Consider the following 56,767-nt stretch of genomic DNA (forward strand, 5'->3'; position numbering starts at 1 on the left):
GTCCGAGGCGGCCGCGCACCTCGCGCAGGCGCTGGACCGGTGCGCCCCGGACCGCCGGCTCGCGATCCAGAGCCGGCTCGCGCGCCAGCTCCGGATCGCCGGCGACCACGCCGGCGCGGTCGAGAACGCGGCCGAGGCGCTCAAGGGCTACGAGGCCGCCGGCGACCTGCTCGCGGCGGCGGCCCCGGCGGAGGACCTGACCCTCGCGCTGGTCTACGGCGACGGCGACCTCGACCGCGCCGAGAACGTGGTGCGCGAGCAGCTCGCCCGGATCCCGGACACCCGCGAGTTCCTGAACACCCGGATCGGCCTGACCACGGCCCTGGCGGCGGTCGTGCTGCGCCAGCACGATCCCGCGGAGCTGAAGCGGCTCGGCGAGGAGTCGATGCACCTGGCCGAGATCAGCGGCGACCCCCGGCTGATCGCGGACAGCTGGATCACCTACGCGCTGAGCGCCGTCACCGACGGGCTGCCGCAGCTCGCCGTCACGCTGCTGGAGCGGGCCGCCGAGCTGGCCGGGGAGCACCGCGCGCTCCGGGTGCGCGGGATCGCCCTGGTCAACCTGGCCGGGTTCGCGACCTTCGAGAACCTCACCCTCGGCGTCCGCGGAGCCCGGGACGCCTGCGCCACCGGGCGCGAGCTCGGGGACACCTACCTGAGCTCGTTCGCCGGTGCGAACCTCGCCCTCGCGCTCCTGCTCGACGGGAACTGGGACGAGGCGCTGGCGCTGGCCTCCGCCGACGACCTGCGCACGCACATGCCGATCGAGTCACGGATCTTCCGCCGGCTGATCCGGTCCGGGCGCGGCGAACCGACGACCGACGAGGTCGTCGGCGACGACGACGAACGGGACCTGGAGTCCCGGGAGCTGATCGACCGGGCGCTCGAAGCCCGCGAGGCCGGGGCCGCGGACGCGGTCGGCCTGGCGATCAGCGGTGCCCGGAGGGCGCTGGGCGAAGCCACGGCGGACGAGCTCTGGTTCGGCTGGCTGCTCGCCTCCGAGATCATCCACGAGCTCGGCGACGACGGCACCCGGGCGGAGGTGCTCGCCCTGGTCGAGGACGAGAACCGTCCGTGGCCGGCGTCGGTCCGGTCGCAGCGAGCGCGGCTGCGCGCGGCCGTCGGCGCCGCCGGCTCGCTGTCCGACCAGGTCGTGGAGGAGTGCTTCACCGAGGCGGTCGACACCGCCCGGGCGTGGGGATCGCCGCTCTTCGAGGCGCACGCCCGCGCCGACTACGGCAGCTGGCTGCTGGCCCGGGGCCGGGAGGCGGAGGGCGCCGACCAGACCGGACGCGCGCGGGCCTTCTACGAACAGGTCGGCGCGACCCGGTGGCTCGCCGCGCTCGACGCCCGGAGCGCGCGATGAGGACCTGTCCGGCGTGCGGCACCCCCGACCAGTCCGACGGCGCGAAGTTCTGCCTGGAGTGCGGCAACGCGCTGGAAGCGGATCCGACCTGTTCGGGGTGCGGCGCGGAGCTGCCGCCGACCGGGAAGTTCTGCCCGGGCTGCGGGACCGCGCGCGAGGCTCGGCCGGCGGCGCCCACCGGCGCTTCCGGTCCTGGCTCGGGCGCGGCCCGGAAGATCACCAGCGTGCTCTTCGGCGACCTGGTCGGGTTCACCACGATCTCGGAGAGCCGCGACCCCGAGGAGGTCCGCGAGCTGCTGACGGCGTACTTCGACGAGTGCCGCGCGGTGGTCTCCCGGTACGGCGGCGAGCTGGAGAAGTTCATCGGGGACGCGGTGATGGCCGTCTGGGGTCTGCCGGTCACCCGCGAGGACGACGCCGAGCGGGCGGTCCGCGCCGGGCTGGAGCTGGTCGAGCGGGTCCAGGCCCTCGGCGACCGGATCGACGTGGCCGGGCTGAACATGCGGGTCGGCATCACCACCGCCGAGGTGGCGGTCACCCGCGGGGCGACCGGCCAGGGCATGGTCGCCGGCGACCCGGTCAACACCGCGGCCCGGATCCAGTCGACGGCACACCCGGGCGAGGTCTGGGTCGACGAGACCACCCGGGCGTTCTCGGCGTCCTCGATCAGCTACGCGGACGCGGGGGCGCACGCGATGAAGGGCAAGGCCGAGCCGGTCCCGCTGTGGAAGGTGCGGGCGGTGGTGGCCGGTGTCGGCGGGGACCGGCGTGACGACGGCCTGGAGGCGCCGCTGACCGGCCGCGACCGCGAGCTGCGGCTGGTCAAGGAGGTCTTCCACGGCGTCCAGGAGACCCACCGGCCGGGCATGCTGGTGATCGACGGCGAAGCCGGGATCGGCAAGTCCCGGCTGGGCTGGGAGTTCGAGAAGTACGTCGACGGCTTCGAGGCGAACGTGCTCTGGCACCGCGGCCGCTGCCTCTCCTACGGCGAGGGCGTCGCCTACTACGCGCTCGCCGAGGCCGTCCGGTCCCGGGTCGCCGTCCTCGCCGGGGCCGAGCCCGATGCCGACTCGGCGTACGGGGACCTGCTCCCGCGGGCGCTGCTGGCCTGCGTGCCGGACGCGACCGAGCGGCAGTGGCTGGAACCGCGGCTGGGCGCGCTGCTCGGGCTCGCCGCCGGCACCTCCTACCCGCGCGAGGACCTGTTCGTCGCCTGGACGACGTTCTTCAAGTACGTCGGGCAGTCCAGCTCCGACACCGCGGCCCCGGTGGTCCTGGTGATCGACGACGCCCAGTACGCCGACGCCGGCCTGCTGGCCTTCCTCGAGCACCTGCTCGCCGCCGCCGACTACCCGGTCTTCGTGCTCGGACTGGCGCGCCCCGAGCTGCTCGCCGAGCACCCCGGGCTGGTCGGCAACCGCCGGGTCACCGTCGTCCACCTGGAGCCGCTGACCGCGCCCGAGATGGCCCGGCTCCTGGACGCGCTGGTCTCCGGGGTCCCGCAGCCGATCCGGGACGAGCTGGTGACCCGGGCCGCCGGGGTGCCGCTCTTCGCCATCGAGACCGTCCGGTCGCTGGTCGACCAGGGGCTGGTGGTGGCGGGGGACGGCGGCTACCTGCTCTCCGACCCGGACACCGTCGACCTGGGGGCGCTCACCGCGCCGGCCAGCCTCCAGGCCCTGATCGGCGCCCGGCTGGACACCCTCCCGGCCGACGAGCGCAAGGTCGTGGACCGGGCGAGCGTCCTGGGCGTCGTGTTCACCGACGACGGGATCGCCGCGCTGTGCGCCGACGTCGCCGACCTGCACGAGACGCTCGGCGCCCTGGTCCGGCGCGAGGTGCTGCGCCGCGAGACCGACCGGCTGAGCGCCGACTACGGCAGCTACAAGTTCGTCCAGGGCGCCGTCCGGCAGGTCGCCTACGGGATGCTCTCGCGTCGCGACCGGAAGGCGACCCACCTCGATGTCGCCCGCGCCTTCGAGGCCGAGCTGGAGGCGCGCAGCGACGCCTACGAGCTGGCGCCGATCATCGCCCAGCACTACCTGGACGCCATCGAGGCGGTACCGGCCGACCCGGACGTGCCGGAGCTGACCCGGGCGGCCTCGGACCAGCTGGAGCGGGCGGCGGACCGGGCCGCGTCGCTGGGGGCGCCGCGCGAGGCGGCGGGCCACCTGGCGAAGGCCCTGGAGCACGCCGAGCCCGAGCGCCGGCTCGCCCTCCAGGGCAGGCTGGCGCGCCAGCTGCGCATCGCCGGCGACAACGACCGCGCGATCCAGCACGCCGCCGAAGCCCTCAAGGGCTACGAAGCGGTCGGCGACGTCATCGGCGCCGCCGGTCCCGCCGAGGACCTGGCGCGCGCGCTCGTCTACAGCGACGGTGACCTCAACCGCGCGATCACCGTCCTGCGCGACCTCACCGCCCGGGTCCCCGACCAGCCGGACACCCTGGACGTGCGGCTCGCCCTGGCGAACGCGACGAGCGCGGTCCTGCTGCGCTCCGGCGACTCAGCGGCGTACGCCGACGCCACCTGGCACGCCCTCCGGCTCGCCGAGCAGGTGACCGACGTCGGGAAGGTCGCGGAGGCCTGGAGCGGCGTCGCGATCTCGAGCCAGGCCACGATGCCGCGGACCAGCCGGATGCTGCTCGAGCGCGCCGCGGAGCTGGCCGCCGAGAGCCGGGCGCTGCGGCCACGCGGGATCGCCCTGGTGAACCTCACCGCCGGCGCCGGCTTCGACGACACGGCGGCGGCGGTGCGCCACGGGCGCGACGCGATCGCCGCGGCGAGCGAGCTCGGCGAGGCGTACATGCTCGCGATGGCGCGGTTCAACCTGGCCCAGACCCTGCTGCTGACCGGCGAGTGGACCGAGGCCGTCGAGCTGGTCGAGAACGAGGAGGTGGGCGCCTTCCTCGACGTGAGCAGGGACGGCACCCTCCGGGCGGTGGCGCTGGCCCGTGCCGCCGAGGGGATGCCGAGCGTGGCGGCGACGCTCGGGCAGGACCCGGACGACATGGACGACCCGCTCTGGGGCGCGGAGTACGACCTCGACCTCGCCCTGGAGGCACTGGCGACCGGCTCGACCGAAGCGGCCGCACTGGCGGTCAGGGCTGCCCGCGCCGCGGGCGACGCCACCTCCAACGGCGGCGACTTCTGGCCGGTCTGGCTGGCCGCGTCGCAGGTCGTGCGCGAGACCGGCGACCGGGCCGCCCTGGCCGAGATCGTCGCGTTCGTCGGTGCGCAGAACGGTCCGTGGCCGACCGGGATCGTCGCCCAGCGGACCCGGCTCGAGGCGATCGCCGGGCAGGACGGGTCGCGGCCGGCCGAGGAGGTCGAGGCCGACCTCCGGCGGGCACTGGACCTGACCCGGGCCTGGCGATCCCCCCTGTACGAGGCGCACGTCCACGCCGACCTCGGCCGCTGGCTGCGGGACACGGGTCGTGCCGAGGAGGCCGGGGTGCTGATCGGTCACGCCCGCGCGTTCTACGAGGGCATCGGCGCCGTGCGCTGGCTGGACGAGCTCAGCTGAGCCGGTCCAGCGCCTCCGGCCGGAGTACGACGACCCGGCCGCGGCCGAGCTCGACGACGCCGCGCTTCGCGAGCTTCTGGAGCACCTCGTTGACGCTCGGCCGGGTTCCGCCGACCAGGCCGGCCAGCTGCTCCTGCGTCAGCGGGATCGTCACCGGCCCGCCGCCCGCGCCGTAGGTCCGGACCAGGTCGCGGAGCCTGCGGGCGACCCGCCGGTCCAGGCCGTCGTACATGACCTCGAGCAGGCGGCTGCTCAGCTCCTCGATCCGGTTCGACAGCAGGGTGAGGAGCAGCTCGCCGGTGGCCGGGTGCCGGTGCCGCAGGTCCGCGAAGGCCGCTGTCGACAGCGTGCGGGTCACCGCCGGTTCCAGCGCGACCACGGTCGCGGTCCGCACCGGGGCGGCGCTGCCGAGCAGGGAGAGCTCGCCGAACCAGTCGCCGGGGCCGAGCACGCTGAGCATCGCGGTGTCCCCGGCCGCGGTGTCGACGCGGACGGCGAGCCGGCCCTCCTCCACCAGGTGCAGGCTGTCCGAGGGGTCGCCCTCCCGGACCAGCACCTCGCCGCGGGCGTAGCTGCGTCGGCGGGTGCTCGCCACCAGGCCGTCCCGCTCGGTCGCGGGCAGCGGGGCGAGCAGCGGCCAGTCCACCGGCTCAGTGAAGCACCTCCGAACCGCTGCGTCAGGAAGTCGACCGGTCTAGCGTCGGCTGCCCGACAGACCTGGACAGAACCGCGGAGGAGAGTAGTTTCCATCAGGGGAAGCCACCCGTCTCCCCGAGACCCGAGGAGCGCACCATGGTCAACAAGCAGCGTCCCGACGACTACCTGCTGGGCGAGGAGCCCGACGTCGAAGGTCACCTCGAGGGTCCCGAGCAGGTCGGCACCCTGGACGACGACGACGTCGAGGGCCACTTCCAGGTCCGGCAGCACTCGCAGCCCAACCTCGGCAGCGACGACGACGTCGAGGGCGGTCCCCTGACCTGAACGCCGTCCACCCGATGAGCGCCGGGAACGGCCTGGCCCGTTCCGTGGCCGCCGTGCGCGAGCTGTTCGACGCGGCGGCCTGCTCGTGCGCGCTGGCCGACGAGGACGGCGGCGCCCTGACCTTCGCCGCCGCCGACGGCATCGGCGCTGCCGAGGTCGTCGGCGTGCAGGTCCCGGTCGGCCGCGGCCTGGTCGGCTGGACGGCGATGTCCGGCCAGCCGGTCGCGGTGCGCGACGTCCGCGCCGACACCCGGTTCGCCCAGGACATCGCCGAGGGCACCGGCTACGTCCCGACCACGATCCTGGCCGCCCCGTTCTTCGACGGCGCCGGCGAGGTCGTCGGCGTCCTGGAGGTGCTCGACCCCGGGATCGAGCTGGTCGGCGACTGGCCGCTCGCAGTGCTCGGCACGCTCGCCTCGCAGCTCGCCGCCGTCGTCGCCGGCAACGGCGCCTCCTCCTCCGACGAGCGGTACGCCGCCCTGGGTCGTCGCGTCGCCGAGCTGGTCGAGAACCAGCGCGCATGAACCGACTGCCGGCCTGGTCGGAGGCGTTCGCCTCGGACCGGATCCCCGACCTCCCCGCCCTGCCCCTGGCCGATGCCCGTGAGTGGGCCTTCGCCGGGTCGACCGGGGCGGGGGTGTCGGTGGCCGTCGTGGACAGCGGTGTCGACGCCGACCACCCCGCCGTCGGGGGCGTCGCGTCGGCGGTCGCGATGGAGCCGGACGACACCCGCGACGAGCGCTACCGCGCCGTCGAGGGACCGCACGAGGACCTGTTCGGCCACGGCACCGCGTGCGCCGCGATCATCCGCTCGCTCGCCCCCGACGTGGAGCTGCACAGCGTCCGGGTGCTCGGCTCCAACCTCAAGGGCCGCGGCCTGCTCTTCCACGCCGGGCTGGAGTGGGTGGTCGAGCGCGGGCTGCACGTCGCGAACCTCTCGCTGTCGAGCAAGGCCGAGGGCATGTTCGCCCCGCTCCACGACGTCGCCGACCGGGCCTACTTCGCCCGGACGCTGCTGGTCTGCGCGGCGAACAACCAGCCCGGCCCGACGTACCCGGCCGAGTTCGCCTCGGTCGTCTCGGTCGCGTGCCGGCCGGGCGAGGACCCCTGGACGCTGACGAGCAACCCGAACCCGCCGGTCGAGTTCGGCGCCCGCGGGATCGATGTCGAGGTCGCCTGGGCGGACGGCGGCAGCACCGTCGCCACCGGCAACAGCTTCGCGGCCCCGCACGTCGCCGCGATGGCGGCGCTGATCCTGGCCAAGCACCCGGGCCTGGCGCCGTACCAGGTCAAGGCGGTGCTGCAGGCGGTCAGCGACAACGCGCGCTGACGTCGCGCCGCCAGGCGGGCAGCATCAGCGCCGCGCCGAGGAGGAAGCAGAGGGCGCCGAGCAGCGTGCCGCCGACCGAGGCGCGCGCGTCGAGGTAGTCGTCGGTGCTCGGCAGCACGTAGCTCGCCAGCGCCGACCACATGAAGAAGACCGACCCGAGCATGTTCAGCCAGGCGATCCACCACGGCAGCGAGCGCGGGCGGACGCCGAGGAAGCCGGCGCCGAGGGCGAGCACGGCGTACGTGCTGGCGACCAGGAACAGCACCGACCCGAAGAAGTCAGGCCGCCAGACGTGCCGGTCCTCCGCGGCCGCGGTCGCGTTCACCACGAGGACCGCCGCGGTGCTGACGTTGAAGAAGAGCGTGCCCGGGAACTGGGTCACCGCGGCCATCCAGCCGCGGTCGTGCGGCAGCCAGCCCCGGAACCGCAGCGGGACGGCCCGGTGCTGCCCCGCGGCGTCGACGCCGACGGTCCCCGGGCTCTGCGCCTGGACCAGCTGGCAGTACGACGCCGAGGTGAAGAAGAGCGACCCGACGAAGTAGGTGAGCGCGTCGAGCGGACCGCCCACCGCGTTCGCGTACGCCGGCACCGACCCGACCGCGAAGAGCGCCGATCCCACCATGAAGAGCCACGCGATCGCCGCGTTGAGCCGTACCGGCGTGACCTGCACGTCCTCCCCCGTTCGTCGGTCCGGGTGTCGTGGACTCCGATCAGACCATCCCGCCGGGGGATCGCGAAAGGCCGACCCCGGTGTCGTCGCCGGGGATGACCGTTTCGTTCGCCAGGGCTACGATAATTCTCGCCGTCGAACCACGTGCGGAGCCCCGGTGACGGGAGGTCAGTCATGCGAAGTTCCCACTTGTCCTCAGCAGAGCAATTCGCGCAGCTGGCGCTCGAGTTGCACGACGAGTCGTCGATCGAGCAGACCGTCGACAAGGTCCTCGAGTTCGCCCTCAGAGCCACCGGCGCCGACCATGCCGCAGTCGTCCTGGCACACCCCGAGAAGGGTCCCGAGAAGGGCCCCGAAAAGGGCCCAGGGACGCGCTTGGAGACCGCCGCCGCGACCGACCCGTTCGTGTCCCGCGTCGTCGCTGCGCAGGTGGCGCTGGGCGAGGGGCCGGTCCTGACGGTCCTGGACGACCAGCCGAGCCTGCTCGTCGCCGATTGCCAGCAGGAGACCCGCTGGCCGGACTGGGCGCGGATGGTGGGCGAGGCCGGCATGCGCAGCCTGTTCTGCGTGCGGATCTACACCAGCGCCTCGACCGTCGGCACCTTGAACCTCTACGCGCGTCGGCCGCACGCGTTCGACGCCGACGACCAGGCGGTCGCGCACGTGCTGGCCCGCCATGCCGCCGTCGCACTCGCCGACGTCCTGGAGGAGAAGCACCTGTGGCGGACGGTGGACGCCCGCAAGCGCGTCGGCCAGGCGCAGGGGATCCTGATGGAGCGCTTCGACCTGACCGCCGACCAGGCCTTCGCACTTCTCGCGCGCTACTCCCAGGACAAGGACATGAAGCTCCGGCAGGTGGCCGACCTGCTGGTCGAGACCCGCTGCCTTCCCGACGAGCTCTCCCACGACGAGCCCGGACCCGGCCAGCCCGGGCACCCGGAGCCCAGCCGCGGGCCCGCGCCGGTTCCCCGTCCCCCGATCACTGACAGGCGCCCAGCGGGAGCCCGCCGGTCACGGTCGCAGCCGTCCGGACCGGCGCTCGTCCTCGAACAGCACTCCGTGCTGGACCGGGACGCCGTCGTCGATCGCGGAGGGCGCTGACCCGAGCAGCGCCCGGACCCGGTCGCGATCCGCGGCGCCGTCACCGGGACAGCTGACCACGAGCAACCGCTCTCCGGCGTCGTGCTCGACCGCGGCGGCGTACCCGGCCTCGACCAGCCGAGCCAGCAGCACCGCCGGGTCCTGCCCTTCCGGCACCCGGTAGCTCAGCGTCTGCACTCTCGGGTCCGCCTGGTCCTGGCGAACGGCGTCCTTCGTGCGTCGGGTGGTCCGCGCCCAGCTTCTCGCGGTGATCCAGACGACGATCAACCCGACGAGCCCGAGCACCAGGATGACGGCCAGCAGCGCAACCATGACAACCTCCCGCATTCCCGGTCGACGACGAGCTCTCGTTGCGGGTCCGAGCTCACCCCGGTCGACTTACCCGAACGGTCCCACCCGAAACGTCGCGTGCTCACCCGTGCGCGGCCTTGAAGAGGTGGACCGCGGCCGACGAGACGCCGGTCAGCTCGGTGGCCTCTTCGTCGGTGATGCGGCCGTCCGCCTCCGCCAGGGCCGCCTTCAGGTCGGCCAGCGCCCGCCTGCGCTCGGCGTCGGCCGCGACGAACCGGCCGCCCGCCGCGCGCAGGCGCACCCTCAGATCCTCAGCCACCCTGGACTCCATCCCCACTCCCGGCCCCACTCCCGGCCGCCACTCCCGGCCGCCACTCCCGGCCCCACTCCCGGGCCCTCGCCTCGGGCCTCGCCCGCGACGTAAGTCGGTCACACCTCGCCGGTACCCGCTTCCGCAGTCGGTACACGGGGTGCCGGAGCCCGATCGCGGCGTGTGGCCCGCCCGGGGTCGGGTACCTGGGTGCAGTCGGGCGGTCCGAGGACCCGCCCGCTCGCCCAGGAGAAGTGGAGGCCGGAGATGGCAGTGACTTCGTTCCAAGATCTTCCGTTCGCCGATCGCAACCGCGAGTGGGACGGCGACGCCGCGGAGAAACGGGTCCGGGAGTGGGCGGGAGCCACCGACGAGCCGAACGAGCGCTACCGCGACGCGCACGTCTGGTACGACGCCGCCAAGAAGGAGAACTTCACCGCCTACAAGCTCCTCGTGGCCGATGTCGTCGGCGGCACCCTGGAGGCCGTGCCGCGCGGCGTCATGGCTGCCGCGAACGTCGTGGCGGGCGGCCGCGGCGGCGTCGACCTGCCTGCGGGCGACGTCGAGCGCGTGAAGTCCCACCTGGCGAAGTACTACGCCAAGATGGGCGACCCCGCGCCCTGGGACGACCCGGACAGCGACCGCTGAGGAAACGCGGGTCGCCGTGGCGGGACCGGGCCCGTCACCACTCTGGCCTGTCGTACCGGAGCGTGCTTGACTCGAACCGTCGATCCGCGTCGCCGGAAGACGCGGCCAGGAGCGTTCTCATGACCGCGTTGAAAGTCGGCTACTTCGTCGGCAGCCTTTCCTCGACCTCGATCAACCGGATCCTGTCGCGAGCACTGATCCGGCTGGCCCCCGACGACCTCGAGTTCACCGAGATCCCGATCGGCGACCTGCCGCTGTACAGCCCCGACTACGACAGCGACTACCCACCGACGGCGCGGGCGCTGAAAGACGCGATCGCCGCCGTCGACGCCGTCCTGTTCGTCACGCCGGAGTACAACCGCTCGATCCCCGGAGCGCTGAAGAACGCGATCGACTGGGCGTCCCGGCCCTGGGGCCAGAACTCCTTCGACCACATCCCGGCCGCCGTCATCGGCGCCTCCGTCGGTCAGATCGGCACCGCCATGGGGCAGCAGAGCCTGCGCGGCGTGCTGAGCTTCTGCAACGCCCGGCAGATGACCTCGCCCGAGGCGTACATCCAGTACTCACCCGAGGTCTTCCACGACGACGGCGAGGTCACCAGCGACTCCACCCGGGAGTTCCTGACCGCCTTCATGGCCGAGTTCCGCACCTACATCGGCATGGTGCTGACGGTGCTGCCCCGACCGCAGGAGTCGGGCACCCCCTGACCTCGGGCAGATCCCGGTCAGTGCGAGGCGGCCTTGCCGCCCTTGCGTCCGGCCTTCACCTTCTGGGCGTGGGTGCCACCCTGGGAACTGTCCCCCGACCCCGAGTGGCTCTTCTTGCCGCCGTGCTCGGAGGCGTCCGGGGAGTTGGCGATCTTCGCCGCCCGCTGCTTCGACATGCCCTTGTCCTTGAGGGCCTCGTACTGCTTCTCGTTCTTCACGTCCGAGCTCTTGCTCGGCATCGCTGCTCACCTCCGGATTCCCCGTGGAGCCGTTCGCGCTCCCGCTGATCCGGTACCCAGTGTGCGAGCGGCCGAACCGGGCACACGAGAGGGATGAAGGACCGAAGGACGAACGCCGGCCGGGCGCGGGTCGGCATCTCGGGATGGCAGTACCCGGGGTGGCGCGGAGACTTCTACCCGACCGGTCTCCCCCATGCCGCCGAGCTGACCTACGCCGCCGAGCGCTTCACGACGATCGAGCTCAACGGATCGTTCTACTCGCTGCAGCGACCTTCGTCGTACCGGCGGTGGCGCGACGCCACACCCGAGGACTTCGTCTTCGCGGTCAAGGGAGGTCGCTACATCACCCACCTCAAGCGGCTGCGCGGGATCGAGACCGCGCTGGCGAACTTCTACGCCTCCGGCGTCCTGCTCCTGGGGCCGAAGCTGGGGCCGTTCCTGTGGCAGCTCCCCGAGCTGGTCCAGTACGACGAGGACGTCCTCGACGGTTTCCTCGGACAGCTCCCCCGGTCGACGGCGGAGGCCGCCGAGCTGGCGTCCCGGCACGACGCCAAGGCCCGGTACACGGACTACGACGCACCTGCGTCGGGAATGCCCCTCAGGCACGCCCTCGAGGTCCGGCACAGCAGCTTCGACACCCCCGGCTTCTACGAGCTGCTCCGCAGGCACGGCGTCGCCTGCGTCGTCGCCGACACCGCCGCGCGGTGGCCGCAGCTCGACGTCGAGACGGCACCGTTCGACTACGTCCGGCTCCACGGCCACTCCGAGCTGTACGCCAGCCGGTACGCGGACCGCACCCTGGAACGCTGGGCGACCCGCTGCCGACGAGCGACGTCGGCCGGCCGCGACATCTACGTGTACTTCGACAACGACGCGCGCGGACACGCACCGCACGACGCCACCCGCCTCGCGGCCATGCTCACGGCGACGTAGGGCCCTCGCCCAGCTCTCCGCCGGGAAGCACGAACCGCGGCAGCGGGTCCTGGTCGTCGCGGCCGGGGCGGACGAACTCGAAGGCGGGCGTGGTGACCAGGCGCCAGTCCGGGTCCGCCCCCGCGGCGGTGCGCAGCTCCTCGGCGCAGTCGACGTGCATCGGCGGCAGGTGGAAGGCGCTGCGGCCCACCTCCTCCGGCGTCCCCAGGAAGGCGATCGGGCGACCCAACGACATCGCACACCCTCCGCAGACGCGGGACAACGCGCACTGGGTCACCCAGCGACGCTCGTGCAACCGGTCGCCCTGGGTGAGCATCAGGAGGCCTTCGCCTCCCGCGACCGGCCCCGGGACCAGACGCCGAGCTCCTTCATCCGCGCCGGGCGCTCGTCGTCGGAGCGCCGTCCCCGGTCGCGGACCGGCGACGGCGGCTCGGGTCGGTCCGGGGAGGTCCAGCCGTTCGGCACCGAGAGCTTGACGATCGTGCGCAGCGCCTGGCCGTACTGCCGGTGCAGCGGGCCGGTCGTGTACGGGATGTCGTACTTGGCGCACAGCTCACGCACCTTGACCGAGATCGCGGCGTACCGGTTGCTCGGCAGGTCCGGGAACAGGTGGTGCTCGATCTGGAAGCCGAGGTTGCCCGAGAGCACGTGCAGCAACGGGCCGCCCTCGAAGTTCGCCGCGCCGAGGATCTGCCTCAGGTACCACTCCGCGCGGGTCTCCTCGTCGATCTCCTCCTCGGTGAAGTGCTCGGCCCCGTCGGGGAAGTGGCCGCAGAAGATGATCACGTAGGACCACAGGTTGCGGGTCAGGTTCGCCGCGGCGTTCGCCACCAGCGTCGTCCGCCACCGCCGTCCCGAGAGCGCCGGGTAGACGAGGTAGTCCTTCAGCGCCTGGTTCCGGCCCTTGCGGAGGATCTGCCGGAGCTGGCGGCGCATCTCCACCGGGTCCTTCTCCCCCTTGCGGATCCGCTCGATGTCCAGGTCGTGCAGCGCGACGCCCCACTCGAACAGCGAGGCCAGCAGGGCGTTGTAGACCGGCTGGCCGAGGTTGTACGGCGACCACCGCTGCTCGCGCGCCATCCGCAGGATGCCGTAGCCGATGTCGTTGTCGAAGCCGAGCACGTTGGTGAACTGGTGGTGCACGTAGTTGTGGCTGTGCTTCCACTGCTCGGCCGGCTGCGCGGTGTCCCACTCCCAGGTCGAGGAGTGGATCTCCGGGTCGTTCATCCAGTCCCACTGGCCGTGCATCACGTTGTGGCCGATCTCCATGTTCTCGAGGATCTTGTGGAGCGCGAGCAGCCCGCCGCCCAGGACCGCCGCGGGCACCCGGGTGCGGCGGTGCTGCGTGCCGAGGATCAGCGTGAGCCTGCCGGCGACGGCCAGGGAGCGCTGGACCCGGATCAGCCGGTTGATGTAGGCCGCGTCGGCAGCGCCGCGCGACTCCTCCACCTCGGCGCGGATCGCGTCCAGCTCGCGACCGAGCTGCTCGACCTCGTCCTCGGACAGGTGCATGTACTCACGGACGTCGGAGATCGCCACGTCGGTTTCCTCTCGTCTCCTAGATGTCGAACGTGCAGTCCCCCACCGCGGTGGTCACGCAGGTCTGCACCGGCTCGTTGGGCTGGTTGAACTCGTCGCCGTTGCGCAGGTCCCGGACCGTGCCGGAGACGAGGGTCAGGGTGCAGGTGTGGCAGATGCCCATCCGGCACCCGTACGGCATGCCGACGCCGGCCTCCTCGCCTGCTTCGAGCACCGTGGTGGCGCCGTCGGACTCCACCGTCCTGCCGGTGTTGCGGAACGTGAGCGTCCCGCCCTCGCCGCCGTCGCCGCCGCGCTGGAGCGAGAATCTCTCCAGGTGCAGGCGTTCCTCCAGGCCGGCGGACCCGAAGTGGTCCACGATCGCGTCGAGCATCGGTCCGGGGCCGCAGGCGTAGGTCTCGCGCTCGCGCCAGTCCGGGCACAGGTGGTCGAGGTCCGCGAGCTCGAGCATGCCGTCGGTGTCGGTGTAGAGCTTGTGCACGGTCAGGTTCGCGTGCTCGTCCTGCAGCCGCTCGATCTCCTCGCGGAAGATCATCCGTGCCTCGGTCGGCGAGGAGTAGTGCAGGACGACGTCCGGCATCGGCCTGCCGCTGGTGCGGGCGCGCCGGTCCAGCGTCCTCAGCATCGCCATCACCGGCGTCACCCCGCTCCCGCCGACCAGGAAGAGCAGCTTCGCCGGCGGCGGGTCGGGCAGCACGAAGTCGCCGTCGGGCAGAGCCAGCCGGACCACGGTCCCCGGCGCCAGCCCTCCGACGAGGTGGGAGGAGATGAACCCCTCGGGCATCGCGCGCACCGTGATCGCGATCGTGCGCCCCCGTCCCCGCCGGTACGACGTCCGCGGTGCCGAGCTGATCGAGTACGACCGCCACTGGAACCGGCCGTCGACCTGGGTCCCGATGCCGACGTACTGCCCGGGCCGGTGGTCGTACCGCCAGCCCCAGCCCGGCCGGATGACCAGAGTCGCCGCGTCGTCGGTCTCGGGGATGACCTCCTCGACCCGGCCGCGGAGCTCACGAGCGGTCCACAGCGGGCTCAGCAGCCTCAGGTAGTCGTCGGGCAGCAGCGGGGTGGTGAGGGTGTCAGCAGCCTTGCGCACCCGGCCCCACCCGGTGCGGTGCGTCTCTGCCGTCGCGGGTGCCATGGCCTCAGTGAACAAGTGATCACTGACTGGTTCAAGACGATGCATGAAGGTCGTGGAAGAGGGAACGGGGGCGTGTTGTCAGGACGGGTTTTCCACGTCGCCCCGCCAGCCGCCGGTCGCGCCGCCCCGGGACTCGATGAAGTCCTTGAACCGCTCGAGGTCCTTGCTCACCTGCCGGTCGTCCACGCCGACGAGCGCGCCCGCCTTCTCGGCGAGACCCTCGGGCTCCCAGTCGATCTGGGCGGTCACCCGGGTCTGGTTCTCGTTGAGCCGGTGGAAAGTCACGACCCCGGCGTGGAGAGTCCCGTCCTCGGACTTCCACGCGACCCGCTCGTCGGGGTGCTGCTCGGTGATGACGGCGTCGAACTCGCGGCGCTGGCCGCCGATCGAGGTGACCCAGTGCAGACGGGTGTCGTCCAGCTGCTGGATCTGTTCGACCCCACCCATGAACTCGGGGAACTCCTCGAACTGCGTCCACTGGTTGTAGACGGTGCGGACGGGAACGTCGACGTCGACGGACTCGGTGATCGTGGGCATGCTCTCGCCTCTCTGCAGTCGGTCACGTGCTTCTCCAGGAGGTGGTTCCCGGTCAGCGTGCGGACAAACGCGCCCGCGGGTCCGGCGACGAACCCTCGGGGTCGTAGCTGACCAGGAGCAGGGCGAGGTCGTCGGCCAGCGAGTGCCCGGCTGCGTGCTGGAGCTCCGCGAGCAGGTTGTCCAGCGCGGTCTCGACGGGCTCGCGGCCGACCGCCGGGAGGAACGCGGCAGGGTCCACGAAGGAGCCGTCGGGTGTCCGGGCCTCGATGAGTCCGTCGGTGTAGAGCAGCAGGCGGTCTCCCGGGGCGAGGACCCCCTCGGTCGGGTCGGGATCACTCCCGAGGCCGAGCGGCACCGTGGGCTTGAGCTCGATCGTCTCGACCCGTCCGGACGCGGTGAGCAGGAGCGGCGGCGGGTGGCCGCAGGAAGCGACCGTGAAGTGGCCGTCGTCGTCGATGTCGACCAGGACCCCGGTCACGAAGTCCTCGATGTCGGGCAGGTAGGGGACCAGGCGGTGGTCGATCTCGCGGGCGACCTCCGCGACGTCACCGGGCCCGGCGGCGGCGGCGCGGAACTCGCCGAGGACGATGGTCGCGGTGCGGACGGCCGCGAGCCCCTTCCCGCGGACGTCACCGACGAGGAGCCGGACCCGGGAACCCAGGGCGACGACCTCGTACAGGTCTCCGCCGATCTGCGCCGCGACCGCCGCCGACACGTAGCGCGCGTTCAGCACGAGGGGCCCGAGGCGCGGCGGTGGCGGCGCGAGGATGGCGCGCTGGGCGACCTCGGCGATCCGGGTGACGTCGGCCAGACGTTCGGACTGCTCCTCGAAGGTGGTGGCCGTGTCGAGCGCCAGTGCGGCCCGCTCGGCGATGCTCTCGACGAAGGCCAGGTCCTCCGCGTCGTACCGGCGTCCGGACTCGGCGTGGATCAGGGTCACGACGCCGAGCGGGGCGTGGCGTCCGACCAGCGGCGCCACGATCGCGCTGGTGAAACCCAGGCGCCGCAGGAGGGCACGGTGCTCGTCGTTGACCGCCGCGGCGTCGACCATCTCGCCCGGGATGTAGGGGTAGATCTCGCTCCTGCCGGTGCGGACGACGTTGGGGGCGCCGGTCGGAGCGTCCATCCGGGTGGGGAACGCGTCCTTCATGCTCCAGGCCCACGCGCTCGTCGCGGGGTCGCGGTGCTGGACCGCCACGGTCTTCAGGTCCTCGCCGTCGAGCAGCTGGACCACGCACCAGTCGGCGAACCGCGGCACCAGCAGGCGCACCACCTCGGCGAGCGTGCTGTCGAGGTCGAGGTTGCGTGAGAGCGTCATCGACGCTTCGGCGAGCAGGGCGGTCCGCTGCGTGGCCGCGTCGTTGGCCTGCAGCTCCTGCGCGCGCAGGACGGCGCTGGTGAGAGCGCTGGCCAGCGAGTGGAGGAAGCCGTCCTCCGCCTTCGAGAACGAGCCCGGCGGGAAGGTCATCGCCAGCAGCCCCAGGGTGTGTCCGTCCCGGTGCAGCGGCAGCACGTGCAGGCTCAGGTCGTGGGGGTAGTAGCCGGCCAGGTCGGGGAACGCCGCCTCGATCTCCTTGACCGTCCGGTAGTGCTGGTCGACCTGGTCGCGGGCAGCCGCCGCCCCCGGTACGTCGCTGTCCAGCGGAACCTCCTGGTAGTGGTCGGCCGCGCGGCTCCCCCGCCCGTTCCAGGTCACCGACCGCAGCACGCCGTCCGGGTCCAGCGAGAGCACCATGGCCGACTTGGCGCCCAGGGTCGCGACGGCGTGGTTGACGAAGCCGTCCGCCACCTCCTTGCCGGTGCGCGCACCCGTCAGCTCGACCGCCAGGGCATCGAGCACGTGCTGGGCCAGGAACGCGGTCCGGTCCCGGTCCCGGATCCGACGTCGGCTGATCTCGGCGATCAGGACGGCGATGCCGCAGAGCAGCACGCAGGCGGCGAAGCGGACCGCCCACTCGCGCTCGCCGAGGTTTCCGTTCCAGATCCCGGAGGCGACCGAGGCCACCAGCGAGGCCACCGCCACCAGGCTGGTGGGAACCGGACCGCAGAAGATCGCCGTCACCAGGGCGCCGCCGGCGTAGACGCCGTTGATCTGCCGTTGCGAGACGACGTCGGTCACGACGAGGACCGCGAGCAGGGCCAGGCCGACGAGCCACCAGTGGCGCTCGATCGTGTCCACGCCGCGTCGCACCACCACACCCACCTTCGAGCGAGGTCGGACACCAGGTCGACTCCGCACGGCCCGGTCGGATCCCTCCATGATCGCGTGCCGGGCCTTCGCTGGAAAGGTGCGGCAGCCGCACCGGTTCCTCGGCGGGGCTTCGGGCCGACGGCGCTCGACGTACCGGTCGCTCCGTCAGCTCCCGGCGCCGGGGTCCAGGAGGCCCTGCAACCGGAGCAGCTCGTCGAGCAGCACCTCCAGGTCCGGTGCCTCCGGGACGTCGTGCCGTTGCTGGTACCCGATCAGGACGGCCAGGGCCAGCGATGCTCTCGTGCGGCGCAGGTCCGGGTCCGGGACGGCTTCGGTCAGCGCTGCGAAGATCGCGTCCTCGCGGGCGGCGTCGACGCGGTGCTGCACGGCGGCGACGACCGGGTCGAGGTGCGCCCAGGACCGGATCGCCGCCTCGGCGTCGTGCGGGAAGGAGAGTGCGAACCGGCGCAGGCTGTTGATCCGTTCCTGGGCCGTCGCCTGCCCGAGCGCGATCTCCCGGAGCCGCAGCGTCTCCTCCTGCTCCCAGCGGTCGAGCAGGTAGTCCACGAATCCGGGCCAGCCGGCGAACCAGTGGTGGAACGAGCCGGTGGTCACGCCGAGCTCCTTGCAGAGCGTGCTGATCCGCAGGCCCTCCCGGCCGTCGCGAGCGAGGATGCCCAGCGCGGTCCGGTAGAAGCCGTCGCGGTCGGTGACGGTCATCAGCCCTCCTTGACGTCGAACATATTGGAGCATATCTTTTCAAAAACATACGACGCCATATCTTTTGGAGGATCCGATGTTCCAGCGCTACGCGAACCGCGACCGGATCGAGCGGCTCGACCCCGTCACCGACGCGGCGCAGATCTACCGGATCAGCGCGCACCGGGAGTTCCCGTGGGACATCGCCCAGGCCCTCGGGCTCGCACTCCTGCGGACCTACGCCGTGCCGTCGGTCGGGAACCTCCTCCACCGGACCGGACAGTTCACCGAGCACACCCAGAAGCGGTACGACGACACCGTGATGCTCGTCGACGCGGTGACCGACTACGGGCTGGACGACGCCCGCGGCCGCACCGCCGTACGCCGGATCAACCAGATGCACCGCTCCTACGACATCAGCAACGGCGACCTGCTCTACGTCCTCTGCACCTTCGTGGTGGTGCCGGTCCGGTGGATCGACACCTGGGGCTGGCGTCCCACCACCCACGCCGAGCGCGAGGCGGCCGCGCGGGTCTACGCGAACCTCGGCCGGCACATGGGCATCACCGGGATCCCGGAGCACTACGCCGGGTTCGCGGAGCTCCAGGACGCCTACGAGGCCGAGCACTTCGCCTTCGACCCCGGTGCGCACGCGGTCGCGACGGCGACCCTGGACCTGATGACCACGTTCCGCCCGTTCGCGGTGCTCCCGCCCGCGGTGACGCGGCGACTCTCCTACGCCATGCTCGACGAGCCCCTGCTCCGCGCACTCGGCCTCCCGCTGCCGACCGACGCCGAGCGCCGGCTCGTCGCCGCGCTCTTCCGCGGCCGGGCGCGCGTCGAGCGGCTGATGCCGCCGCGCCGCCGGGACAAGCCGGCCCGCGACCTGAGCAGCGTCCGCACCTACCCGAAGGGCGCGCGCGGCAGCTGGCCGCTGGAGGAGCTCGGTACCTTCCCCGGGTGCCCGGTCCAGCACGACGCCCCCGCCGCCGGCTGACCCGCGAAGACACGAAGGAGACACCATGAGGCTGGGCATGATCGTCGACTACGCCGGCGGTTTCGAGGAGACCGCCGACCTGCTGGTCGACTACGAGAACGCCGGGCTGCAGCTGGCAGCGGTCGCCGAGGCCTACTCGTTCGACGCCGTCAGCCAGCTCGGCTACTTCGCGGCACGCACCCGGAGTCTCGAGCTGGCCTCGGCGATCCTGCAGGTCTACTCGCGTACGCCGGCGCTGATGGCGATGACCGCTGCCGGCCTGGACTTCGTCTCCGGCGGCCGGTTCACCCTGGGGATCGGGGCGTCGGGCCCGCAGGTGGTCGAGGGCTTCCACGGCCTCCCGTACGACGCACCCCTCGGCCGCACCCGGGAGACGATCGAGATCTGCCGGCAGGTCTGGCGACGGGAACCCCTGGCCTACCAGGGGAAGCACTACACGGTGCCGCTCCCGGCCGACCAGGGGACGGGGCTCGGCAAGCCGCTCAAGCTGATCAACCACCCGGTGCGGTCCCGGATCCCGATCTCGGTGGCCGCGCTCGGCCCGGCGAACGTGGCGCTCGTCGCCGAGCTGGCCGAGTCGTGGCAGCCGCTGTTCTTCCACCCCGGCCACTACCGGCGGGCCTGGGGCGAGGCGCTCGACAAGGGCACGGCGCTCCGCGATCCCGCGCTGGGGCCGCTGGACATCATGCTGCAGGTGCCGTTCGCCGTCGGCGACCCGGACCCGCGCGTGATCGGCAAGGTCCGCGACCAGCTGGCGCTCTACATCGGCGGCATGGGCGCCGCGGACAAGAACTTCTACAACCAGCTCGCCCAGCGCTACGGCTACGTGGACGAGGCCGCCGAGATCCAGCACCTCTACCTCTCCGGGCGGAAGGCCGAGGCCGCGATCGCCGTACCCGAGGACCTCGTCCGCGCCGTCTCGCTGCTCGGCACCGAGGCCGAGATCGCCGAGCAGGTCCGGGAGTTCGAGGCGGCCGGCGTCAGCACACTCCTGCTGAACCCGCTCGCCCCCACGGCCGAGCGTCGCGTGGCGGACGTCGCGACGCTCGCGGGACTCGTCTGACACCACGGCCTCGGATCTGCGCGGAGGTTCAGCCCACCTCGCGCAGGACCCCGGCGTGCTCCGCGAGCCTTGTCGCCAGATGTGTCACCGCGACGTCCGCATCCCCGAAGGTGCCTGCCTGCAGGTGGAAGCAGTGCCAGCGCCGCGACCAGGCCCGGTGCTCCAGGATCCCCGTGCTCGCCTGCCCGGAGAAGGCTCGCTCGAGGGCTTCGGAGTCGGCCGCGATCGGATCGTCGGTCGCGGAGTGGAGGACGATGGGGGGAAGACCCGCGAGGTCGCCGAGCACCGGGGAGATCAGGGGGTTCGCCGGGTCGGCGTCGCCGGCGTACGCCCAGACCCAGCCGGTGAGCATCTCCGGGGTGATCAACGGGTCCCGGCGCGCCTTTCGCGTGCGGTGCGCATCGGCCAGCAGATCGATCCAGGGGCAGATCAGGCCCAGTGCGCTCGGGGGCGCGATACCGAGCTCACGGAGCCGCATGGCCAGCGCGAGGGTCAGGCCCCCGCCGGCCGAATCGCCCGCCACCACGATCGGGTGGTTGTCGGCGACCGCGAGCAGCTCCTGGTAGACGCCGACCATCTCGTCGAGCGCGATCGGGAACGCCGCCTCCGGCGAGCGGGAGTACTCCGGTACGACCGCCGTCATGCCGGCCGCGACCGCGAGGTGACCGACGAAGCCCCGGTAGCCCCGGGCGCTGCCGAGGGCGTAACCGCCTCCGTGGAGGTAGAGCAGGGTGCCGCGAGCGCGGTCCGGCGGGGTGACCACGTGCACCGCAACCCCGGCGACGTCGTCCTCCCGGTAGGCGACGCGCGCGGGCGCCTTCCCTGCGGATGCGAGGGCGTCGACCGCCTTCCGCTTGGTCGCGACCGAGAGGCGCGGCGACGCGAACACCGGACGGGAGAGGCGGAGGCTCAGTCTGATGAGCGGCGCGGGCAGGTGCATGAGATCTCCTTGAAACTAAGTGTTTACTTACACTAGGAGCCGAAGCGAGCTCACACAAGACCCGTACGGAAGGAACAGCGACGGAGAACGTGCCGACCGGAGCGGTCAGGGACGTGCGGCCAGCCCGAAGATCAAGGTGTCGGTCAACTCGTCGACGAAGGTCACCGTGTCCAGGCTGCGCTCCCCCAACCGGTTGGCGGTGACCTCGAACCACACCGCCCCGAAGAGCAGGCGCACGACATTGTCCGGGTCGAACGCCCGGTGGTCCCACCATCCCAGGTTCTTCCGGATGACGTCGGCCACCTGGTCGAGGACCGGGGCGACGGTGGACTGGAACGACTGAGCCCCCGGCGCCTCACCGCTGAAGATCATCACGCCGAGAAGCGGGGCAATGTCGCTCATCACCGTGACCAGGTCGCCGATGAACATGCGGGTGCGCTCGTGCATCTCCTCGAGCGAGGATTCGGCATCGGCCGGCGGGTCACCGGCCGCCTCCGCCAGGTGCGCGACCGCAGCGCGCAACGGATCGACGATGGCTGTCTCGAACAGCGCTTCCTTGGAGTCGAAGTGCCGGTAGAGCAACGCTTCGTTGATCCCCGCCTCGGCCGCGATGTCGCGAGTTCGAGACCCGCCGAGTCCGTGGGCGATGAAGACCCGCCGAGCCGCGTCGACGATCTGCTCGCGCCGCTCCTCGGCGCTGAGACGCGTACGCGTGGGAGTCGGCCCGGTGCGGGGGGTCATCTCGTTCCTTCCGGCCGATCGCGACGACGGCGACGTCGCGGTAAGCATACGCTGACCGGCAGGGAGCGCCGCGGACTGACGACACTCCCCACCAGGTCCCCCGGTCAGCCCGGGGGCAGCTGCAGCAGGTCCGTGACGTCGACCGACTTCACGTCGGTGAGCGCGCCGTCAGCCCTCGCGATACCGACCATGCCTTCGGGCGAGCAGATGTTCGGGGCGATGGCGACCGGCTTCGAACCGCACTGGAACGTGGAACCTGCGCCGAGCGGCATCGGCTGTGGCGACGGCATCGCGCCCAGGTACGCCGCCACGGTCCTGCGGTCGATCGTGCCGGTCATGCCGCTGAGCGCCCGAGCGAACCCGAGGACCACCTGGTAGCCGGTCGGCGCCGTCCCCGTCTTGATCTTCGCGTCGGTGTACTTGTCGATCACCGCGTCGAAGACCTTCGTCTCCTCCTGACCGGGATCGGTCGACGTCTCGGTCGAGACCAGGAGACCGTCGTACCCGCCGGGGATCTGGGAGGCGAGCGCGCTGTCGCCGATGCACTGGCCGACGACCATGATCGGCTTGTCGACGTTGAGGGTCCTGAGCGCCTTGAGGGCTCCGGTGCAGAAGGCCGGGTCACCGACGATGCTGAACATGTCAGGGTCGCCCTTCAGGGCGGCCTGGATCTGGGGCGTCTGGTCAGCGGTTCCCAGCGGCACGGCGACGACGTCGGACTTGACCCCCGCATTGCCGTAGGCGAGCGCACCTGCCTGCTTCAACGGTTCGACGGCCGACGGGACGTCGAAGGTGACGATCGAGACCTTCTTGAACCCCTGCTCCTGGGCGTAGGCCGCCGGAGCCCCGACCAGGAAGGCCAGCGTGTTGGGCAGAACGTAGGAGTTCGGCTGGGTGACGGTGTCGGGATTGAAGTTGACGAAGGGCATCTTGGACTTGCTCGTGACGTCGACGATCGCGGTGGCGTTCGGCTCCGGGCCACTGAGGACCGCGACGGCGTCGGACTGGACGAACTTGTTGGCGCAGTCGCGGGCAAGACTCGGCTGGGCCTTCGTCTGGCACACGTCGACGATCTCCAGCGGCCGACCGTTCACCCCGCCGAGATAGTCGTTGACGTAGTCGGCGGCAGCCCGCGCCGCCTCCATCTCGCCGGTGTTGTCGATCTGCGGGCTCTTCCCGAGCGAGCTGATCCCGATCTTGATCGGCGCGCCGGTCGCCTTGTTCTCCTTGCCCAGCACGGATGCGTCGCTACCGGCCTTGCTGTCGGCGGAACCGTCATCGGAGCCACAACCTGTGAGGGCCGCGGCAGCGAGGACCGCGGCAGCGAGCGCTACGGCCGTACGGCCGGGCGATGTCGTGTGCATCTTCTTGTTCTCCTCATACTTGGGTGATCGTTGCAGGATGTTTCTCGCGCTGGTGCCACGAGTTCTTCAGGCCCCGAGATAGGCCGCCTCGAGTCGAGCCGGATGAAGTGCGAGTTCCTCGGCGGGGCCACGCAAGGCGATCCGGCCGCGGACGAGGACGACGGCGAGGTCGCTCACGGCGAGCGCCAGGCTGACGTGCTGCTCGACGAGGACGACGGTGGTTCCGGTCTCGTCGGCGATCCTCCGGACAGCGGCCAGCAGTTCCTCGGCCACGATCGGCGCCAGCCCCATGCTCAGCTCGTCGACGATCAGCACGCGCGGGCACTGGACCAGTGCTCGCGCGACCGCGAGCATCTGCTGCTCCCCGCCCGAGAGGTCGCCGGCGCGCACACGCCGACGCGCTGCGAGCGACGGGAAGATCTCGGCCAGCTCGTCGAACGAGGCGCCGGCCCGCCTCCGGGCGACGGAGAGGTTCTGCTCGACGTCCAGGTTGGTGAACAGCGCCCGGTCGTCCGGAACCAGGACGAGGCCGCGGCGAGCGGCCCTGGTCGGGTTGCCCCCGGGAAGCTCCCGGTCGTCGACCGTGACTGATCCCGACAACCGAGGGAGCAGGCCCGCCAGGGTGAGCATGAGGGTCGTCTTGCCGGCCCCGTTCGGCCCGAGCACGGCGAGCACCTGACCGGACGGGACGACGAGGTCGACGTCACGGACCACGGCAGCCCCGCCGTGCCCTGCAGAAAGTCCTGCGCACGTGAGACTCATGACACCGCCACCTCCGCGTGGGCCGACCCGAGATAGGCGGCCGCCACCGCTGGGTCCCGCCGAACGTGATCCGGTGGCCCGGAGGCGAGCTGTTCGCCGAAGTCGAGGACTTCGATGTGGTCGCAGAGGTTGAGGACGAGGTGCATGTCGTGCTCGACGAGCACGATCGCGATCCCCGCGTCGCTGACCTTGCGGAGCTTGTCGCCGAGCCACTGGCTCTCCCGGGAGTCGAGCCCACCTGCGGGCTCGTCGAGGAGCAGCACGTCCGGACGGCAGGCCAGCGCCCGGGCGATCGACACGAGCTGGCGCTGCCCCTGGGAGAGCTCGCCGGCGGCGACCTCGGCGACCTCGGTCAGGCCGAGGAGGTCGAGGACCTCGACGACCGCGCGGTGCGAGTCGGTGCGAGTCGAACGGTGCGCGGTGCTCCCGACCACGACGTTCTCGCGGACGCTCAGGTCTTCGTAGAGCTCGACGGCCTGGAACGTCCTGGTCATCCCGGCCCGGCTCCGCCGGTAAGGCGGCAGGTCGTCGATCTCCTCCGCACCCAGGTACACGCTTCCGGCCGCTGGCGCGAAGCCGCTGATGGCGTCGATCAAGGTGGTCTTGCCGGCTCCGTTGGGTCCGATCAGGCCGACGATCGAGCCTCGGGCGACGTCGAACCCGACATCGCGCACCGCCACGACCCCGCCGTACCGGACCGTGACACCGCGGACGGACAGCGCAGGCAGGCCCGCGAGATCCCGGACTCGCGGCGCCGACCACGCCACGGATCCGTCCGTGCGTGACCCAGCCGCGGATCCGACCGGTCCCCGTGCTTCGCCGGCCTTGCTGGCCCTGCGTCGCGAGGAGAGCATCGCGTGCACGGGGCCGGTGATGCCTTCCGGGTTCAGGAGCACGGTGAGCACCAGCGCGAACCCCACCGCCACCGGGTACCACTCGGCGTCCCCGGCGAGCTCCGAGAGGGCGACGAACACGATCCCGCCCGAGCAGAGCAGGCCGGCCACGATGCCACCGGAGACCGAAGTGATTCCCGCGAGGTAGACGATCGCCAGGACGGAGAGGCCGGCCAGTGTCGAGAAGGGCTCGAAGGAGACGTTGGTCTGCTGGTACGCGAACAGGCTGCCACCGATGCCGGCGACAAAGGCGCCGATCGCGAACGCGGTGATCTTCGTGCGCACGACGTTGATCCCGACCGCGGAAGCCGAGCGCTCGTTCGCCCGGACCGCGAGCATCCGCGCGCCCAGCGGACTCCTGCGCAGCAGCGCGACTCCGAGCGCGACCAGCACCAGAACCGCGAGGCAGAGGAAACCGAACCGCAGCCGCGGGTAGCCGTCACCGCCGCCGATACCGAGGTCCCAGCCGAACAGCGACGGTGCCGGGATGTCGACCCCGGCCGCGCCGACGATGCTGCTGTTGCGGAACCAGATCGCCTCGATGGCGTGCGCAAGGGCGAGCGTGACCACGGCGACCGAGAGTCCCCGGATCCGCAACGCCGGCAGGCCGACGACGACTCCGAGCGCGGCGGCGACCAGCGCGGCGACCAGCGGGGCGACAGGGAACGGCAGTCCGAGGTCGGCGCTGAACGGCCCGAGGAGGAACCCCGCCGCACCGGCGATCGTGAGCTGCGCCAGCGACACCTGGCCGGCGAATCCCATCACCACGGTGAGCGACAGCGCGATGACCGCGAAGACCAGGCTGGTGATCAGCCCGCTTCGCCACACGCCGCTGGTCACCATCAGTGCGAGCGCCCCGAGGCCGGCACCGAGGACCGTGCTCGGGAGGAGCCTGTGGGGGCGCGGCGCGCGACCGAGGCTCGAGACGGTCACCGCACCCCGCGACGGCAGCGGCCGGGCCCGGACGACCAGCACCAGCAGGATGAGTGCCAACGGGACCAGCTCGACCAGCCCGGTCGAGGGCAGCCAGTCGACCGAGCTCTGGAGGTAGGTGGCCTCCGACTGGAGCATCCCGATCGCGAGTCCGGCGAGCGTCGCCCCCACGACGGAGGAGAACCGGCCGAGGACCGCGGCCGCCAGGGCCGGCACGATGAAGAGCGTGTACGCCGTCGGCGCCAGCGGGACGATCGGTGCGATCAGGATTCCGGCGAGTCCCGCGGCGCCGGTGCCGATCATCCAGTTCTTGATCGCGATCCGGTCCGGCGAGAGACCGCTCACGTAGGCGCCCTTCTCGGTCTCGGCCGACGCTCGCGTCAGCAGGCCGAAGCGGGTGAACCGGTACAAGGCAGCCAGGCACAGGGCCATGCCCACCACGGTGACCGCGAAGTACACGCGGTCCTGCGGCACGCGAACCTGTCCGACGGTCCACGCGTCCACCGGGAAGATCGGCGCCACGCTCAACGGCGCGGTACCGACCCGCAGCACGGCCAGCTCCGTGAACATCACCATCAAGCCGATCGACGCGACGGCGTTCGCCAGCGGCGGAGCGGAACGCAGCGGCCGGAAGACGGCGACGTAGAGCAGGGCTCCGAGGAGCGCAGTGACCGCGACCGTCAGCAGGATCGCCGGGAGCAGCCCCGGGTCGCCGCCGAGCGGGATCGTCGTCGGGAGGCCGGGGACCATGACCAGGAACTCGCCCTGCCTGAGGAAGGCATAGGTGTAGGCCGCGTAGAGCGCGATGGCACCGGTGGCGAAGTTGAACACCCCCGAGCTCCGGTACACGACGACCACGGCCAGCGCCAGGGCAGCGAAGACCGCGCCGCTGCCGAGGCCCAGGATCACGAACTGCAGGTGGTCGGACACGACGGCGCCTCTCCTCGGAAGGTCGAGACGCGTCCACGGGGAGATCCGGATCACATCTCGAAAGTAAGTAAACGCATACTATGGATCGGATCAGAGGTCGTCAACAGGTTGCGTGCATCTCATCCACGACTCACTTCACGCGGGGATCGAGTGAGACCTTTGACACTTCGGGTGATGTAAGTAACTATTTACTTTGCAGCATTCCTCACCTGCTCCGCCGCGGGATCCACGCGGAGAAGCACCCCAGACGCGAAAGGAACCACGCGATGACCAGCACCATGGACACCGATGCGATCCGCCGGAAGTACGCCGAGGAGCGCGCCAAGCGGATGCGCAGCGACGGCGTGGACCAGTACGTCCGGATGCCCCGGGAGACCGGTCCCGACGGCGACCCGCACCTGCCGGTCTTGGAGCGCGAGCCGAAGACCGACCACGTGGACTTCACCTTCATCGGCGGCGGCTTCTCCGGCCTCGTGACCGGGGCTCGGGTCAAGGAAGCCGGACTGGCGAAGGTCCGCATCCTCGACAAGGCCGGCGACTTCGGCGGCGTCTGGTACTGGAACCGCTATCCGGGAGCGATGTGCGACACCGCGTCGATGGTCTACATGCCGCTCCTGGAGGAGACGGGCCACGTTCCGACCGAGAAGTACGCGCACGGGCCGGAGATCTACGAGCACGCCCAGCGCATCGGCAAGCACTACGACCTCTACGAGGATGCTCTCTTCCACACCGCGGTGACCCACGTCGAGTGGCTCGAGGAGCGTTCGGTCTGGCTGGTCGAGACGAACCGGGGCGACGCCTTCACCACCCAGTACCTCGGCATGGGGACCGGTCCCCTGCACGTCGCCAAGCTGCCCGGCATCCCCGGGATCGAGACCTTCCGCGGGACCTCCTTCCACACGAGCCGCTGGGACTACCGCTACACCGGTGGCGACCCGGACGGATCGCCCATGGTGAACCTCCGCGACAAGCGCGTCGCGATCATCGGCACCGGCGCCACCGCCGTGCAGGCCGTTCCCGAGCTGGCGAAGGACTGCGGCGAGCTCCTCGTCTTCCAGCGCACTCCCTCGGCCGTGGACGTCCGGGACAACCAGCCGATCGATCCCGACTGGTTCGCGCGGATCGCCACCCCCGGCTGGCAGCAGCGGTGGCTGGACAGCTTCATCGCCCTGTGGGACAGCGTTCTGAGCGACCCGTCCGAGCTCGACCTGGACCAGGAGGATCTGGTGCAGGACGGCTGGACCGACCTCGGCCGGCGCATGGGTCGGGCGATCAAGAGCGTGCCCCTCGACCAGCTCTCCCCGGAGTCGGTGATGCTGGCGATCGAGGCTGCCGACAACATCAAGATGAACCAGATCCGCTCCCGTGTGGACGAGATCGTCGAAGACCCGGCGACCGCGGCGAAGCTCAAGGCTTGGTACAACCAGATGTGCAAGCGCCCCTGCTTCCACGACGACTACCTGCCGGCGTTCAACCGGCCGAACGTCCGCCTGATCGACACCGACGGCCGCGGGGTCGAGCGCATCACCGAGACCGGCGTCGTGGTCGACGGAGAGCTCTACGAGGTCGACCTGATCATCTACGCCTCCGGCTTCGAGTTCTACGGCACCGACGCCACCGACCGGATGGGGTACGACGTCTTCGGCCGCGAGGGCCTGAGCCTCAGCGCTTTCTGGGAGGACGGCATGAAGACGCTCTGGGGACAGCAGGTCCGCGGGTTCCCCAACCTGTTCATCCAGCAGCTCTTCCAGGGCGCCTTCCTCGGCTCGAACATCCCGCACAACCTGGTCGACACCGCGAAGACGATCGCGCTCACGGTCAAGCACATGCAGGAGAACGACCTGGCCCGCGTCGAGCCGACGCAGGAGGCCCAGGACGCCTGGGTGGACCTGCTCCTCACCCAGGGGCGCACGCTCGGCAACCCCGAGTGCACGCCGGGGTACTACAACAACGAGGGCGCGGAGCTCGACCTCAAGGCCCGGCACAACGTCGGCTACCCGAAGGGTTCGGCCGCGTTCTTCACGATGATGGACGCCTGGCGCGCGTCCGGCACCTTCGAGGGCCTGGCCTTCAGCTGATCCGCCGGCGCCGCGCCTCGACCGCTTCCGGTCGAGGCGCATGACCGCCGTCGGCACCGCCGAGCTCATCTCCGCCGTCGCGAACGCCGGCGCACTGGGCTTCCTGACGGCGCTGACCCAGCCCACTCCAGAGGCCCTCGAGTCGGAGATCCGGCGCTGCCGCGACCTCACCGACCAACCTTTCGGGGTCAACCTCACCATCCTGCCCACCCTCACCCCCGTTCCCTACGACGAGTACCGCGACGCGATCATCGCGGGCGGGATCCAGGTCGTGGAAACGGCGGGAAGCAATCCAGCGGAACATGTCGCGGCCTTCAAGGAGGCGGGCATCAAGGTGATCCACAAGGCAGTCAGCGTCCGGCACGCGGTCAAGGCCGAGGCGCTCGGTGTCGACGCCGTCAGCATCGACGGCTTCGAGTGCGCCGGTCACCCCGGCAGCGACGACGTTCCCGGGCTCGTCCTGATTCCGGTGGCCGCCAAGCGCGTGACCATCCCGCTCATCGCCAGTGGTGGATTCGCCACCGGCGGCGGGCTCGTGGCGGCACTGGCGCTGGGCGCCACCGCCGTGAACATGGGGACCCGGTTCGTCGCCAGCGCCGAAGCGCCGGTGCACCCTCGGGTCAAGGACCAGATCGTCGCGAACAGTGAGCTGTCGACGATCCTCGTCCTCCGGGAGTTCAACAACACCGCCCGGGTGGCGCGCAACGCGGTCTCCGAGGAGATCGCCGCACGGTCGGCCGCCCCCGGAGCGACGTTCGCCGACGTCGCCGACCTGGTGTCGGGCTCGCGGGGGCGGAGTCGGGTGCTCCGGGACGGGGAGATCGAGGACGGCATGTGGTGGGCCGGCCAGTCGCAGGGACTGATCGACTCGGTGGCGACGTGCCGGGAGATCGTCGACTCGATCGTGGCCGATGCCGAGGAACTCATCGGTGTCGAACTCCCCGCCGCGCTGACGGGAGGGGCGGCATGAGCATGGAAGCCGACCTGGCGACGCTCACGCGCACCATGGACGACGGCGTCCTGACGGTGACGCTGAATCGCCCGGAGAACCTGAACGCGTTCACCGTGCAGATGGCGGACGAGCTCGAGGAGACCTTCGTCGCGGCGAATCACGCCGACGAGGTGCGGGCGGTCATCGTGACCGGCGCGGGCCGCGCGTTCTGCGCCGGCATGGACCTCGCGTCGTCGGGAAACGCCTTCGGGCTCGACGAGTCGCTGCGGCCAGGTCTCGAGGACATGACCGACCTCGCCGACCCGCGGCTCAGAAACGTCCGTGACACCGGCGGGCGCGTCACCCTCGCCATCCACGCCTGCCGCAAGCCCGTCATCGCGGCCATCAACGGCCCCGCCGTGGGGATCGGAGCGACGATGACCCTGGCGATGGACGCTCGGTTCATCTCGACCCGCGGCCGGATCGGGTTCGTGTTCGGCAGGCTGGGCATCACCCCCGAGGCGGCGTCCTCGTGGTTCCTCCCCCGGATCGTCGGCCTGCCCGCCGCACTCGACCTCGTCTACTCGGCCGAGATCCTGGACCCGGCGTCGGCCCGCGACCTCGGCCTGGTGCGTTCCGTGCACGCGCCGGAGGACCTCCTCGCGGCTGCCCGCGCGCTCGTCGACCGGTGGACGCGGGATCGCAGCGCCGTCGCGACCGCGCTGACCCGCCAGATGATGTACCGCAACGGCGCGCTCGCATCACCGGTCGACGCCCACCGGATCGATTCGCTGTCGATGTTCTACACGAGCATCCACGACGGCGCCGAGGGCGTGGCGGCGTTCCGCGAGCGACGGGATCCGCGGTTCGTCGCCACCGCCGGGCGCGACATGCCCGACTTCTTCCACGACTGGGTCCGGGAGCACGAACCGCACGAACCTAAGAGCTCGCCCCTCCCCTGACCCACCGACCGACCCCTTCTCGACCCAGGAGACCTGATGCCCAACCTTGCGGAGAACCTGCGCACCTCCTCGACCTCGCACCCGGAGCGGCCGGCGGTCCGGCTCGACGACCTCACCCTCAGCTACAGCCGGCTCGACACCCTGACCGCCCAGGCCGCGGCGTACCTCGCCAACCTCGGCGTCGGTGCCGGCGACCGGGTCGGCCTGATGGTTCCGAACGTCGTGTCCTTCCCGGTCCTCTACTACGGGATCCTGCGCCTCGGCGCCGTCGTCGTCCCCATGAACCCGCTCCTGAAGGGGCGCGAGGTCCAGCACTACGTGACCGATTCGGGGATGAAGGTCCTCTTGGCCGACCTCGCTGCTGACACCCGTGAGGCGGTCGGCGTGACGATCGAGCCGGTCTCGGACCACACCCTCCTCCCGGGACTTGCCGCAGTCCCTCCTCGCACCACGATCGCCGCGGCGGCCGATGACGACACCGCCGTGATCCTGTACACGAGCGGGACCACGGGAACCCCGAAGGGGGCTGAGCTGACGCACCGGAACCTGGACCTGAACTGCCGGGCAGCGAATGCGCTGGCCGGGGTCGACAGCTCCGACGTACTCATGGGCTGCCTCCCGCTGTTCCACTCGTTCGGCCAGTCGGCGGGGATGAACGCGGCCGTCGTCGCAGGCGCGTTGCTCACCCTGGTCCCGCGCTTCGACGCCGCCACCGCCTTGTCGGTCATCGCCCGGGACAGGGTGACCCGGTTCCAGGGGGTACCGACGATGTACACGGCGCTGCTCGCTCAGGGGCCGGGCGGGCACGACCTCAGCAGCCTTCGCCTGTGCGTCTCCGGGGGCGCATCGCTGCCCGGGGAGGTGCTGCGATCCTTCGCGGAGGAGTTCGGCGCCGAGATCCTCGAAGGCTACGGCCTCTCGGAGACCTCTCCGATGGCGACGTTCAACCGGCCGGGAGCCGCCAAGGTCGGATCGATCGGCACCCCGATCCCGGGCGTCGAGATCATGCTCGCGAACGACGACGGATCACCGACAGCGGTCGGCGAGGTCGGCGAGATCCTCATCCGCGGGCACAACGTCATGAAGGGCTACTGGGGACGGCCCGAGGCGAGCGCCGAAGCCGTGCGCGACGGATGGTTCCGCAGCGGCGACCTGGCGCGCGTCGACGAGGACGGGTTCTACTTCATCGTGGACCGCAAGAAGGAGCTGATCATCCGCGGAGGCTTCAACGTGTACCCGCGCGAGGTCGAGGAAGTCCTGTACGAGCACCCGGACGTCCTCGAAGCCGCCGTCCTCGGGACTCCCCACTCGACCCACGGCGAGGAGGTCGTCGCTGCGGTTGCCCTCCGGCCCGGCGCGACCACGAGCCCCGCCGACATCAGGGAGTTCGTCAGAGCCAGGGTCGCTCCGTACAAGTACCCCCGCGCCGTCTGGATCCTCGACGCCCTCCCGAAAGGGGCCACCGGGAAGATCCTGAAACGAGCGATCGACCTCCCCCCGGCAGCTCAGCCCGAGGGCGTGGGCCCGGACGTACCGGCCGATCTCCGGGTCACCTGAGGAAGCACGAAACCACCACGCGAACGTGTCCGGGAAACCGGGTCAGGCTCCCGCCGCGTCCATCATCAGTTGGAGGGCGGACCGGCACGTCGTCGCCCCAAAATTCTGCGTATCCCAAAGAGCGCGATTGTGATGACGAATATGGCGCCGGTAGCGATCAAGAACTGCAATGCGATAGGCAGTTCGTCGATCAACGGCCGAAGGAAGAACGCGCAGAAGACCGTTGCGCTACTGACGATCACTGGAGTCGAAACGTTGGATGCCACTTTCTGTCCCTTAATGTAGCGACGCGACGACGGGCGCGACACACCCAACTCCGCCGGCCAATGCGATTCCTCCTGCGGTCCCGCCGGTACCCGCGGTCACGATAGCCGCTCCCAGTCCGTACACAGCGCACTGCCGGATTTACAGTCCGAGCAGCAAATGGAGTCACGGCCCGGCGAAGGAACTCGATTAACGCAGAGAAATTCGCCCCCTGACCTGCGGAAAGTCGAGGCTGCTCTTGCGGCCGTGGTGGCTCCCAGCCGTACTGGCCCGCGCACGAGACGGCACTCGGGCACAAATAGGGCACGCTGACTCGCGTCGGCGTCCGACTCGACCGCGTAACAGGCACCTGGCAGACCCTTGCCAGTTAGATCCGGCCATTGACATGCCTCGGCTCGCCGCAAGGAGCCCCACGCATGAGCTGGGGGGCCAGGGTGGGTCGGAATCCGCAGGTGACAGTTGCATCGTGAGTTCGCGACGCTCTGAAGCTCGAGGTGATCACGGATGCTGAATGGCTCGGGCTTCGTAGAGCCTCCATCAGGCGGGACGATTCCAGTTGGCCATCAGTCAGTCGATCGCTCGCGACGGAGGTGCGCGCGACGAACGAAGCCGGCGTGGACTGCCTCGCAGCGACGTGCCGAGGGAGAGAACGCGGCGAGCCCGCTCCCGCCGTGGAAGAGGTCCGCTGCGTGGTACGTGTGCACCTCGATGCCCGCAGCGGCCACTCGTGCGGCGTAGGCGAGACCCTGGTCGCGGAGCAAGTCGAACTGCGCGGTGATCACGTACGTCGGGGGCAGGTGGTCCACCCGCTGTCGCGCCGGAGAGCAGGCGGTCAGCACGTCGGCGCCCGAGTCGGCGCCGAGGAAGAAGTCCCGCATCTCGGCGGAATCCCGGCTGGAGGGCGTGCACCGCGGGTCGTGGTCGGCGTCGTAGATCACGGGATCGGCAAAGTCGACCAGTGGCACGTTGAGCACCTGAGCAAGCAATCCCGCGGACGCATCGTGTTCGGCGTAGTGCAGGGCCGTCATCGCCGCGGCGTGACCGCCGGCGCTCTCACCACCCACGGAGACACGCACGGGATCGATCCCCAGGAACGGAGCATTGAGCCGGACCCAACGCACTGACGTGATGCAGTCATCAATCGGGGTCGGGTAGCGGTGCTCGGGTGCGAGCCGATAACCGACCGACAGGATCGGAACACCCGAGGAGGCCGCGAGCCATCGACAGCGGTTGTCGTCCTGTTCGACGCTGCCGAGCCAGTAGGCGCCGCCGTGAAAGTACACATGGCACCCGTCGCTGATCGGTGCCGCCGGCCGGTACAGCCGTGCCACAACCTCACCCCCGGCGACCGAGATGCTGTGATCCTCGGTGGTGACTTCCGCTGGGGGAACGAGTTCAATCAAGGGCGCCGCGGCTCGCCACATCTCTTCCGACTGCACCCGCATCTCGGCGGCCGAAAGCCCAGCATCGAGAGGCGAAGCACCTTGCATGGCCTCGAGCACCCAGCGCAGCTCTTCGGCAACCTCGCCCGGCCGCCGTGCTGTCGACTCCCTGGGGTCAGCGTCAGTACGGTTCAGAATCTGTGCCAACGGAGGCTCCATCTCTCCACTCGCTTTCGTCGAGTCCGAGGCCGGGCCGTTCAAGGTGCAGACTTCCAGCTCAACCCGGCTCCATGCGCCTCCGCGCAGACAAGATCGAGCAGGTCGCTCAACCCCGCCCGGCTGTGGGCGGTCCCCCGAGCACGCAGGGTCACTCGGGTGCCGATGGGCTCATTGACCGCGCCGAGCGAGAGACCGGACCCACCGCCGCTCACCGGATAGAACTCCAGGCTCTCGACGCCGGGAGCCTGAACGCGGCCGAGATGGGAGACGAGCAGAGTCGACCCAAGCCGGGGAGCGGCGATGCGACCAGCGGCACGCAGCGCTGTGACCAGAAGTCCGGACCTGGCGGTGATCTCGCCGCCGCCCGGTTGCAACGGGGCGTCGGCCAGTGCACGCCGGACATCGTCCGCGCTGAGTTGCTCGACGTTGCGCAGGCGAAGGTACCCGCTGAAGTCGCCCAGCGGAAGTGGTGCGCTACGAGTAGCGACGCCCACCGAGACTGTGACCCTGCGGCTGTGCTCGCCGTGCATCCCGTTCCAAGCGACCACGGCACGCGCACCAGCAGCTATCAGGTCGGCGGTGTGCAGATCTGCGGAGATCAGCCGGCTCACCGTCACGTCGTGCTCGGACTCGTCCTGTTGTTCACGGGACGCCGACACGTGCGCTTGCGGTCGCACCAGCACGTCGGCCAGCCGCGAACAAGCGGTCGCAGCCAGCGGCGCGGACGCGCTCTCGGGACGACCACGGACACTGGTGGATACCGATACGTCGAGAAGCCGGCCGAGCGCACCGAGGAGCCTCAGCCCGTCGACCTCGCTGTGTGCGGCGCGAAGCGCGATTCCGTCATCGTCGCGGGTCACCTCCAGTGATGCCGAGAGCGACGATCCCGCAGTCGCCGCCTCTGTCGTGACAGCGACATCGATGCCCAACAGCGTCGCCCTCCTCCGGAGGACTTCCACAGAAGGCGCTTTCGCCATCCGTGCGACCAGAAGCACGTCCCAAGGGATTCGCGGATCGCCCAACCCGTGCCGATCTCCGGTCCTGCTGCTCATGGCTTGGTCGCCACCAGCACCATGCTGATACCCCGGCTGGATCGGACCGGGAGGAACGACTCGAGCCACAGGACCAGGCGCAGTGCGGCGTTGATCGCGGGATGCACCGGGGCCATTTCGCTCGCACATCCCTGCCGGTGCCGACGCCGCATCCGGGCGATCGGGCGGAGCAGCACGTTCCAGCCGAAAGCCGCCTCGACCTGGAACCCCGCCCGCTCCACGAGCTCGATCAGCTCTGGGCGCTCGTAGCGACGGTGGTGACCCAGCGCCAGGTCGTGACCGCTCCACAGATCCATGCCGGCGGGCACGGTGACCAGCAAGCGGCCACCGCGACGGAGCACCCGACGCGCCTCACGAGCGACCTGGTCGTCCTCGACGACGTGCTCCCAGGCATCGGTGGACAACACCAGGTCGAAGGAATCGTCGGGAAACGGCAGCTCACGTGCGTCGCCGGGGAGGACGTCGAGACCGCGTCGCCGCGCGGCCTCCAGCGACGCGGGCGAGAGGTCGAGCGCGACGACATCCCAGCCGAGGTCACGGACGGCCGCGCTGTTGCCACCCGATCCGCAGCCCACGTCCAGCGCGCGGCCGGGCGGCAGTCCTTTCAGCTGGGAGCGCACCAGCGATCGCCGGGCGGCGTACCACCAGTGCCGGTCCTCCAGCGCCGCGGAGCGACGGATCTCGTCCTCATCCACGGCGGCCGTAGCGGAGCTCGATACTGGTCGCCAGGACCAGGTCGTCCACGCTGGTGCCGACATAGAGGTCGAACGCGCCCGGCTCGTACCACCAGCCGCCGTCGACCCATGCGGCCAGGCTCCGGGCGGGCACCTCGATCTCCAAGGTGACGGCTTCACCGGCCCCCGCCCGGGCGACGCCCCAGCCGGCCAACCAGCGCACCGGCCGATGGACCTGGCTGGTCTCGCGGGCGGCATAGACCTGGACGACCTCCTTGCCGGCACGGTTCCCGGTGTTGGTCGCTGTCACGTGCACGGTGATCGAGTCACCGGCAGTGACACCGGCCGGAACGGTCAGGTTCGACAGGTTCCATTCCGTGTACCCGAGACCGTGCCCGAAGCAGTAGGCCGGAGTGGCACCGCGACGCAGCCAGGCCCGGTGACCGATCTCGATGCCTTCGTCGTAGTGCACCTTGCCGTCGACGGGCCGGTCCGGTCCGATCGGCACCGACTGCTCGTCGCCGGGCCAGGTCGTCGGCAGCCGTCCGCCGGGCTCGCGGTCACCGGCCAGCACCTCAGCCAGGGCGACACCTGTCTGCTGCCCGCCGAACCAGGTCAGCAGAAGCGCGGACACCTCATCGTGCCAGGGCATCAGCACCGGGCTGCCGCTGTTCACGACCACGACGGTGCGCGGGTTCGCCGCCCGGACGGCCTCGACCAGAGCGTCCTGACCACCCGGCATCGCCAGAGTGGTCCGGTCGAAGCCTTCGCTCTCGGTACGTGAGCTGGTTCCGACAACCACGACGGCTACTTCGGCCGCAGCCGCGGCGGCCGCGGCATCAGCGAGCATCTCCTCATCGGTCCCCGATCGTGGGGCCATCCCCAGCATGATCGAGTGCACCATCGGCAACGGCGCCGTTGTCAGGTCGCAGACCGCGGTGACCTCGATCGGCGTACCAGCGACGGTCTCGACCGACACTGCAGAGACCTTGGGCGAGAAGATGTCCGCGAGGTCGAGGCCTTCGAGGACGTTCGCCTCGGCCTCGGCCCGGTTCTCCATGACCTCGTTGAGGTCGAGGACGGGGCTGCTCGAGTCCCGGTCGATCACCCGAGCACCGTCGAGCTCGACGGTGATGCTGCCGGGGACCGCGACGCCGATGTCGCAGCGCTCCGTGGTCTCGGGGGTGTACCGGGTGCGTAGGGTCAGCAAGGTCGCGGTCTCGGGCAGGTTGCCCATCCAGGTCAGGTCCGCGCTGAGACGGACTTCTTCGAGAACCACGCGCCCGTCGGCTTCGGTGAAGATCAACCGCACGCCGGGGGCACCCGAGATCGGGTCGTGCAGCAGATCCGGGTTGAACGGGAAGATCTCGGTCGGCGCAGGCACGCCCATCGTGAAGGTGACGTCGGATTCCGGGAACCGTTGTCGAATGCCCTCGAGCGGGGACACGACTCGCTCCGGGACAACGCCGGCGCTACCGCCGCCCTGAGTGCGCGCGCAGATCGCGTTCGGGCCGATCACGGCAATCGACGCCGGAGCTCCGGAGGTCCACGGCAGCTCGCCGTTGTTGCGCAGCAGCACCATGCTGTCCGACCCGATCTCGGCGAGCAGGCCGAGCGGGTCAGGGGCCTCTCCTGCGGTGCGCGGGGCCGGCTTCACGCCGTCGAGGGCACCGACCCGGGCAGCGAGGCGCAGGACCCGGAGCACCTTCTCGTCGATCGCGGACTCCGCGACGCTGCCGGCGCGCACGGCTTCGACCAGGGCGTCGCCCCACGGGCTGAACATCTCGGGCATCACCACGTCCTGCGCCGATCGCGCCGACGCCTCGGTGGTCTTGACCGCGATCCAGTCCGAGAGCACGACGCCGTCGAAGCCCCATTCGGACTTCAGTGGTGTCTCGAGGAGGTCGTTCTCACTCATGGTGGTGCCGTTCACGCCGTTGTAGGCCGACATCACCACCCAGGCTCGGGCCTCGGTGACGGCATCCTCGAACGCAGCCAGGTAGAGCTCGCGGAGGGCACGCTCGTCGACCTCGGAGCTGGCGGTGTTCCGCTCGATCTCGTAGTCGTTGGCCACGTAGTGCTTCGGGCAGGCGGCGACGCCGTGCGCCTGGACGCCGGCCACGTACGCCGCGGCGAGCCGCCCGGTGAGCATCGGGTCCTCGGCCATGGCCTCGAAATGGCGGCCGCCGTACGGCGACCGGTGCAGGTTGATGGTCGGACCGAGGACGACGTCGGCCTCCTTGCGGAGCGCCTCGCGGCCGAGCAGGTCGCCGTATCGTCGGGCGATGTCGGGGTCCCAGGTCGCGCCGAGCGCGCTGCCCGAAGGCAGGTTCAGCGACGGGTTCCGCTCGTCGCCGACCTCTCCGCGGACGCCAGCGGGCCCGTCGGAGAAGAGGATCGATCGCAGACCGATCGTCTCGTCGCCCGGCAATGACCAGAAGTCTGCGCCGGACAGGAGCCTCACCTTGGCAGCCAGGTCGAGCTTGCTGAGACGCTCGCGCAGCACCTCTTCGACGTCCTCGGTCGAGGCGGACACGCCTGCAGCGAGTGGGGACACGGACGACATGGGTCTCCTCAGGGTTGAAGGAAGACAAACCTACCAACCGAGTACTCGGTAAGCCAGTACCGAGAGGCGAAATATCCCTTCGCCAGAAGGGCGCGGACCCGCGGGCCAGGAACAGGCAGCCACTCAGCCGGTCAAGAATTCAGCGCTTGTCAGCGCTTTCCGCGTCGCGGCTTCAGCTCACGCCGCAGCATCTGCGCGAACAAACCGAACGAGCCTGCGAGGTCGACCGACGGGTCCACCAACCACTGATTCTCGAGGCCCTCCGATGCCGCGATCAGCATGGTCGCGACGGCGTGTGGATCGATGTCGTCGCGCACGTTGCCGGCGTCGATCTCCTTCTGCACCGCGATGGCGCAGATCTCGCGGAAATAGCCCATCCGAAGCACCACCCAGTTGTGAGCGGGGTGGTCGGGCCCGGTCGCCTCGGCGGCGGTGAGGTGCGCCAGTTGCACCATGTTCCGGTTCTCGGTGTTGTGCTGAACGATCCGCTCGAAGAAGTCGAGCAGCTCGTCCAGGGTCAAGTCGGCGATGTCCTCGACGCGCATGTCGGCGGCTTCGAGGTCGCGGGCGTCCCGCTCGAGCAGTACGGCCATGAAGAGGGCGGACTTGTTCGGGAAGTGATGGAGCAGGCCGGGTTGGGAGATGCCGACTTCTGCGGCGATCTTCGCCAGCGATGCGCCGCGGTAGCCGTTCGCGGCGAAGTGCTCGAAGGCGATCTCGATGATGCGTGCCCGCGATAGCTTGCCTGAGCGCTCGGCTGTCTCCGTACTGGCCATGCCCGGAGCCTAGGTGATCACGCGGGCGACGGTACGGAAGCCGGCGTTACCCATCGAGGAGTCGGGCGTATTCGCCGAGCGGGCCGCGTTTCGGTAGCGGTTGCAGTAGGAGTCGTGGCACAGGTACGAGCCACCGCGGAGGACCTTGGCGGTTCCCGCCTGCGGGCCACACGGGTCCGTGCGGGGAGATCGGCTGTAGTAGCCGGGATCGAACCAGTCGGCACACCACTCCCAGACATTGCCCACGGTCTGCCACAGGCCGTAGCCGTTCGGCTGGAAGCTGCGCACCGGCGCGGTGGTGAGCCAGCCGTCCTCGCACGTATTCGCCTCCGGGAACGAGCCCTGCCAGATGTTGCACGGCCACTCCCCCTCCTCGTCGCGTGCAGGCAGGTCGTCGCCCCAGGGGTAGCGGGCGCCCTCGACGCCTCCACGGGAGGCGATCTCCCACTCCGCTTCGGTCGGCAGGCTGCGACCAGCCCACGCGCAGTAGGCCCGGGCGTCGTTCCAGGTCACGTGGACCACGGGGTGATCGTCGAGCCCTTCGACCGAGCTGTGCCGTCCGCCCGGGTGCTGCCAGTCGGCACCACGGACGCCGAGCCACCACGGCGTCCGGTCAGCACTGCTGATCACGTCACCAGACTCGGCGGCCACCGCCAGGTGGAAGACCGCCGAGAAGCCGTACGCCTCGGCCTCGGTGACGTAGCCGGTGGCGTCGGTGAACGCCGCCCAGTCCGCGTTGGTCACCGCGGTCGTGTCGATCTCGAACGCGCCGACCTCGACCGCGTGCACCGGGGTCTCGCCGTCACCGGGCTTACCGTCGCCGTGAGCGTCTCCGACGACGTAGACCCCGCTCGGTACGGCGGCCTGACGGACCCCGTGCACCCCTGGCCGCCGCACCGGTCCCGCTGCCGCTGCGAAAGGAGCGATGGGAGGGAGTTCCTTCCGCACGACCGAGCGGTCCGGGCTACAACAGCTCTTCCCCATATTTGCCTCCCGGTCTATCGCGGCAGCGCGACCTGATCTAACCTACCGAGCAATAAGTCAGTCCGCAACCGACTCGGAGGCCCCGTGAAGATCATCTACGTCGACGTCGACACCTTGCGACCGGATCACACGGGGCCGTACGGCTATCAGCGTCCGACCACGCCGAACCTGGACGCAATGGCTGCCGGCTCGGTCCGCTTCGACCACTACTACTGCTCGGACTCGCCGTGCCTGCCCTCGCGGACAGCGCTGATGAGCGGCCAGTTCGGCATCACCAACGGCGTTGTCGGTCACGGCGGACCCGCAGCCCAGTACCGCATGGACACCGGGCACGCGATGCAGTTCGACCGGCCACTCCTGGGCCAGTGGCTCGCCTTCCACGGCTACTACACCGCCGCAGTCTCCAGCTTCGCCGAGCGACATCGCGCGCACTTCTTCCACGGAAACTTTCGAGAGAGCATCCGCTCGACACCCGAGATCGGGGACGAGCCGGCCGACGCTGTCACCGACGTGGCGATCGACTGGATCGAGCGCAACCGTCACCGCGACGACTGGTACCTGCACCTCACCTACTGGGATCCGCACACCGACTATCTCCAGGACGTCAGCTGGACCCAGGCTGCAGCAGCCTCGGGCCCTGCTCCGGATTGGCCGGACCAGGAGGCCATCGACGCACACCAGGACATCTACGGTCCCCGTTCCGCACGCGACCTGCACTACTCGATGGCGGCGCGCAAGAGCCCGGTCCCGCACAACATGCCCGACCAGATCGCAACCCGTGCGGACTTCGAGCACCTGATCAACGGATACGACGGCGCGATCATGTACTGGGACAGCCAGTTCGGTCGACTACGCGCCGCCTTGGCCGAGATGGGCCTGACCGACGAGGTCGCCATCGTCGTCAGCGCCGACCACGGCGAGTCGTTCGGCGAACAGGGCTCGTACGCCGAGCACGGACTCGCGAACGAGCCCACCCACCACGTACCGATGGTGGTGTTCTGGCCAGGAGTCACCGACCACGCAGAGCAGCGCAGCCACGACGCCCTGCTCTACAACATCGACTACGCGCCGACGATCTGCGACCTCCTCGGACTTCCCATCCCGGAGAAGTGGCAGGGCACGTCATTCGCAGACGCAGTACGCGGACGAGGGATCGAGTCGCGGGACCACCTGGTCTGGGGACATGGCGCGCATACCTTTCAGCGAGCCGTGCGTACCCGCACCCATCTCTACATCCGCACCTACCACCCCGGTTCGTTCAAGGCCGAGTGGGAGTCGTTGTTCGACTTGAGCGTTGACCCCCACCTGACCACGAACCTGATCGAGTCCGAGCCCGAGACCGCTGATCGGATGCGCGCGCGACTCTTCGAGTGGTGGAACTTCCACGCCGGCACGCCAGGGGCGCTGCCCGACCCGATGCAGATCTCGCTGCAGCACGGGCCGACGTTGTACTCCGATCCGGAGGACTACATGGCACACCTGCGCGCCACCGGGCGGGCCGACCAGGCGGACGACCTGTACGCCCGGCTGCACCCGGGCAACGGGGCGGTCGTGGCGTCCTGGAACGCCGAGGGCCCGCCCCTCCGTCCGGAGGAGCGAGCCCTGTTCAAGGCGTTCGCTGGCGGGAACTGAAGCCGTTCCGGCCGGCTCTCAGGGTCGGCCGGAACGGGCAACCGCGCCAAGCCACGCGAGGCTGGGCTTAGGGGTGCGTACGAACGTCCCCCGGTCGACCGCGATCAGGCCGAAGGTCGGACCCCAGTGCCCCCACTCGTAGTTGTCGACCGCGCTCCAGTGCAGATAGCCACGGACATCGACCCCGTCGGCCATCGCCTCGGACAGATGGCGCAACGCTTCGCCTGTGTACGCGATCCGGCGTTCATCGTCGTCGGTGGCGATCCCGTTCTCGGTCACCAGCACGGGCACGCCGCCGGTCACCTCCCAAGCATGCCGGACCGCGATCCCGAGCGCGTCCGGCCGATAGGCCCAACCGGTGATCGTGTTGTCCGGGCTCGGCGGGTGTGGAATCGGCCCGTCCGCGCCGACCAGCTGACTGGTGTAGGACTGCGACCCGATGAAGTCGTCACCACGCGCACCTTCGAGGTAGAGGTCCTCCCAGACCCAATTGGTCTGGCGGAGCACTCCCTCGTGCTCGGGAGCCGCCGCCTGGAATGCCTGCTGGGCGATCGTCCAGCCGACGGCCGCGTCGGTCCGCTCCCGCAGAATGCGACCGGCTGCCTGGTGGGCCTCCACCAGGATCGTGCCGATCTTTTCGTCGGGCGCAGGCAGCCCTTGGGCGAGGGCGGCGAACCCGTCCGGCCCCGAGAGGAGGCGCCGGACGGAGTCCATCAGGGCAACCATGTTCGGCTCGTTGATCGTGCACACCCACTCGACACCGTCAAGGATCGAGGTGGCGCGATCGACGTACCGGGTGAATCGGTCGACCGCGTCGGCCCGACCCCATGCCCCGTCGGCTGCGAACCAGCGCGGATTGCTGAAGTGGTGCAGCGTGACCACTGGGGTGAGCCCGAGCTCGACCGCGGTGTCGATCATCCGCCGGTAGTGCGCCAACGCTGCGGTCGAGAACCGTCCGGGCTCCGGCTCGATGCGAGCCCACTCGATACCGAACCGGTAGGCGTTGAGTCCCGCCTCGGCAAGCAGTGCCATCTCTTCGCGGTAGCGGTGGTAGCTGTCCAGCGCATCGCCGCTGCGTTCGGGCAGGAAGGAAGGCTCGGTGTTCTCCAGCTCCCACCAGTCGGAGTTGACGTTGTTGCCCTCGGTCTGGTGCGGCGAGGTGGCGGCCCCCCAGAGGAACGTGCTCATTCCCTGTCCTTTCCTGTGACTGTGCGTGCCTCCGTAGGCGAGCCGACTGCCCGAACCAGGAGGAGGAGCTTGATCAGCTCGATGGAGCGCTCGAGCGCTGGATTACCTTCGCGGCGATCGAGGAAGAACCCGTGCCGCGCTCCAGCGAACTCGACCAGCTCGCAGTCATTGCCCGCGGCCTCCATGGACGCCTGAAATCGGCGGGCGAGCTCGATCGGCACCAGCCGGTCGTGGGTGCCGTGGAACATCAGTGACGGCGGCATGCCCCCTCGGACGTGGTGCAGCGGAGAGGCTGCACGCGCTCCCTCCGGCGTCAGGCGCAGGCTCCGCCGGACCAGTGATGCGACCAGGCCACGGTTGCAGCACTGGTCCACCGCCGGGTTGAAGAGCACCAGTCCGGTGTAGCCGTGCGACTCCTGTCCTCCGGGCGGCATCGCCAGGGCCAGCGCGAGCTGCGCACCCGCGGACCCGCCACCGATCGCGATGTTGTCGAGGCCCGCTCTCTCGGCGATCGTCCGGAACGCGCGGTCTGCCTGGGCTGCGTCAGCCAGGCAGTCCGCGGGCGTTGCGGCCCCGGCGCCCACGAGCCGGTAGCCCGCACTCGCGGTAAGGATGCCGGCATCGGCGAGCTTCCGGGCGTGCGGAACGAGCATCGTCGGTCGCCCGCGCCTCCACCCACCTCCGTGAAACAGCAGCAGCGCCGCGCGTGGCTGCTGTGCCGGGTAGAGAACGTGCAGCGGCAACGGCGTCTCACCGTCGGCGGCGACGAAGTACTCGCCACCTTCGGAGCGGGCCCCGTTCACGCCAGCACCTGACCACCGTCAGCAAGGGCCGTTTCCAGCGCGCCCAAGAGCTCCAGACTCATCGCGGGCGTTGTGGCCGCCAGCTGGTACGGCGTCATCTGGCCGAGTAGTTGGCGCAGATCGTCGTTGGCGAGGATCGGCAGGAGCTCGAGGACTGCTGCACGACCGCGGGGGTCGTCAAAGATCTCGGCGAAGGTGCTCAGCACTCCCAGCCCGTCGCTGCGGAACGCCTCGGCAGGCGGGAGCGGCTGCGCGGAGCCCGCGACCTGGTCCTGCTGAGCGCGTGCGAGCAGGTGCTCGGCCCGGACCGGACCCGTGACCGGGAGCCTCATCCGGGCGAACTGGCTGGCCGGAGCGTCACCCGAACGCATCAGTTCCACCATCAGGTTTGCCATGCGCAGCTCAAGTTCGTCGTCGACGAGCGGCCGCCGCTGATCCGGGTCACTCTCCAGGTCGAAGAGCAGGGTGCCGAAGGAGTAAGGGTTGCCCCAGGACGTGCCGGGGACCTGCACCAGCGGAACCCCCTTGGTGAAGGCGAAAGGGTCCGCGAGCCTGGCATCGCGAAGCTCGACGGGCGCGAACCGGCTCGACATGTGCGTCGGCATCAGCGTGTACTCCTCCAGCGGGGCGTTGCTGTCGTCCGCGCAGGCACGCATGTAGACGTAACGACCGTCGGTGACGTTCACGTGCCCTCCGAAGATGCCGAACAGCCCCGCTTCGCGGACCGGTTGGTCGGAAGCGACAGTGCCGGTCAAGGGCACCCCCTGCATCTCGGGAGTGCATTCGAGGCCGAACCAGTCCAGCAACGTCGGCCCGAAGTCGATCGTCTGCACCAAGCTGGCCCGACGCTCGTCGCGGGCACCTGCACGCGGGTCCCAGATGAACAGCGGAGTGTGAATGGTCTCGTCGTACCACGGCTGCACCGACTTGCCCCACCAGCCACGTTCGCCGAGCAGGAAGCCGTGGTCGGTGCAGACGATCAACAAGGTGTCGTCCCACAGATCGTGCTCGTCCATCGCGTCGAGGACGCGGCCCAAGGATTTGTCGCACATGGTGAGCAGCGCGGAGTACTCCGCACGGATGTGCTCGACCGCCTGCTCGTCCTCGGTGACCCTGCCGTACGCCGGCCAGTCGAACTGCGGGCCGTCGTAGTCGTGCACGTAGTGCGCCCGGTGCTCGTCATAGCTGAAGAAGGGCTCGTGCGGGTCGAAGGTCTCGATCTGGAGGAACCAGTTGTCCTCCGCGTGGTTCGTCCTCAGGAAGTCCAGTCCGGAGTCGAACGTGAGCGTCTGGCAGTGCAGGTCCTCGGTCGCCATGTACTGCCGGTTGATCGTGTCCTGGCGGTTGCCGTAGCCGCGCCCGGAGTTCAACAGCACCTCGGGGTCAGCGACATGACCCTTCCACTTGTCGCCCTCCTGGCCGCGGAACAGCTCGTAGCTGTTGAACCGGTTGTGATAGGTCGCCCCGCCGTCTTCCCAGTAGTGATAGTGGTCGGTGACCAGGTGGGTGTAGACCCCGGCTTGGGAAAGCATCTCTGGAATCGAGTCGTCGAAAGGCTCCAGCGGCCCCCAGCTGCGGTGCAAGAAGTTGTGTCGACCGGTGTGCAACTCACGACGCGCCGGCATGCACGGCATGCTTCCGGCGTAGCAATTGTCGAACGACACCGATCGCTGCTGTAGCCGCTCGAAGTTGGGCGCGTGGATGTCCTCGGCGCCGTACGGCGGCAGGTAGCGGCGGTTGAGGGTGTCGAACATGACCATGATCGCGCGCACTGCAGTTCCCTTCGTAGGACTCTCCGCGTAACCTACCTACCTATTAGTCGGTCAGCAAGTGAGGAAGCAGATCCAATGGCTACAGTTCATGGCGAGTGCAAACCGGATTTCGCACTGGTGCGCGACGCGTTCGAGTCCGGCTTCGAGCAGGGACTCGAGGACGGCGCCAGCGTCTGCGTCACCCTCGACGGCGAGGTCGTGGTCGACCTCTGGGGTGGCACCGATGGAACTGGCCTTCCCTGGCAGGCCGACACCCTGGTCAACGTCTGGTCGGTGACCAAGACGATGAGTGCAACAGTGATGTTGATGCTTGCCGATCGTGGCGAGATCGACCTGGAGGCTCCGGTCGCCCGCTACTGGCCGGAGTTCGGCGTGCACGGCAAGGACGCCGTCCTGGTCCGACACGTGCTTGCCCACACGGCAGGTCTCCCCGGCTGGGCGGTACCGATCGAGCCACGCGATCTCGAAGACCACGAGCGGATGAGCGCCGCGCTCGCCGCTCAGGAACCGTGGTGGTCGCCCGGCTCCCGGGCCGGCTACCACCCGATCACCCAGGGCTTCCTGGAGGACGCGATCGTCCGCCGGGTCACTGGACAGAGCATCGGCCGGTTCTTCGACCGCGAGATCGCGACACCCCTGGGCGCCGATTTCCACATCGGCCTGCCCGCCGAGCACGACGGCCGGATCGCCCGCCTCACGCCACCTGCGTTCGGGATCGGCGGGGACCCGGCCGCCGCGGTCGAGGATGCTGAAGAGGCCGCTCTCGCGGAACGGGTCAGCACCAGCTGCCCGCTGACCGGCGACGAACCGAACGAGCGCTGGTGGCGGGCGGCGGAGATCCCGGCAGCCAACGGCTCCGGGAACGCGCGTTCGATCGCGCGCGTGCACTCGGTGCTCGCCTGCGACGGCGAGCTCGGCGGCGTCCGGCTGCTGGGCACCCCCGCCCTTGACCGGATCCTGGAAGAGCAGAGCAGCGGCGTGGATGCGGTGATGCGGTACGCGCTCCGGTACGGCATCGGGTTCGGACTGGTCAGCCCTCAGGTGCCGCTCAGCCCGAACCCCCGCTCGTTCTGGTGGGCCGGTTGGGGCGGCGCGATGTCCGTGATCGACCGGGACGCCCGAATGACCGTCAGCTACGCGATGAACCGGATGTCCTCCGAGTCACAAGACCTGCGAGCGATCAACCTGATCTTCCACGCGTACGCCGCTCTCGAGGCCACCTCGTGAAGGCGTCTCCTGGGCCACTCAGCTGACAGCGGTCGCGCTGACGGACATGTCCGCGGCGCCCACGATGCCGGCGTCGACCCCGAGCTCCGCCGACAGGACCCGGACACGGGAGGCTCCGGGGCGTTGCACCATCGCAGCGTTCAGCGCCGCCTCGACCGGCTCGGTCAGCAGCTCACCCGCCTCGGCCACGCCGCCACCGAGAACGATCGTGTCCAGGTCGAGCACGGTCACGACGCCGGCCAGTACTTCCCCGAGCCAGCTGCCGATCGCCGCGAGCTGCTCACGCGCGAACTGATCGCCGTCCTGCGCAGCCGCCGTGATGTCCGGCCCGGTCAGTGCGTCGACATCGCCGCCGACCCGGTCCAGCAGCGAAGCCGTGGCCGTACGACGCTCGCGGAGCAGGCGCCGGGTATTGCGAAGCAGCGCGCTTCCGCTCGCGTACTGCTCCACACACCCGGCTCGTCCGCAGCCACACGGCATGCCGTTGCGGTAGGCGAGGACATGTCCGACCTCTCCGGCGACGCCCGAGGCGCCGCGCCGGAGCTGGCCGTCGAGAATGAGACCGGCGCCGACGCCGGTTCCGACCGTGACCACCAGACACTCCTCACGGCCCCGCGCAGCGCCGTGCCGGAATTCGCCCCAGGCGGCGGCATTGCTGTCGTTGTCCAAGCTGACCGGAACGCCGATCGCTTCCTCGAGGAGGTCCCGCAGCGGCACGTCGGTCATTCCCAGGTTCGGCGCCACGAGCACCCGGGAACGCGTGCTGTCCACGAAGCCGGCGACCGCTACCCCGACGCCGGAGACCGGTTCGTTCGCCGCCGCCGACGCGACGACCCGGCTGATCCCCTCGACCAGGTTGTCCAAGTCGTCGGCGCGGGTCTCTTCGCGTGCGCGACGAAGGACCCTTCCGGTTTCGTCCACCACCCCTGCGAGGACCTTGGTCCCGCCGAGGTCGACACCGATGCGGACCGAGGTCACTGTCCGTCCCGGCGACGAGATCCGGCTGCCGATCGGCGCATCGCCAGAACACCGCCACCGATGCAAACCAGGCCGATCACGAGCGCAATCGCGGGAAGGATGACTCGCACACGCTGCAGAGTCTCGGCACGGTCGCCGTACTTGTCCGCCTTGGCCCGAACCTGCTGATCGGTGTACCCGAGCTTGCCTGCGAACAGCGTGCGCACGACCTGACCGTCACGAGTCAGCGTGTCGCGCACATCCTGAACGTCGTTGAGGATCGCGCCGGTGCGTGGTTCGACGTAGAGGGTCCGGTCGACGCCGTAGGTGCGGTCGGCGGGCACAGTCCCGTCAACCTTGAGACCGATCGTGCTTGCGATGACCTCCTGGCTGCCGATCACCGTGTCCGGCACCTTGACCTCGAAGCGGTAGACGGCCACCCCGTCGACATCGGAGTTGCCACGGTAGACGGCCTTCACCGGCTTGCCGAGCGTGCTGTCCCAGATGCTGTACGTGCGCTTTTCGGTGCCGAAAGGAAACTTCAGGACGAGGCCAGAGCGATTGTCCTTGGCGATCGCCTGATCGATGACCTCGGCGAAGCTCTCGCAGCACGGCCGAGCCGCCGCAGTGGAGGCGTCCATCGCGGTCCGCGCCATGCTCTGTTGAACGACGGTGCCGTCGGCGATCTTGCGCGTGCTCGTGGTGAACCAGACGACCACGCCGCTCGGCGCCTTCTTCTCCGCGTCGAGGTCCCCCGCGGTCTTCTGCAGCACGGTGACGTCGGTGGTCTCCTCGGTCTGGGTCGACGGGACGAAAACTGTCGCGTCGTCAGCCTGCATCGTGGTGACCTCGCGGGGATCCTTCTCGGCGGTCGCGAGCTGGGCCGATCCGTAGAACCGCAGAACCAGAGACGCGGTGATCAGGAAGGCACCGATGCCGAAGAGCACGATGGGTAGATGACGGCGCATGGGTTCTCCTAAGGGCGAGGCGGGTGTCGGGATGTCAGACGTGAAGCTGGGCGAAGCTGTGCTGCGGATGCAGCGGGTCTGGGAGATTGACCTGGAAGAGATCGCGGAGCGGCCGCGGGTCCGGTCGGGTCCTCCAGTAGATGCCGGCAAGCTCGGCGAACGCAGCGGCGCCGTGCCAGGCCGGGTGGAATGTGGAACCGGGGACGTCGTTCCAGACCACGGGAAACTCGACGATGTCTGCCCCCTGGTCGCGCAGACGCGCCAACAATTCGACATCGAAGCTGAAGCCGGTGGACTGGACATCCCGAAAGGCACGCCGGCCCAGTCCGCCTCGCATCACCTTGAAGCCGCACTGGGTGTCAGCGACCCCAGGAACCACCCGAGCGGCGGCACCCCGGTACACCGCCGCTCCGAAGCCGCGCACCACCAGGTGGCGCGCGCTGATCACCGAGTCCGCGTGAGCCCGGGAACCGACCGCTACGTCGGCCCCGGCCGCCAGACAGGCCAGCGCACGCTCCACGGCGTCGAGAGCGGTGGCGCCGTCAGCATCCATGAAGCCGACGTACTCTGCGTCCGAGGCAGCGACCCCGGCCGCGACTGCGGCACCTTTGCCGCGCTGTTCGCAGCGCAGAACCGTGACACGGAGGTCCGGGCTGGACGCTGCCCGCGCCAGTGCTGCGGTGTCGTCGGTACTGGCGTTGTCGACCACGATCGTCTCGAGGCGCACCGAGGGAGAAGGCGGCCTCGAGACGACGTGGCGCCGCAGGAGCTCCAGGGTCCGCGGCAGCCGGGAGGACTCGTTGTAGGCCGGGATGACGATCTGCAGCCGACGGTCATTCATCGGCGTAGCTGACGACCGCTCCCGGCGACTGGTGGGCAGGGGCCGGGGGTTCGGCGGCGTGCACGCCGACCACGGCGGTCACAGCCGCCAGCACAACACCGGCAACGGCGGAGATGGCGAGGTTCATGGGGCGCTCCTGTAGGTAGTGATGGGTGGCGTCGGTGTGGTGGGGGCCAGCAGGCGGCGACCCTGTCGGCGCTCGCGGCGCTCGCGCTGACGGGAAGGGTCAGCGACCGGGGAGGCCAGCAGCAGCTCCTCGGTGAAGGCGTGGCTGGGGTGGGAGGTGATCTGCGCGCACGGGCCGAACTCCAGCAGACGCCCCTGCTGAAGCACGGCGACGCGGTGGCTGATGTGCCGCACCACTCCGATGTCGTGCGACACAAACAGGTAGGCGACCCCCGTGCGCTCCTGGATGTCGATGAGAAGCTGCAGAATCCGGTCCTGGGTGGAAAGGTCGAGCGCTGAGACCGGCTCGTCACAGACGATCAGCTCCGGCTCCAGCGCGAGCGCCCGGGCAATAGCCACCCGCTGTCGTTGGCCGCCGGAGAACTCCCGCGCAAATCGGTCCGCAGCTCCAGTAGGAAGGCCCACCTGGTCGAGCAGCTCGACCACCCTCCCGCGTGCGGTCGCCCGGGACCACCCTGCTGCTCGAAGGGGTTCGGAAAGAATGTCCTCGACCATCATCGCCGGGTTGAGCGAGGTGTAGGGGTCTTGGAAGATGACTTGGATCCGCCCCGACAGCGGGCGCCTCTGCGCCCGTGACAGCGATTGGATCTCGTTCCCGTCGTAGCGGATCCGGCCGGCGGTGACCGGCGCCAGGCCGAGCACCGCCCGTCCGATCGTCGTCTTGCCGGAGCCTGACTCGCCGACGAGGCCCACGCATTCCTGCGGGCGCACGTCCAAACTGACGCAGTCGACCGCGGTGAACGTCCGACCTCGACGACGGCCGGGATAGCGGACCACCAGATCCTCGATGTCCAGCAGGCTCATCGTGCGATCTCTCCTGTTCGGCCGCTCGGGCGCGACGTTCGGTCCTCGACGTACTCGGGACGGACGTGGTGCTCATCTGGCACGGCGGCCAGCAACATCCGCGAGTACTCGTGACGCGGCTGAGCGAAGAACTCCTCCGCAGGCCCGGACTCGACCACTTGGCCGTCGCGCATCACCGCAACGTCGTCGCAGAGGTCTGCGATCACACCGAGGTCATGGCTGACCAGCACGATCGACATGCCGTACTCCTCCTGAAGACCACGGAGCAGGTCGAGGATCTCGCTCTGCACGGTCACGTCCAGGGCAGTCGTCGGCTCGTCCGCCACCAGGATTTGCGGCTCCGTCGAGACGGCGCCCGCGATCAGCACCCGCTGCGCCATCCCGCCCGAGATCTGGTGCGGGTAGGACGCCATCACCCGCTCGGGGTCACGAATGCCCATCCTGCCGAGCAGTTCAGCGGCGCGTTCCCGCGCTTCGGAGCGCCCGAGACCCCGCGCACGCAGCGGCTCCATCAGCTGGTAGCCGACCGTGAAGGTCGGGTCCAGGTTGCTCATCGGCTCCTGTGGCACGTAGGCGATCGTCTTGCGGACGCGCCGTTCGCGCTCGCGTGGCGACAGGCTGAGGATCTCTGTTCCATCCAGCCAGATCTCGCCCGACAGGAGCAATGCCTGGCTCGGCAGCAGGTCCAGCAGGGCGAACGCGGTCTGCGTCTTGCCAGAGCCAGACTCACCGACCACGCCGAGCGTGCGTCCACGTCGCAAGACCAGGCTCGCCCCGCGAACCACTTCGACGATCTTCTCGCCGGACGGGTAGCCGACCACCAGGTTGCGGACCGCGAGCTGCTCCTCGGCGGGGGGCGGTGCTTCGGAAGGCCGTGGAACCGGCTTGAGGTGTGTTGCCGCGGACGTCGACGCAATCGCCGCGCCGCCATCCACCCCTTGCAGGACGTCGCGCGCCCCGCTGGCGATCAAGAAGAAGGCGGCGACTGTCAGCGCCATCGCAAGTCCGGGCCAGATGAACAGGACATCATTGACGTTCATCGCCGCGAATCCCTCGCTGAGCATTCCTCCCCAGGTGATCGTGGTGGCGTCGCCGAGGCCGAGGAAGTCCAGCCCGGTCTGCACAGTGATCGCCACGCCAGCCATGACGCTGACCATCAGGATCAACGGCCCCCGCACCACCCGGAAGACGTGCCGAGCGATGATGCGCCAGTCGGACAGCCCGGCCACTTTCGCTGCGTCGATGTAGAGGTCGTTGCGCACCGCGTGGACCTGCGCGCGAAGCAGTCGAAAGACCGCCGGCGCCATCATGCATCCCAGAGCAGTCATCGAGATCCACATCGAACTGCCCAGACTGGAGATGATCGCCAGCAGAACGATCACCGAGGGCAGGGACATCGCGAGACTGGACACCCAGTCCATCGCCAGATCGACCCGGCCGCCGTAGTACCCGGCGATCAAGCCACCCGGGAGCCCGAGCAGCATGGCCACCGCCAGCGCGATCGCGCCGCTGAACAGGGTGGCCTTGGTCGCCACCACCAATCGGGTGAGGACGTCTCGACCGCCGCTGTCGGTGCCGAGCAGATGCCCGTCGGTTCCCGGTGGCGCATTGAGCTGGTTGAGGTCAGCTTCCCACGGGGCGTTCGGCGCGACCCAGCCGATCACGATCGCGGCGACCAGCGCGAGCAGCACGAATACGAGCAGGACCACGCCGACGCGAGAGAGAGGATTGCGGAGGATCATCCGGAAGGTCGAAGGACGGACCGGGGCCTCCAACGACTGGGCCGTGACTTCGATGCTCATGCTGCCCTCGACTTCGGAGTCAGCCACATTTGCGCGAGGTCGACGAGCAGGTTCACCAGGATCACCAGGCCGCCGGTCAGCACGACCATGCCCATGATCACGGGCCGATCGCCAGCGGCGGTGGCATCGACCGAGAGCGTGCCGAGCCCCGGAAGGGAGAAGACCTTCTCGACCATGAAGGCGCCGCCCAGCATCGCCACGAACCCGAGCGACAACGAGGTCAGCCACGGCGGAGCCGCATTGCGAAGTGCATGCCTGAACAGCACCGACCTGTGCGAGATGCCGCGCGAGCGCAAGGTGCGAACGAAGTCCGCCTCGAGTACGTCCATGAGCGAGCCCCGTGCCTGCAGTGCCGCCCCTGCCACACTGCCGAGCGTGAGAGCGAGCACCGGAAGCACCAAGGCACGCAGCCACTCCGACGGCGACTCCGCCAGCGGCACGTAGCCGAAGACCGGAAACACCTGCAGCTTGACCGCGAAGAGCAGCAGCAACAGCAGCGCGAGAAGGTATCCCGGCAGTACGTGACCGATCACCGCGAGCAATTGCACGAACCGATCGACCCAGACCCGCCCGTAGACCGAGGCCACCGCGAGCGCCAGGCTCAGAACGCTGATCACCATCATGCTGAGCGCGACCAACGACATCGTCACCGGCAGGTTCGCTCGGATCTTCTCAGCGACCGGCTGATCGCCGACGTAGGACGTACCGAAGTCGCCGTGCAGCACCCCGCCGGCCCAGTCCGCGAACTGCTCGACCGCGGGCCGGTCGACGCCGAGGCGGTGATTCTCCGCAGCGACCTGGGCGTTGGTCGCCTCGGGCCCGAGGATGTTTCTGGCAGGGTCGCCGTCGCCCAGGCCGGTGATCACAAAGCCGGTGACACAGACCGCAGCGAGCAGGAGGAGCGCCGCAGCGCACCGTTTCAGGAGAATCATCGCCATCCGCGGATCACTTCCCGGAGCGCTGGAACCGGACCAGGTCGATGCCCTGGGTCTGCGGCTCGACCGTCACGCTTGCGACCGACGCGACGGCGTTCGAGTTCGCGAAGATCGGGGCGAACCAGGCGTTGTCGACCAGCCAGGTGTTGATCGAGCGGTAGATCGCGTCCTGGTCCGCGCCGGGAGCCGCCTTCTTGGCCGCGGCGAGAAGCCGGTCGAGTTCCGGGTCCTCGTTCTTGTAGGGGTTGAAGGTCGCATTCGACAGGACCGAGAGCTGGATGTCCTGCCAGGGAGCCTTCGTACCGAGCGCCATGAAGAACATCGGGAACTTGCCGCCCTGCATCGAGCCGAGCAGTTCCATCACCGGCACCTTCTTCCACTTGACCTTGATGTTGATCGCTCCGAGCTGCTGGTTGATCGCCGTGTTCAACGCAGGACTTCCGACGAACTGGCTCAGGTCCGGCATCGTCACCGAGAAGCCCTTGGCGTAACCCGCCGATGACATGAGCTGCTTCGCCTTGTCGACGTTGCGCTTGTACTTGTCGTTGAGGGCCTCGTCGTACGCCGGACCACCGGGAGCGAAGATCTGGTCCGTCCAGGTGGACCCGTTCGGCACGAGCTTGGTCGTGAACAGGTCGCGGTCCAGCGCCAGGTTGATCGCCTGACGCACTTCGACCTTGCCGAGGGCGGGCTGGACCTTGCCGGCCCTGTCAGCGAGGATCAGACCGTTCCAGTTGCCGGCGGACTCACGCACCTTGAGACCGGCAGCCTTGACCGCACCCAGCTGCTGGGCGACCAGACCAGCCGCGTCGATCTGACCGACCTTCAGTGCGTTGAGCACGGTGTTCGGGTCAGCCAGCTGAACCAGCTTCAGGTTGTCGAAGGGGTACGCGCCCTTGTCCCAGTAGCTGTCGTTGCGCTCGAAGACCGTGGTGCCGGTCTGGGACTTGCCGGCGTCGTAGAGGTAGGGACCTGAGCCGACTGGGGTCTTGGCGAGGCTCCCCGACTTGAGCGAGGACGCCGAGGCCATGATTCCGAGATTGTCGGTCAGGTTGACCAGCAGCGCCGGATCCTGCTCCTTCAGCTCGATCACGAGACGGTCGGCGGCCGACGCGCTGACGCTCTTGATCGAGTCGGCCATGTTGGCGCGCGGCCCGTCGGTCTTCATGAACCAGTCGAGGACGGACTTGGCGACGGTCGCGTCGAACTTCGTCCCGTCGCTGAACGTGATGCCCTGGCGCAGCTTGAGAGTGAGTCGCGTCCGCGTTCCGTCGTACGCGAACGAGGTCGCCATCCCCGGTTCCGGATTGCCGTCGGCACCCGGGTGAAGGAGCGTGTCGTACACGGCCTGGCAGTAGAACCGGCCCGATCCGCAGTCCATCTGCGTCGGGTCGAAGGTCGTCAACGGGGTCGGGGTCGCGATAGCCAGCGTGTCCTTACCGGCTCCGCTCTCGTCCGACGAGCCCCCGCATCCGGCCAGCGCCGCGGCACTCAACAGGCAGGTGGAAAGCAGGGCAACGAACTTCGTGGTCTTGCGCAAGACGCACTCCTCGGGCGAGTCGTGGCGCTCTCGAGGCCCTACTTCGGGTCACGGAGCGATGTGGCGGGCGCCACATCCGGCGGCTAACCTACCTATCATTAAGTCAGTTCGCAACCATCTTCGAGAAGGGATTTCAATGGCACGGACCCAAGAGGCCGAGCGCGCGGGAATCAAGCGTCGGGCAACGATTGTCAACGTCGCGCTCGACCTGTTCGCGGCTCACGGCTACGACGCAACTTCACTCGCCTCAGTAGCGCGCGCGGCCGGGATCAGCCAACCGGGACTGTTGCACCACTTCCACAGCAAGGAGGTCCTGCTCGTCGCCGTGCTGGACGAACGTGACCAGAGGGCGTTGACCGCCGTGGACATCGATCGCGCCTACGACACGACACCTGTCGAGCGCGCACTGGAGGTCGCTGACGCCATGGTCGCGTGGAACGCGCAGCACCGCGAGCTGGTTCGACTCGGCCACCTCGGCGCAGCACACAATCCACCGCTGGCGAACGCATGGGCTCGGGAGCGCACAGCGAGGTTCCGCGCTCAACTCGCCGGCGTGATTGCAAACGACATTGCCGCGGGCATCGTCCGTCCGTCCGCCGACCCGGGCCAGGTCTCGTCCTGGGTTCTGGCCGGGATCGCGGGGCTCGAGTCTCAATGGCTGATTGACGAGGACTTCGACATGGTGGCGTCGATGTGCGCGTTCACGCAGATGCTCCGCCGCGACCTGCTGGTCGTCTCGTGAACAGGCGCCCTCGCTCGGTCTACTCCTACGGCGACGAGCCGGACCCACGCTTCTCCCTCGCCAACGAACGCACCTTTCTCGCCTGGATCCGAACAAGTCTGGCCCTGGTCGCCGGCGCCGTCGCTTTCGCCACGATCGTGCCCGACCTACCCCCAGTGGCGCGCGCAGCGAGCTCCGGTGCTCTGTGCATGGGCGCCCTGATCTGCTCGCTGGCGGGATGGATCCGATGGCGGCACACAGAACTCGCCCTCCGAACCGGAGCACCGCTGCCGGGCTCCGCGCCAACCGCGACTCTGGCCGTGGCAACCGCGGTGTCGGCGAGCGTCGTGCTCGCGTGGGTAGTGCGAGCCACCTGGTGAGGCGCCTTTCGCAAGGACGATGCTCGACGCTGGCTTACTGAGTACTCGGTCAGTACGCTAAGGCGAAATCGTCCACCCGCAGGAAGGAAAACGCGTGCTTACCCCTGGAGATCTGAAGGATCGAACCGCCGTCGTCACCGGAGGCGCCAGCGGCATCGGCGCCGCCCTCGCCGCCGAGCTCTCCACTTACGGCATGGCCGTGGTCGTGGCGGACATCGACGAACAGGGCGCCCAGCGTGTTACCTCCGAGCTTCAAGAACGCGGCGCCACCGCACTCGCGGTGCGGGTCGACACCAGCGATGCGGCTTCGTTGGAGCATCTCGCCGAGACTGCGTACGCGGCCTTCGGCTCTGTCGAGCTGGTCTGCAACAACGCCGGGGTGCTCACCTTTGGTGACGTGGCCGACTCCCCCGTAGACGACTGGCGTTGGCTGTCCTCGGTGAATGTCGAGGGGTTGCTGAACAGCGTGCACGCGTTCGTGCCCCGGATGCGTGCGCAGCAGGGCTGGCGGCACATCATGAATACCTCCTCGACGCATGCCTTCCTTCCCGACCCGGGCCACACCGGGCTGTACAGCGCGACCAAGCAGGCTGTGGTGGCCATCAGCCGCGGGTTGCGCCAGGAGCTCGCAAGCGACGGCATCGATGTCACCCTGCTCTGCCCGGGCCAAGTTGCCAGCCGCATCCTCGACTCACAGCGCAGTCGGCCGGACAGATTCGGGCCGCGCGCAGCCGAG

The 56,767-nt window shown here is 69.8% G+C and carries 53 protein-coding genes (1 of these 53 cut by a window edge); 20 read left to right on the forward strand and 33 right to left on the reverse strand.

The genetic code is table 11. The features are described 5' to 3' along the window. Positions 1-1,366, forward strand: a 1,366-nt coding sequence (locus AB4Y76_RS07765) for a hypothetical protein (protein ID WP_441923841.1), incomplete at its 5' end; no start/stop codon positions are given. Beyond that, positions 1,363-4,890, forward strand: coding sequence for an adenylate/guanylate cyclase domain-containing protein (locus AB4Y76_RS07770; RefSeq protein WP_441923843.1), 3,528 nt, complete (start codon positions 1,363-1,365; stop codon positions 4,888-4,890). The genes AB4Y76_RS07765 and AB4Y76_RS07770, both read left to right, overlap by 4 nt. On the opposite strand, the gene AB4Y76_RS07775 is transcribed toward AB4Y76_RS07770, so the two are convergent. After that, positions 4,883-5,536: a Crp/Fnr family transcriptional regulator gene (locus AB4Y76_RS07775; RefSeq protein ID WP_441923845.1), complete on the reverse strand. Its 654-nt coding sequence runs from the start codon at positions 5,534-5,536 to the stop codon at positions 4,883-4,885. The two genes, AB4Y76_RS07770 and AB4Y76_RS07775, sit on opposite strands and share 8 nt — an antisense overlap. Before the next feature lie 146 nt (positions 5,537-5,682). Here AB4Y76_RS07775 and AB4Y76_RS07780 point away from each other — a divergent pair, with 146 nt between their 5' ends. The 3 genes from AB4Y76_RS07780 to AB4Y76_RS07790 are packed head-to-tail and all read left to right on the forward strand — an operon-like array spanning position 5,683 to position 7,201. Further along, positions 5,683-5,871: a hypothetical protein gene (locus AB4Y76_RS07780; protein ID WP_441923847.1), complete on the forward strand. Its 189-nt coding sequence runs from the start codon at positions 5,683-5,685 to the stop codon at positions 5,869-5,871. 14 nt (positions 5,872-5,885) lie between these two features. Beyond that, positions 5,886-6,395 (forward strand): GAF domain-containing protein, encoded by a 510-nt coding sequence (locus AB4Y76_RS07785; RefSeq protein WP_441923849.1) that lies wholly within the window; start codon positions 5,886-5,888, stop codon positions 6,393-6,395. Beyond that, positions 6,392-7,201 (forward strand): S8 family serine peptidase, encoded by an 810-nt coding sequence (locus AB4Y76_RS07790; protein ID WP_441923851.1) that lies wholly within the window; start codon positions 6,392-6,394, stop codon positions 7,199-7,201. Before AB4Y76_RS07785 ends, AB4Y76_RS07790 begins: the two co-directional genes overlap by 4 nt. Here the strand turns inward: AB4Y76_RS07790 and AB4Y76_RS07795 are convergent. Beyond that, positions 7,182-7,871 carry a hypothetical protein gene (locus AB4Y76_RS07795; RefSeq protein WP_441923853.1) on the reverse strand — a complete coding sequence of 230 codons (690 nt, stop codon included), beginning with the start codon at positions 7,869-7,871 and terminating at the stop codon, positions 7,182-7,184. The genes AB4Y76_RS07790 and AB4Y76_RS07795 overlap by 20 nt on opposite strands. Before the next feature lie 189 nt (positions 7,872-8,060). Between AB4Y76_RS07795 and AB4Y76_RS07800 the strand changes: the two genes are divergently transcribed. Next, complete coding sequence (locus AB4Y76_RS07800) at positions 8,061-8,972, forward strand: GAF and ANTAR domain-containing protein (protein WP_441923855.1); 912 nt, start codon at positions 8,061-8,063, stop codon at positions 8,970-8,972. Here AB4Y76_RS07800 and AB4Y76_RS07805 read toward each other — a convergent pair. After that, complete coding sequence (locus AB4Y76_RS07805; protein WP_441923857.1) at positions 8,883-9,284, reverse strand: hypothetical protein; 402 nt, start codon at positions 9,282-9,284, stop codon at positions 8,883-8,885. The genes AB4Y76_RS07800 and AB4Y76_RS07805 overlap by 90 nt on opposite strands. A gap of 100 nt (positions 9,285-9,384) precedes the next feature. Next, entirely contained in the window at positions 9,385-9,564 is a 180-nt protein-coding gene (locus AB4Y76_RS07810; RefSeq protein ID WP_441923859.1) for a hypothetical protein, read from the reverse strand. Between the two features lie 276 nt (positions 9,565-9,840). Between AB4Y76_RS07810 and AB4Y76_RS07815 the strand changes: the two genes are divergently transcribed. Both AB4Y76_RS07815 and AB4Y76_RS07820 read left to right on the forward strand, forming a co-directional pair. Beyond that, positions 9,841-10,221: a hypothetical protein gene (locus AB4Y76_RS07815; RefSeq protein WP_441923861.1), complete on the forward strand. Its 381-nt coding sequence runs from the start codon at positions 9,841-9,843 to the stop codon at positions 10,219-10,221. A 119-nt stretch (positions 10,222-10,340) separates the two neighbouring features. Continuing rightward, a complete protein-coding gene (locus tag AB4Y76_RS07820; RefSeq protein WP_441923863.1) occupies positions 10,341-10,928 on the forward strand; it encodes an NADPH-dependent FMN reductase in 588 nt (195 codons plus the stop codon). Between the two features lie 17 nt (positions 10,929-10,945). Here AB4Y76_RS07820 and AB4Y76_RS07825 read toward each other — a convergent pair whose 3' ends face one another. Next, positions 10,946-11,167, reverse strand: a complete 222-nt coding sequence (locus tag AB4Y76_RS07825; protein WP_441923865.1) for a DUF7218 family protein — start codon at positions 11,165-11,167, stop codon at positions 10,946-10,948. 93 nt (positions 11,168-11,260) lie between these two features. Here AB4Y76_RS07825 and AB4Y76_RS07830 point away from each other — a divergent pair, with 93 nt between their 5' ends. After that, complete coding sequence (locus tag AB4Y76_RS07830) at positions 11,261-12,100, forward strand: DUF72 domain-containing protein (RefSeq protein ID WP_441923867.1); 840 nt, start codon at positions 11,261-11,263, stop codon at positions 12,098-12,100. On the opposite strand, the gene AB4Y76_RS07835 is transcribed toward AB4Y76_RS07830, so the two are convergent. The 6 genes from AB4Y76_RS07835 to AB4Y76_RS07860 all read right to left on the reverse strand — a co-directional run bounded on the left by AB4Y76_RS07835 (position 12,087) and on the right by AB4Y76_RS07860 (position 18,228). Further along, the gene (locus tag AB4Y76_RS07835; RefSeq protein WP_441923869.1) at positions 12,087-12,335 is read right to left on the reverse strand and encodes a hypothetical protein; all 249 of its coding nucleotides are present in this window, start codon (positions 12,333-12,335) and stop codon (positions 12,087-12,089) included. The two genes, AB4Y76_RS07830 and AB4Y76_RS07835, sit on opposite strands and share 14 nt — an antisense overlap. An 80-nt stretch (positions 12,336-12,415) precedes the next feature. Then, on the reverse strand, positions 12,416-13,639 hold the full coding sequence (locus AB4Y76_RS07840) for a fatty acid desaturase family protein (protein WP_441923871.1): 1,224 nt from the start codon (positions 13,637-13,639) through the stop codon (positions 12,416-12,418). A 19-nt stretch (positions 13,640-13,658) separates the two neighbouring features. Next, on the reverse strand, positions 13,659-14,780 hold the full coding sequence (locus AB4Y76_RS07845) for a ferredoxin reductase (protein ID WP_441923873.1): 1,122 nt from the start codon (positions 14,778-14,780) through the stop codon (positions 13,659-13,661). Between the two features lie 78 nt (positions 14,781-14,858). Beyond that, positions 14,859-15,317, reverse strand: coding sequence for an SRPBCC family protein (locus AB4Y76_RS07850; protein ID WP_441923876.1), 459 nt, complete (start codon positions 15,315-15,317; stop codon positions 14,859-14,861). A gap of 52 nt (positions 15,318-15,369) precedes the next feature. After that, positions 15,370-17,511: a PP2C family protein-serine/threonine phosphatase gene (locus AB4Y76_RS07855; protein ID WP_441923878.1), complete on the reverse strand. Its 2,142-nt coding sequence runs from the start codon at positions 17,509-17,511 to the stop codon at positions 15,370-15,372. A 162-nt stretch (positions 17,512-17,673) separates the two neighbouring features. Then, positions 17,674-18,228: a TetR/AcrR family transcriptional regulator gene (locus AB4Y76_RS07860; RefSeq protein WP_441923880.1), complete on the reverse strand. Its 555-nt coding sequence runs from the start codon at positions 18,226-18,228 to the stop codon at positions 17,674-17,676. Positions 18,229-18,304: 76 nt separating this feature from the next. Here AB4Y76_RS07860 and AB4Y76_RS07865 point away from each other — a divergent pair, with 76 nt between their 5' ends. Both AB4Y76_RS07865 and AB4Y76_RS07870 read left to right on the forward strand, forming a co-directional pair. After that, positions 18,305-19,204, forward strand: a complete 900-nt coding sequence (locus AB4Y76_RS07865) for an oxygenase MpaB family protein (RefSeq protein ID WP_441923882.1) — start codon at positions 18,305-18,307, stop codon at positions 19,202-19,204. Positions 19,205-19,229: 25 nt separating this feature from the next. Next, entirely contained in the window at positions 19,230-20,267 is a 1,038-nt protein-coding gene (locus AB4Y76_RS07870) for an LLM class F420-dependent oxidoreductase (RefSeq protein WP_441923884.1), read from the forward strand. Positions 20,268-20,295: 28 nt separating this feature from the next. Here the strand turns inward: AB4Y76_RS07870 and AB4Y76_RS07875 are convergent, their stop codons facing one another. The 5 genes from AB4Y76_RS07875 to AB4Y76_RS07895 all read right to left on the reverse strand — a co-directional run bounded on the left by AB4Y76_RS07875 (position 20,296) and on the right by AB4Y76_RS07895 (position 26,830). Beyond that, on the reverse strand, positions 20,296-21,207 hold the full coding sequence (locus tag AB4Y76_RS07875; protein ID WP_441923886.1) for an alpha/beta hydrolase fold domain-containing protein: 912 nt from the start codon (positions 21,205-21,207) through the stop codon (positions 20,296-20,298). Positions 21,208-21,312: 105 nt separating this feature from the next. Then, positions 21,313-21,948: a TetR/AcrR family transcriptional regulator gene (locus AB4Y76_RS07880; RefSeq protein WP_441923888.1), complete on the reverse strand. Its 636-nt coding sequence runs from the start codon at positions 21,946-21,948 to the stop codon at positions 21,313-21,315. A gap of 104 nt (positions 21,949-22,052) precedes the next feature. Beyond that, positions 22,053-23,186, reverse strand: a complete 1,134-nt coding sequence (locus tag AB4Y76_RS07885; protein ID WP_441923890.1) for an ABC transporter substrate-binding protein — start codon at positions 23,184-23,186, stop codon at positions 22,053-22,055. Positions 23,187-23,378: 192 nt separating this feature from the next. Beyond that, positions 23,379-24,026 (reverse strand): ABC transporter ATP-binding protein, encoded by a 648-nt coding sequence (locus tag AB4Y76_RS07890; protein WP_441923892.1) that lies wholly within the window; start codon positions 24,024-24,026, stop codon positions 23,379-23,381. Positions 24,027-24,070: 44 nt separating this feature from the next. Beyond that, positions 24,071-26,830 (reverse strand): ABC transporter permease subunit, encoded by a 2,760-nt coding sequence (locus tag AB4Y76_RS07895; RefSeq protein WP_441923894.1) that lies wholly within the window; start codon positions 26,828-26,830, stop codon positions 24,071-24,073. A gap of 266 nt (positions 26,831-27,096) precedes the next feature. Between AB4Y76_RS07895 and AB4Y76_RS07900 the strand changes: the two genes are divergently transcribed. The 4 genes from AB4Y76_RS07900 to AB4Y76_RS07915 are packed head-to-tail and all read left to right on the forward strand — an operon-like array spanning position 27,097 to position 32,358. Next, positions 27,097-28,908, forward strand: coding sequence for a flavin-containing monooxygenase (locus tag AB4Y76_RS07900; RefSeq protein WP_441923896.1), 1,812 nt, complete (start codon positions 27,097-27,099; stop codon positions 28,906-28,908). 40 nt (positions 28,909-28,948) lie between these two features. Further along, entirely contained in the window at positions 28,949-29,878 is a 930-nt protein-coding gene (locus AB4Y76_RS07905) for an NAD(P)H-dependent flavin oxidoreductase (RefSeq protein ID WP_441923898.1), read from the forward strand. Further along, positions 29,875-30,801 (forward strand): crotonase/enoyl-CoA hydratase family protein, encoded by a 927-nt coding sequence (locus tag AB4Y76_RS07910; protein WP_441923900.1) that lies wholly within the window; start codon positions 29,875-29,877, stop codon positions 30,799-30,801. The genes AB4Y76_RS07905 and AB4Y76_RS07910 overlap by 4 nt, the downstream gene beginning before the upstream one ends. Positions 30,802-30,837: 36 nt before the next feature. Beyond that, the gene (locus tag AB4Y76_RS07915; RefSeq protein ID WP_441923902.1) at positions 30,838-32,358 is read left to right on the forward strand and encodes a long-chain-fatty-acid--CoA ligase; all 1,521 of its coding nucleotides are present in this window, start codon (positions 30,838-30,840) and stop codon (positions 32,356-32,358) included. Between the two features lie 827 nt (positions 32,359-33,185). Here the strand turns inward: AB4Y76_RS07915 and AB4Y76_RS07920 are convergent. The 6 genes from AB4Y76_RS07920 to AB4Y76_RS07945 form a co-directional block, all read right to left on the reverse strand. Next, complete coding sequence (locus AB4Y76_RS07920; protein ID WP_441923904.1) at positions 33,186-34,211, reverse strand: alpha/beta hydrolase; 1,026 nt, start codon at positions 34,209-34,211, stop codon at positions 33,186-33,188. 50 nt (positions 34,212-34,261) lie between these two features. Then, the gene (locus AB4Y76_RS07925) at positions 34,262-35,152 is read right to left on the reverse strand and encodes a hypothetical protein (RefSeq protein ID WP_441923906.1); all 891 of its coding nucleotides are present in this window, start codon (positions 35,150-35,152) and stop codon (positions 34,262-34,264) included. A 119-nt stretch (positions 35,153-35,271) separates the two neighbouring features. Continuing rightward, positions 35,272-35,970, reverse strand: coding sequence for a class I SAM-dependent methyltransferase (locus AB4Y76_RS07930; RefSeq protein ID WP_441923908.1), 699 nt, complete (start codon positions 35,968-35,970; stop codon positions 35,272-35,274). After that, positions 35,963-38,485 carry a beta-glucosidase gene (locus AB4Y76_RS07935; protein ID WP_441923910.1) on the reverse strand — a complete coding sequence of 841 codons (2,523 nt, stop codon included), beginning with the start codon at positions 38,483-38,485 and terminating at the stop codon, positions 35,963-35,965. Before AB4Y76_RS07935 ends, AB4Y76_RS07930 begins: the two co-directional genes overlap by 8 nt. A gap of 179 nt (positions 38,486-38,664) precedes the next feature. Further along, complete coding sequence (locus tag AB4Y76_RS07940) at positions 38,665-39,291, reverse strand: TetR/AcrR family transcriptional regulator (RefSeq protein WP_441923912.1); 627 nt, start codon at positions 39,289-39,291, stop codon at positions 38,665-38,667. Positions 39,292-39,300: 9 nt separating this feature from the next. After that, positions 39,301-40,173 (reverse strand): formylglycine-generating enzyme family protein, encoded by an 873-nt coding sequence (locus AB4Y76_RS07945; protein ID WP_441923914.1) that lies wholly within the window; start codon positions 40,171-40,173, stop codon positions 39,301-39,303. 186 nt (positions 40,174-40,359) lie between these two features. On the opposite strand from AB4Y76_RS07945, the gene AB4Y76_RS07950 reads away from it, so the two are divergent. Next, positions 40,360-41,907: a sulfatase family protein gene (locus AB4Y76_RS07950; protein ID WP_441923916.1), complete on the forward strand. Its 1,548-nt coding sequence runs from the start codon at positions 40,360-40,362 to the stop codon at positions 41,905-41,907. Between the two features lie 18 nt (positions 41,908-41,925). Here AB4Y76_RS07950 and AB4Y76_RS07955 read toward each other — a convergent pair whose 3' ends face one another. From AB4Y76_RS07955 to AB4Y76_RS07965, 3 genes are read right to left on the reverse strand one after another with little or no spacing between them, the layout of a single operon-like run. Next, positions 41,926-43,095 carry a family 1 glycosylhydrolase gene (locus tag AB4Y76_RS07955; RefSeq protein ID WP_441923918.1) on the reverse strand — a complete coding sequence of 390 codons (1,170 nt, stop codon included), beginning with the start codon at positions 43,093-43,095 and terminating at the stop codon, positions 41,926-41,928. After that, positions 43,092-43,898, reverse strand: coding sequence for an alpha/beta hydrolase (locus AB4Y76_RS07960; protein WP_441923920.1), 807 nt, complete (start codon positions 43,896-43,898; stop codon positions 43,092-43,094). The genes AB4Y76_RS07955 and AB4Y76_RS07960 overlap by 4 nt, the downstream gene beginning before the upstream one ends. Further along, entirely contained in the window at positions 43,895-45,670 is a 1,776-nt protein-coding gene (locus tag AB4Y76_RS07965) for a sulfatase (protein WP_441923922.1), read from the reverse strand. The genes AB4Y76_RS07960 and AB4Y76_RS07965 overlap by 4 nt, the downstream gene beginning before the upstream one ends. A gap of 117 nt (positions 45,671-45,787) precedes the next feature. Here AB4Y76_RS07965 and AB4Y76_RS07970 point away from each other — a divergent pair, with 117 nt between their 5' ends. Then, entirely contained in the window at positions 45,788-46,897 is a 1,110-nt protein-coding gene (locus AB4Y76_RS07970) for a serine hydrolase domain-containing protein (RefSeq protein WP_441923924.1), read from the forward strand. Positions 46,898-46,915: 18 nt separating this feature from the next. On the opposite strand, the gene AB4Y76_RS07975 is transcribed toward AB4Y76_RS07970, so the two are convergent. Genes AB4Y76_RS07975 through AB4Y76_RS08010 form a run of 8 tightly spaced genes read right to left on the reverse strand, consistent with a single transcriptional unit; the run spans position 46,916 to position 54,930 of the window. Continuing rightward, a complete protein-coding gene (locus AB4Y76_RS07975) occupies positions 46,916-47,875 on the reverse strand; it encodes an ROK family protein (RefSeq protein ID WP_441923926.1) in 960 nt (319 codons plus the stop codon). Continuing rightward, positions 47,872-48,801, reverse strand: a complete 930-nt coding sequence (locus AB4Y76_RS07980) for a DUF3068 domain-containing protein (protein WP_441923928.1) — start codon at positions 48,799-48,801, stop codon at positions 47,872-47,874. Before AB4Y76_RS07980 ends, AB4Y76_RS07975 begins: the two co-directional genes overlap by 4 nt. A gap of 55 nt (positions 48,802-48,856) precedes the next feature. Further along, positions 48,857-49,663, reverse strand: a complete 807-nt coding sequence (locus AB4Y76_RS07985) for a glycosyltransferase (RefSeq protein ID WP_441923930.1) — start codon at positions 49,661-49,663, stop codon at positions 48,857-48,859. Then, positions 49,656-49,790 (reverse strand): hypothetical protein, encoded by a 135-nt coding sequence (locus AB4Y76_RS07990; RefSeq protein WP_441923932.1) that lies wholly within the window; start codon positions 49,788-49,790, stop codon positions 49,656-49,658. Before AB4Y76_RS07990 ends, AB4Y76_RS07985 begins: the two co-directional genes overlap by 8 nt. After that, positions 49,787-50,653 carry an ABC transporter ATP-binding protein gene (locus AB4Y76_RS07995; RefSeq protein ID WP_441923934.1) on the reverse strand — a complete coding sequence of 289 codons (867 nt, stop codon included), beginning with the start codon at positions 50,651-50,653 and terminating at the stop codon, positions 49,787-49,789. Before AB4Y76_RS07995 ends, AB4Y76_RS07990 begins: the two co-directional genes overlap by 4 nt. Next, entirely contained in the window at positions 50,650-52,455 is a 1,806-nt protein-coding gene (locus AB4Y76_RS08000; RefSeq protein ID WP_441923936.1) for a dipeptide/oligopeptide/nickel ABC transporter permease/ATP-binding protein, read from the reverse strand. Before AB4Y76_RS08000 ends, AB4Y76_RS07995 begins: the two co-directional genes overlap by 4 nt. Beyond that, the gene (locus tag AB4Y76_RS08005; protein ID WP_441923938.1) at positions 52,452-53,393 is read right to left on the reverse strand and encodes an ABC transporter permease; all 942 of its coding nucleotides are present in this window, start codon (positions 53,391-53,393) and stop codon (positions 52,452-52,454) included. The genes AB4Y76_RS08000 and AB4Y76_RS08005 overlap by 4 nt, the downstream gene beginning before the upstream one ends. A 7-nt stretch (positions 53,394-53,400) precedes the next feature. Further along, on the reverse strand, positions 53,401-54,930 hold the full coding sequence (locus tag AB4Y76_RS08010; RefSeq protein WP_441923940.1) for an ABC transporter substrate-binding protein: 1,530 nt from the start codon (positions 54,928-54,930) through the stop codon (positions 53,401-53,403). A 136-nt stretch (positions 54,931-55,066) separates the two neighbouring features. Here AB4Y76_RS08010 and AB4Y76_RS08015 point away from each other — a divergent pair, with 136 nt between their 5' ends. From AB4Y76_RS08015 to AB4Y76_RS08025, 3 genes are all read left to right on the forward strand, one after another. Then, on the forward strand, positions 55,067-55,672 hold the full coding sequence (locus AB4Y76_RS08015) for a TetR/AcrR family transcriptional regulator (protein WP_441923942.1): 606 nt from the start codon (positions 55,067-55,069) through the stop codon (positions 55,670-55,672). Continuing rightward, entirely contained in the window at positions 55,669-56,031 is a 363-nt protein-coding gene (locus tag AB4Y76_RS08020) for a YidH family protein (RefSeq protein WP_441923944.1), read from the forward strand. The genes AB4Y76_RS08015 and AB4Y76_RS08020 overlap by 4 nt, the downstream gene beginning before the upstream one ends. Before the next feature lie 94 nt (positions 56,032-56,125). Continuing rightward, a protein-coding gene (locus AB4Y76_RS08025) for an SDR family NAD(P)-dependent oxidoreductase (protein ID WP_441923946.1) crosses the window boundary here: on the forward strand, positions 56,126-56,767 show its 5' portion. The gene runs 186 nt beyond the window's last position; only the first 642 of its 828 coding nucleotides appear in the window; its start codon is at positions 56,126-56,128; its stop codon lies off the right edge, out of view.

Source organism: Marmoricola sp. RAF53, assembly GCF_052114005.1.
GTDB lineage: Bacteria > Actinomycetota > Actinomycetes > Propionibacteriales > Nocardioidaceae > Marmoricola.

Coding starts and splice junctions, on each gene's coding strand:
- AB4Y76_RS07770 (WP_441923843.1), top strand. CDS start 1,363: ATGAGGACCTGTCCGGCGTGCGGCACCCCCGACCAGTCCGACGGCGCG.
- AB4Y76_RS07780 (WP_441923847.1), top strand. CDS start 5,683: ATGGTCAACAAGCAGCGTCCCGACGACTACCTGCTGGGCGAGGAGCCC.
- AB4Y76_RS07785 (WP_441923849.1), top strand. CDS start 5,886: ATGAGCGCCGGGAACGGCCTGGCCCGTTCCGTGGCCGCCGTGCGCGAG.
- AB4Y76_RS07790 (WP_441923851.1), top strand. CDS start 6,392: ATGAACCGACTGCCGGCCTGGTCGGAGGCGTTCGCCTCGGACCGGATC.
- AB4Y76_RS07805 (WP_441923857.1), bottom strand. CDS start 9,284: ATGGTTGCGCTGCTGGCCGTCATCCTGGTGCTCGGGCTCGTCGGGTTG.
- AB4Y76_RS07815 (WP_441923861.1), top strand. CDS start 9,841: ATGGCAGTGACTTCGTTCCAAGATCTTCCGTTCGCCGATCGCAACCGC.
- AB4Y76_RS07820 (WP_441923863.1), top strand. CDS start 10,341: ATGACCGCGTTGAAAGTCGGCTACTTCGTCGGCAGCCTTTCCTCGACC.
- AB4Y76_RS07825 (WP_441923865.1), bottom strand. CDS start 11,167: ATGCCGAGCAAGAGCTCGGACGTGAAGAACGAGAAGCAGTACGAGGCC.
- AB4Y76_RS07830 (WP_441923867.1), top strand. CDS start 11,261: ATGAAGGACCGAAGGACGAACGCCGGCCGGGCGCGGGTCGGCATCTCG.
- AB4Y76_RS07835 (WP_441923869.1), bottom strand. CDS start 12,335: ATGTCGTTGGGTCGCCCGATCGCCTTCCTGGGGACGCCGGAGGAGGTG.
- AB4Y76_RS07845 (WP_441923873.1), bottom strand. CDS start 14,780: ATGGCACCCGCGACGGCAGAGACGCACCGCACCGGGTGGGGCCGGGTG.
- AB4Y76_RS07850 (WP_441923876.1), bottom strand. CDS start 15,317: ATGCCCACGATCACCGAGTCCGTCGACGTCGACGTTCCCGTCCGCACC.
- AB4Y76_RS07860 (WP_441923880.1), bottom strand. CDS start 18,228: ATGACCGTCACCGACCGCGACGGCTTCTACCGGACCGCGCTGGGCATC.
- AB4Y76_RS07865 (WP_441923882.1), top strand. CDS start 18,305: ATGTTCCAGCGCTACGCGAACCGCGACCGGATCGAGCGGCTCGACCCC.
- AB4Y76_RS07870 (WP_441923884.1), top strand. CDS start 19,230: ATGAGGCTGGGCATGATCGTCGACTACGCCGGCGGTTTCGAGGAGACC.
- AB4Y76_RS07875 (WP_441923886.1), bottom strand. CDS start 21,207: ATGCACCTGCCCGCGCCGCTCATCAGACTGAGCCTCCGCCTCTCCCGT.
- AB4Y76_RS07880 (WP_441923888.1), bottom strand. CDS start 21,948: ATGACCCCCCGCACCGGGCCGACTCCCACGCGTACGCGTCTCAGCGCC.
- AB4Y76_RS07900 (WP_441923896.1), top strand. CDS start 27,097: ATGACCAGCACCATGGACACCGATGCGATCCGCCGGAAGTACGCCGAG.
- AB4Y76_RS07905 (WP_441923898.1), top strand. CDS start 28,949: ATGACCGCCGTCGGCACCGCCGAGCTCATCTCCGCCGTCGCGAACGCC.
- AB4Y76_RS07910 (WP_441923900.1), top strand. CDS start 29,875: ATGAGCATGGAAGCCGACCTGGCGACGCTCACGCGCACCATGGACGAC.
- AB4Y76_RS07915 (WP_441923902.1), top strand. CDS start 30,838: ATGCCCAACCTTGCGGAGAACCTGCGCACCTCCTCGACCTCGCACCCG.
- AB4Y76_RS07940 (WP_441923912.1), bottom strand. CDS start 39,291: ATGGCCAGTACGGAGACAGCCGAGCGCTCAGGCAAGCTATCGCGGGCA.
- AB4Y76_RS07955 (WP_441923918.1), bottom strand. CDS start 43,095: ATGAGCACGTTCCTCTGGGGGGCCGCCACCTCGCCGCACCAGACCGAG.
- AB4Y76_RS07985 (WP_441923930.1), bottom strand. CDS start 49,663: ATGAATGACCGTCGGCTGCAGATCGTCATCCCGGCCTACAACGAGTCC.
- AB4Y76_RS07990 (WP_441923932.1), bottom strand. CDS start 49,790: ATGAACCTCGCCATCTCCGCCGTTGCCGGTGTTGTGCTGGCGGCTGTG.
- AB4Y76_RS07995 (WP_441923934.1), bottom strand. CDS start 50,653: ATGAGCCTGCTGGACATCGAGGATCTGGTGGTCCGCTATCCCGGCCGT.
- AB4Y76_RS08000 (WP_441923936.1), bottom strand. CDS start 52,455: ATGAGCATCGAAGTCACGGCCCAGTCGTTGGAGGCCCCGGTCCGTCCT.
- AB4Y76_RS08005 (WP_441923938.1), bottom strand. CDS start 53,393: ATGGCGATGATTCTCCTGAAACGGTGCGCTGCGGCGCTCCTCCTGCTC.
- AB4Y76_RS08015 (WP_441923942.1), top strand. CDS start 55,067: ATGGCACGGACCCAAGAGGCCGAGCGCGCGGGAATCAAGCGTCGGGCA.